The organism is Nonomuraea dietziae (genome assembly GCF_014195505.1).
In the GTDB taxonomy this organism is placed as follows: domain Bacteria; phylum Actinomycetota; class Actinomycetes; order Streptosporangiales; family Streptosporangiaceae; genus Nonomuraea; species Nonomuraea roseola.
Genome location: NZ_JACIBV010000001.1, coordinates 2178082 through 2235017 on the forward strand (window position 1 = coordinate 2178082; position 56936 = coordinate 2235017).

General features: G+C 72.3%; 52 protein-coding genes (2 of these 52 only partly in view). 31 read left to right on the forward strand and 21 right to left on the reverse strand.

All coding sequences use genetic code 11. The features are described from left to right. Window positions 1-86 carry the 3' end of an SMP-30/gluconolactonase/LRE family protein gene (locus tag FHR33_RS10555; RefSeq protein ID WP_183645776.1) on the forward strand. 766 nt of this gene lie to the left of the window's left edge, so 86 of the gene's 852 nt are visible here — the last part of the coding sequence; its start codon lies beyond the left edge, outside the window; the stop codon is at window positions 84-86. 84 nt (window positions 87-170) lie between these two features. Then, window positions 171-1016, forward strand: coding sequence for a fumarylacetoacetate hydrolase family protein (locus FHR33_RS10560; RefSeq protein ID WP_183645777.1), 846 nt, complete (start codon window positions 171-173; stop codon window positions 1014-1016). A 40-nt stretch (window positions 1017-1056) separates the two neighbouring features. On the opposite strand, the gene FHR33_RS10565 is transcribed toward FHR33_RS10560, so the two are convergent. Further along, on the reverse strand, window positions 1057-1851 hold the full coding sequence (locus FHR33_RS10565) for a hypothetical protein (protein ID WP_183645778.1): 795 nt from the start codon (window positions 1849-1851) through the stop codon (window positions 1057-1059). Window positions 1852-2164: 313 nt separating this feature from the next. Between FHR33_RS10565 and FHR33_RS10570 the strand changes: the two genes are divergently transcribed. The 3 genes from FHR33_RS10570 to FHR33_RS10580 all read left to right on the forward strand — a co-directional run bounded on the left by FHR33_RS10570 (window position 2165) and on the right by FHR33_RS10580 (window position 4479). Next, window positions 2165-2320 (forward strand): hypothetical protein, encoded by a 156-nt coding sequence (locus FHR33_RS10570; RefSeq protein ID WP_183645779.1) that lies wholly within the window; start codon window positions 2165-2167, stop codon window positions 2318-2320. 157 nt (window positions 2321-2477) lie between these two features. After that, complete coding sequence (locus FHR33_RS10575; protein ID WP_183645780.1) at window positions 2478-3056, forward strand: TetR/AcrR family transcriptional regulator; 579 nt, start codon at window positions 2478-2480, stop codon at window positions 3054-3056. Between the two features lie 73 nt (window positions 3057-3129). Further along, window positions 3130-4479 (forward strand): MFS transporter, encoded by a 1350-nt coding sequence (locus tag FHR33_RS10580; protein ID WP_183645781.1) that lies wholly within the window; start codon window positions 3130-3132, stop codon window positions 4477-4479. Here the strand turns inward: FHR33_RS10580 and FHR33_RS10585 are convergent. Further along, the gene (locus FHR33_RS10585; protein ID WP_183645782.1) at window positions 4423-4908 is read right to left on the reverse strand and encodes a DUF3293 domain-containing protein; all 486 of its coding nucleotides are present in this window, start codon (window positions 4906-4908) and stop codon (window positions 4423-4425) included. The two genes, FHR33_RS10580 and FHR33_RS10585, sit on opposite strands and share 57 nt — an antisense overlap. Before the next feature lie 220 nt (window positions 4909-5128). On the opposite strand from FHR33_RS10585, the gene FHR33_RS10590 reads away from it, so the two are divergent. Next, window positions 5129-6214, forward strand: a complete 1086-nt coding sequence (locus tag FHR33_RS10590) for a methyltransferase (protein WP_183645783.1) — start codon at window positions 5129-5131, stop codon at window positions 6212-6214. A gap of 91 nt (window positions 6215-6305) precedes the next feature. Further along, window positions 6306-7559: an aspartate aminotransferase type Ic gene (locus FHR33_RS10595; RefSeq protein WP_183645784.1), complete on the forward strand. Its 1254-nt coding sequence runs from the start codon at window positions 6306-6308 to the stop codon at window positions 7557-7559. A gap of 120 nt (window positions 7560-7679) precedes the next feature. On the opposite strand, the gene FHR33_RS10600 is transcribed toward FHR33_RS10595, so the two are convergent. Then, window positions 7680-8261, reverse strand: a complete 582-nt coding sequence (locus tag FHR33_RS10600; RefSeq protein WP_183645785.1) for a hypothetical protein — start codon at window positions 8259-8261, stop codon at window positions 7680-7682. Between the two features lie 57 nt (window positions 8262-8318). Here FHR33_RS10600 and FHR33_RS10605 point away from each other — a divergent pair, with 57 nt between their 5' ends. The 8 genes from FHR33_RS10605 to FHR33_RS10640 all read left to right on the forward strand — a co-directional run bounded on the left by FHR33_RS10605 (window position 8319) and on the right by FHR33_RS10640 (window position 19104). After that, the gene (locus FHR33_RS10605) at window positions 8319-9674 is read left to right on the forward strand and encodes an FAD-binding oxidoreductase (protein ID WP_312895458.1); all 1356 of its coding nucleotides are present in this window, start codon (window positions 8319-8321) and stop codon (window positions 9672-9674) included. After that, window positions 9671-10225 (forward strand): chloramphenicol phosphotransferase CPT family protein, encoded by a 555-nt coding sequence (locus FHR33_RS10610; protein WP_183645786.1) that lies wholly within the window; start codon window positions 9671-9673, stop codon window positions 10223-10225. The genes FHR33_RS10605 and FHR33_RS10610 overlap by 4 nt, the downstream gene beginning before the upstream one ends. A gap of 41 nt (window positions 10226-10266) precedes the next feature. Then, window positions 10267-12258 (forward strand): serine/threonine protein kinase, encoded by a 1992-nt coding sequence (locus FHR33_RS10615; RefSeq protein WP_183645787.1) that lies wholly within the window; start codon window positions 10267-10269, stop codon window positions 12256-12258. Between the two features lie 241 nt (window positions 12259-12499). Beyond that, on the forward strand, window positions 12500-13159 hold the full coding sequence (locus tag FHR33_RS10620) for a TetR/AcrR family transcriptional regulator (RefSeq protein WP_183645788.1): 660 nt from the start codon (window positions 12500-12502) through the stop codon (window positions 13157-13159). A gap of 53 nt (window positions 13160-13212) precedes the next feature. Further along, window positions 13213-14745, forward strand: a complete 1533-nt coding sequence (locus FHR33_RS10625) for an acyl-CoA carboxylase subunit beta (RefSeq protein ID WP_183659986.1) — start codon at window positions 13213-13215, stop codon at window positions 14743-14745. Beyond that, window positions 14742-16676 carry an ATP-binding protein gene (locus tag FHR33_RS10630; RefSeq protein ID WP_183645789.1) on the forward strand — a complete coding sequence of 645 codons (1935 nt, stop codon included), beginning with the start codon at window positions 14742-14744 and terminating at the stop codon, window positions 16674-16676. Before FHR33_RS10625 ends, FHR33_RS10630 begins: the two co-directional genes overlap by 4 nt. Next, window positions 16673-17446 (forward strand): enoyl-CoA hydratase-related protein, encoded by a 774-nt coding sequence (locus FHR33_RS10635; RefSeq protein WP_183645790.1) that lies wholly within the window; start codon window positions 16673-16675, stop codon window positions 17444-17446. Before FHR33_RS10630 ends, FHR33_RS10635 begins: the two co-directional genes overlap by 4 nt. Next, window positions 17437-19104 (forward strand): acyclic terpene utilization AtuA family protein, encoded by a 1668-nt coding sequence (locus FHR33_RS10640; RefSeq protein ID WP_183645791.1) that lies wholly within the window; start codon window positions 17437-17439, stop codon window positions 19102-19104. Before FHR33_RS10635 ends, FHR33_RS10640 begins: the two co-directional genes overlap by 10 nt. A gap of 40 nt (window positions 19105-19144) precedes the next feature. Here the strand turns inward: FHR33_RS10640 and FHR33_RS10645 are convergent, their stop codons facing one another. Beyond that, window positions 19145-19579, reverse strand: a complete 435-nt coding sequence (locus FHR33_RS10645; protein WP_183659987.1) for an ROK family protein — start codon at window positions 19577-19579, stop codon at window positions 19145-19147. 23 nt (window positions 19580-19602) lie between these two features. On the opposite strand from FHR33_RS10645, the gene FHR33_RS10650 reads away from it, so the two are divergent. From FHR33_RS10650 to FHR33_RS10695, 10 genes are all read left to right on the forward strand, one after another. After that, window positions 19603-20418: a GNAT family N-acetyltransferase gene (locus FHR33_RS10650; protein WP_183645792.1), complete on the forward strand. Its 816-nt coding sequence runs from the start codon at window positions 19603-19605 to the stop codon at window positions 20416-20418. 78 nt (window positions 20419-20496) lie between these two features. After that, the gene (locus FHR33_RS10655) at window positions 20497-21507 is read left to right on the forward strand and encodes a phosphotransferase family protein (RefSeq protein WP_312895459.1); all 1011 of its coding nucleotides are present in this window, start codon (window positions 20497-20499) and stop codon (window positions 21505-21507) included. Further along, complete coding sequence (locus FHR33_RS10660; RefSeq protein WP_183645793.1) at window positions 21492-22760, forward strand: acyl-CoA dehydrogenase family protein; 1269 nt, start codon at window positions 21492-21494, stop codon at window positions 22758-22760. Before FHR33_RS10655 ends, FHR33_RS10660 begins: the two co-directional genes overlap by 16 nt. A 61-nt stretch (window positions 22761-22821) precedes the next feature. Then, window positions 22822-23025 (forward strand): hypothetical protein, encoded by a 204-nt coding sequence (locus tag FHR33_RS10665; protein WP_183645794.1) that lies wholly within the window; start codon window positions 22822-22824, stop codon window positions 23023-23025. Between the two features lie 61 nt (window positions 23026-23086). After that, on the forward strand, window positions 23087-23938 hold the full coding sequence (locus tag FHR33_RS10670) for a Scr1 family TA system antitoxin-like transcriptional regulator (RefSeq protein ID WP_183645795.1): 852 nt from the start codon (window positions 23087-23089) through the stop codon (window positions 23936-23938). A gap of 73 nt (window positions 23939-24011) precedes the next feature. Beyond that, on the forward strand, window positions 24012-24275 hold the full coding sequence (locus tag FHR33_RS10675; RefSeq protein WP_183645796.1) for a hypothetical protein: 264 nt from the start codon (window positions 24012-24014) through the stop codon (window positions 24273-24275). 79 nt (window positions 24276-24354) lie between these two features. Beyond that, window positions 24355-25869 carry an ABC transporter substrate-binding protein gene (locus tag FHR33_RS10680; RefSeq protein WP_183645797.1) on the forward strand — a complete coding sequence of 505 codons (1515 nt, stop codon included), beginning with the start codon at window positions 24355-24357 and terminating at the stop codon, window positions 25867-25869. Next, on the forward strand, window positions 25845-26765 hold the full coding sequence (locus FHR33_RS52540; protein ID WP_183645798.1) for an ABC transporter permease: 921 nt from the start codon (window positions 25845-25847) through the stop codon (window positions 26763-26765). Before FHR33_RS10680 ends, FHR33_RS52540 begins: the two co-directional genes overlap by 25 nt. Beyond that, on the forward strand, window positions 26762-27544 hold the full coding sequence (locus FHR33_RS10690; protein WP_183645799.1) for an ABC transporter permease: 783 nt from the start codon (window positions 26762-26764) through the stop codon (window positions 27542-27544). The genes FHR33_RS52540 and FHR33_RS10690 overlap by 4 nt, the downstream gene beginning before the upstream one ends. Continuing rightward, window positions 27541-28884: an ABC transporter ATP-binding protein gene (locus FHR33_RS10695; RefSeq protein ID WP_183645800.1), complete on the forward strand. Its 1344-nt coding sequence runs from the start codon at window positions 27541-27543 to the stop codon at window positions 28882-28884. The genes FHR33_RS10690 and FHR33_RS10695 overlap by 4 nt, the downstream gene beginning before the upstream one ends. Before the next feature lie 25 nt (window positions 28885-28909). Here the strand turns inward: FHR33_RS10695 and FHR33_RS10700 are convergent, their stop codons facing one another. The 7 genes from FHR33_RS10700 to FHR33_RS10730 are packed head-to-tail and all read right to left on the reverse strand — an operon-like array spanning window position 28910 to window position 37371. Beyond that, window positions 28910-29545 carry a TetR/AcrR family transcriptional regulator gene (locus FHR33_RS10700; protein ID WP_183645801.1) on the reverse strand — a complete coding sequence of 212 codons (636 nt, stop codon included), beginning with the start codon at window positions 29543-29545 and terminating at the stop codon, window positions 28910-28912. Between the two features lie 52 nt (window positions 29546-29597). Then, window positions 29598-31646 (reverse strand): mannosyltransferase YkcB-related protein, encoded by a 2049-nt coding sequence (locus tag FHR33_RS10705; protein ID WP_183645802.1) that lies wholly within the window; start codon window positions 31644-31646, stop codon window positions 29598-29600. Further along, window positions 31643-32815 (reverse strand): bifunctional glycosyltransferase family 2/GtrA family protein, encoded by a 1173-nt coding sequence (locus tag FHR33_RS10710; RefSeq protein WP_183645803.1) that lies wholly within the window; start codon window positions 32813-32815, stop codon window positions 31643-31645. The genes FHR33_RS10705 and FHR33_RS10710 overlap by 4 nt, the downstream gene beginning before the upstream one ends. A gap of 45 nt (window positions 32816-32860) precedes the next feature. Then, window positions 32861-34225: a sensor histidine kinase gene (locus tag FHR33_RS10715; RefSeq protein ID WP_183645804.1), complete on the reverse strand. Its 1365-nt coding sequence runs from the start codon at window positions 34223-34225 to the stop codon at window positions 32861-32863. Further along, complete coding sequence (locus tag FHR33_RS10720; protein ID WP_183645805.1) at window positions 34222-34920, reverse strand: response regulator transcription factor; 699 nt, start codon at window positions 34918-34920, stop codon at window positions 34222-34224. Before FHR33_RS10720 ends, FHR33_RS10715 begins: the two co-directional genes overlap by 4 nt. Window positions 34921-34953: 33 nt before the next feature. Beyond that, a complete protein-coding gene (locus tag FHR33_RS10725) occupies window positions 34954-36447 on the reverse strand; it encodes a phytoene desaturase family protein (RefSeq protein ID WP_183645806.1) in 1494 nt (497 codons plus the stop codon). Between the two features lie 33 nt (window positions 36448-36480). Then, window positions 36481-37371: a LysR family transcriptional regulator gene (locus FHR33_RS10730; RefSeq protein WP_183645807.1), complete on the reverse strand. Its 891-nt coding sequence runs from the start codon at window positions 37369-37371 to the stop codon at window positions 36481-36483. A gap of 70 nt (window positions 37372-37441) precedes the next feature. Between FHR33_RS10730 and FHR33_RS10735 the strand changes: the two genes are divergently transcribed. From FHR33_RS10735 to FHR33_RS10750, 4 genes are all read left to right on the forward strand, one after another. Then, window positions 37442-38443 (forward strand): YeiH family protein, encoded by a 1002-nt coding sequence (locus FHR33_RS10735; protein ID WP_183645808.1) that lies wholly within the window; start codon window positions 37442-37444, stop codon window positions 38441-38443. Window positions 38444-38538: 95 nt separating this feature from the next. Then, on the forward strand, window positions 38539-39465 hold the full coding sequence (locus FHR33_RS10740) for a pseudouridine-5'-phosphate glycosidase (protein WP_183645809.1): 927 nt from the start codon (window positions 38539-38541) through the stop codon (window positions 39463-39465). Continuing rightward, window positions 39462-40388 (forward strand): carbohydrate kinase family protein, encoded by a 927-nt coding sequence (locus tag FHR33_RS10745; RefSeq protein WP_183645810.1) that lies wholly within the window; start codon window positions 39462-39464, stop codon window positions 40386-40388. The genes FHR33_RS10740 and FHR33_RS10745 overlap by 4 nt, the downstream gene beginning before the upstream one ends. 68 nt (window positions 40389-40456) lie before the next feature. Continuing rightward, complete coding sequence (locus tag FHR33_RS10750; RefSeq protein ID WP_183645811.1) at window positions 40457-42928, forward strand: hypothetical protein; 2472 nt, start codon at window positions 40457-40459, stop codon at window positions 42926-42928. A 17-nt stretch (window positions 42929-42945) separates the two neighbouring features. On the opposite strand, the gene FHR33_RS10755 is transcribed toward FHR33_RS10750, so the two are convergent. The 3 genes from FHR33_RS10755 to FHR33_RS10765 all read right to left on the reverse strand — a co-directional run bounded on the left by FHR33_RS10755 (window position 42946) and on the right by FHR33_RS10765 (window position 46201). Beyond that, on the reverse strand, window positions 42946-45063 hold the full coding sequence (locus tag FHR33_RS10755) for an SUKH-4 family immunity protein (RefSeq protein ID WP_183645812.1): 2118 nt from the start codon (window positions 45061-45063) through the stop codon (window positions 42946-42948). Between the two features lie 126 nt (window positions 45064-45189). Continuing rightward, window positions 45190-45588 (reverse strand): tautomerase family protein, encoded by a 399-nt coding sequence (locus FHR33_RS10760; RefSeq protein WP_183645813.1) that lies wholly within the window; start codon window positions 45586-45588, stop codon window positions 45190-45192. 223 nt (window positions 45589-45811) lie between these two features. Beyond that, complete coding sequence (locus FHR33_RS10765) at window positions 45812-46201, reverse strand: RidA family protein (RefSeq protein ID WP_183645814.1); 390 nt, start codon at window positions 46199-46201, stop codon at window positions 45812-45814. 114 nt (window positions 46202-46315) lie between these two features. Here FHR33_RS10765 and FHR33_RS10770 point away from each other — a divergent pair, with 114 nt between their 5' ends. After that, window positions 46316-46978: an HxlR-like winged helix-turn-helix transcriptional regulator gene (locus FHR33_RS10770; RefSeq protein ID WP_221241048.1), complete on the forward strand. Its 663-nt coding sequence runs from the start codon at window positions 46316-46318 to the stop codon at window positions 46976-46978. Between the two features lie 225 nt (window positions 46979-47203). Here FHR33_RS10770 and FHR33_RS51700 read toward each other — a convergent pair whose 3' ends face one another. The 7 genes from FHR33_RS51700 to FHR33_RS10805 are packed head-to-tail and all read right to left on the reverse strand — an operon-like array spanning window position 47204 to window position 56365. Then, a complete protein-coding gene (locus FHR33_RS51700) occupies window positions 47204-48721 on the reverse strand; it encodes a LuxR C-terminal-related transcriptional regulator (RefSeq protein WP_183645815.1) in 1518 nt (505 codons plus the stop codon). Next, entirely contained in the window at window positions 48672-50294 is a 1623-nt protein-coding gene (locus tag FHR33_RS10780) for an ATP-binding protein (protein ID WP_183645816.1), read from the reverse strand. The genes FHR33_RS51700 and FHR33_RS10780 overlap by 50 nt, the downstream gene beginning before the upstream one ends. Before the next feature lie 33 nt (window positions 50295-50327). Next, window positions 50328-50762: a GNAT family N-acetyltransferase gene (locus FHR33_RS10785; RefSeq protein ID WP_183645817.1), complete on the reverse strand. Its 435-nt coding sequence runs from the start codon at window positions 50760-50762 to the stop codon at window positions 50328-50330. A 56-nt stretch (window positions 50763-50818) separates the two neighbouring features. Next, a complete protein-coding gene (locus FHR33_RS10790) occupies window positions 50819-51955 on the reverse strand; it encodes an acyl-CoA dehydrogenase family protein (protein ID WP_183645818.1) in 1137 nt (378 codons plus the stop codon). A 5-nt stretch (window positions 51956-51960) separates the two neighbouring features. Further along, the gene (locus FHR33_RS10795; RefSeq protein ID WP_183645819.1) at window positions 51961-52866 is read right to left on the reverse strand and encodes a hydroxymethylglutaryl-CoA lyase; all 906 of its coding nucleotides are present in this window, start codon (window positions 52864-52866) and stop codon (window positions 51961-51963) included. 5 nt (window positions 52867-52871) lie between these two features. After that, window positions 52872-54842: an ATP-binding protein gene (locus tag FHR33_RS10800; protein WP_183645820.1), complete on the reverse strand. Its 1971-nt coding sequence runs from the start codon at window positions 54840-54842 to the stop codon at window positions 52872-52874. 2 nt (window positions 54843-54844) lie between these two features. After that, window positions 54845-56365 (reverse strand): carboxyl transferase domain-containing protein, encoded by a 1521-nt coding sequence (locus FHR33_RS10805; protein ID WP_246451740.1) that lies wholly within the window; start codon window positions 56363-56365, stop codon window positions 54845-54847. Window positions 56366-56412: 47 nt separating this feature from the next. Here FHR33_RS10805 and FHR33_RS10810 point away from each other — a divergent pair, with 47 nt between their 5' ends. Beyond that, window positions 56413-56936 carry the 5' portion of an SACE_7040 family transcriptional regulator gene (locus FHR33_RS10810; protein ID WP_183645822.1) on the forward strand. The gene runs 46 nt beyond the window's last position, so only the first 524 of its 570 coding nucleotides appear in the window; the start codon lies at window positions 56413-56415; its stop codon lies off the right edge, out of view.

Consider the following 56936-nt stretch of genomic DNA (forward strand, 5'->3'; position numbering starts at 1 on the left):
CCGGGACCGACGTCACCGGCCTGCCCTCCAACCCCTGGCGGGGCCCGGTCCCTCTCCCCTCACCCCAGGAGAGCCCACTGTCCTAGCGTCGGCGCTTCGAGACCCCGCCCACGAACCGCGATACCCGAGACAACGTGATCCGTCCCGGATCCGAGCACTGGAGTTCAGCGATGTACCTCATGCGCGTCGGCCCCGCAGGAGCCGAGAAGCCCGCCGTCCGATCGGGCGACGGCTACGTCGACGTGTCGGACCTGACCCCCGACTTCGACGCCGCCTTCTTCGAGAGGGGCGGCCTCGAGGCGCTGCGCGAGGCGTCGGCCACCGGGACCGTCATCCCGCTCGCCGACCAGCGCGTGGGGGCGCCGATCGCCCGCCCCCACCAGATCATCTGCATCGGCCTCAACTACAGCGACCACGCCGCCGAGACGGGGCAGGCCGTCCCCTCCGAGCCGATCGTCTTCAACAAGGCGCCGAACACGCTGGTCGGCCCGTACGACGAGGTTCACATCCCGCGCCGCTCGGCCAAGACCGACTGGGAGGTCGAGCTCGGCGTCGTCGTCGGCCGCAGGTGCAGGTACCTGAAGGACGAGCGGGCCGCCCAGGACGCCATCGCCGGATACGTGGTCGTCAACGACGTCAGCGAGCGCGAGTTCCAGATCGAGCGCGGCGGCCAGTGGGTGAAGGGCAAGTCGGCCGAGACGTTCAACCCGTGCGGGCCGTACCTGGTCACCCCTGACGAGATCCCCGACGTGGGCGCGCTGGACATGTGGCTCGACGTGAACGGCACCCGCAGGCAGAAGGGCTCGACGGCGACGATGCTGTTCGGCCCCGCCTTCCTGGTGCACTACCTGAGCCAGTTCATGGTTCTGGAGCCCGGCGACCTGATCAACACCGGCACCCCTCCCGGCGTCGGCATGGGCCACAACCCGCCGATCTACCTGCGTCCTGGTGACGTGATGGAGCTGGGCATCGAGCGCCTCGGCGGCCAGCGGCAACGGGTCGTCGCCGCGCCATGAGGGGCCTGCTCGCGGCGGGCGTCCCCTTCCCGCACCTGCATCAGGGCGGGTCCGCGAGGCGCTCCCTGGCCAGACCGTTCTCGGAGGCCACCTGCGAGCGTTCCCTCACAGGGACGCACACGTGGTCGCTGGGGCGCGCCTCCCGCCAGACGTAGGGGACCTTGCAGGTGTCGGGCCCGGTGAAGGTGCAGTTGGGAGGGGTGCAGGTGTACGCACGCCGCGCCTGGGCCTGGGCGTTGTCGGCGGCGACCTGGGTGCGTCGGGACACCTCGACACAGACGGTGTCTCCGTCGAACGCCTCCCGCCAGACGAACGGTGGCGCGCAGGTGTGCGGCCCGGAGTGCAGCGGATATGCCTGGGTGGGGAAACTGACCTTCGTGCTCCAGTCAAAGCACTGGTCGTCGCCGATCCCCAGGAAGGTCGGTCTGCATCCCTGCACCGCGAAGTCGTAGGCGCGGCCGGGAAGCAGGCCGTCCACCCGCTGGTAGCCCCAGGTCCCGTCGTCGTCGTGCTTGATGGTCCGCAGCTCGCGCGGTCCTCTGGCCGTGCCGAAGGGGCCTGCGACGTTGATGAAGTACGAATCGTAGTTGTGACCGGCTTCCCACTTGATCCCGATCCAGGTCTCGCCGGCGTGCTCTTCGACGATCCGGGGCCGGGGCGGCCGATTCGGCTGCCTGGGCTGCTCGGGTGGGCCGGTCCTGCCGGCCGTCCACTCCGAGCACTCCACATCGCCGTCCTCGGTGATGAAGAAGGCGCAGACGCGGTAGCGATGCTCGGTGTTCGGCTGGAGGCCGCTGTCGAAGAGGAGGCGCTCGCTCCCTTTCACGTTGTCCACGCGCTTCTCCGCAGTCTCCGGCCTTTGCGGATTCTCCCGCTCGACGCTGTAGTCCCAGACGCAGCCGATCCCGGGACAGGGATTGGCGTTGTGTTCCCACCGGACGAAGATGCTTCCGGGCAGACTGCCCGTTTCGGGAACGCTGGGGACGACGTTAGGCGCTTCGAAGTCCTGGGCCGCGGCGGGGCCGGCCACCAGCGCCGGCAGCGCCAGCACAAGCGCCGCGAACGCACGCCTCCCCCACGGCGTCCTTCCTGCTCGCCTCGCCCTCGCCCGGCCGGCGGCTCTTCTCTCCTGCCTGCTCATGGTCGCCATGAGCGCAACCCTCCTTGTTCTGTCCCCCGCCCTGGCGCCCAAGGCGGGCGAGACCTCGGTCCTCCGGCCTCGGGCGCCCGGCACGTCGACCGACCTCGGCCTGTCGTCCCCCACGGGCGTCTACCGCGACCTCACTCACTCCAGCCTGAGGTGAGGGCTGTCACCTGGCTGCGACGGCGACGTGACGGGGGCGTGATGGCGCGTCGGCGACGCCGCCGGCGCGTTCGGGCGTTCGAGCCGCCGGGCGGCGATGTCCACGCCGAGCCCCCGCTCGGTCGAGGGGAGGGGCGCGCGGGACCTACAGTGCGGCCATGGGGAAGACCACGCAGCCGCGCAGGGCGGACGCCGAGCGCAACATCGCCACGATCCTCGCCACGGCCACGCGGCTGCTGTGCGCCGACCCGGGCGCCAGCGTCGCGGAGATCGCCAAGGCGGCGGGCGTCGGCAGGGTCACCCTCTACGGCCACTTCCCCTCCAGGGAGTCGCTGGTCGACGCCGTGCTCGAGCACGCGGTCGACCACGCCGAGCTCGCGCTGTCGGGCCTCGACCTCGAAGGACTGCCCGCGCCGGAGGCGCTGGAGCGGCTGGTCGTCTCCTCGTGGGAGATCCTCGACAGGCACAGCCGCCTGTTCGTGGCCGCCGACAGGGCGCTGCCCGCCGAGCGCATCCGCGAACGGCACAGCGGGCCGCTCGCGAGGGTCGAACGGCTCATCGTGCGAGGCCGCGACGAGGGCTCCTTCAGGACCGACCTGCCGCTGTCGTGGCTGGTCAGCACGTTCCTCGTGGTGCTGCACAACGCGGCGGGCGAGATCGAGGCGGGCCGCCTGCCGCGCGAGGAGGCGGCCGAGGTGCTGACCAGGACCCTGCGCTCGGTGCTCGTTTCCGGATAACAGTAGACATACCCCTCCTGCGTATGCTTGCCTCATAACTCGAACACTACTGTACGAGTTATTGGGAGGGAACATGGTGCTGGTCCTGCTCTGCCTGGCCCAGTTCATGCTGATCATCGACATCACCGTCGTGCAGGTGGCGCTGCCGTCCATCGGTACCGGGCTCGGGCTCGACCGCGAGGCGCTGACCTGGGTCGTCACCGCCTACACGCTGTGCTTCGGCGGGTTGATGGTGCTCGGAGGGCGGCTCACCGACGCCTTCGGCGCCCGCCGCGTGCTGCTCGGCGGGCTCGCCCTGTTCACGCTGGCCTCGCTGCTGTGCGGCCTCGCTCCCGACGGCGCGACGCTCATCGCGGGGCGCGCGCTGCAGGGCGTCGGCGCGGCGCTGCTGTCTCCCGCCGCGCTCGCCACCATCACCACGGCCTTCCACGGCGAGCGCCGTACCAGGGCGCTGGCGGTCTGGGCGGCGATCGGCGGGACGGGGGCGGCCGTCGGCGTGCTGGTCGGCGGGCTGCTCACCGCGGGTCCCGGCTGGGAGTGGGCGTTCTTCGTCAACGTGCCCGTCGGGCTGGTCGTCATGGTGGCGCTGCCCTCGCTCGTGCCCGCCTCCATGGCCACGGAACGGCGGCCGCTCGACGTGCCGGGCGCGCTGCTGGTCACGGCGGCGACCGGGCTGCTCATCTACGGCCTGGTCTCGGCGGGCGAGGCGGGCTGGGGCTCCGCGAGCGCCTGGCTGGCCGGCTCCGCGGCGCTGTACGCGGCCTTCGTGTGGGCCGAGCGGGTGGCGAAGGCGCCGCTCATGCGCGCCGAGACGATGGCCAGGCGGCCCGTGCTGTCCGGCGTGTTCGTCATGCTCATGGCGACGGGGCTCATGCTCGGGCTGTTCTTCGTCAGCTCGCTCTACCTGCAGCAGGTGCTGCGCTTCAGCGCCCTGGAGACGGGGCTGCTGTTCCTGCCCGTCGCGATCTCCATCACGCTCGGCGCGCACCTCGGCGGACGCCTGATCGGCAGGGTGGGCGGACGGCCCGTGGCGGTCGCCGCCTTCCTGTTGACCGCGGCGGGCGCCCTGCTCATGACGCGGGTCTCGCCCGAGGCGGGCGTCCACACCACCCTGCTGCCCGGCTTCGTGCTGGCCGCCTTCGGCATCGGGCCCGCCTTCGTCGCCGCGACGGCGACGACGATGGCCAACGTGCCGCAGGGCGAGGCGGGGGTGGCCTCCGGGGTCGTCAACACCTTCCACGAGCTGGGCGGCTCGATCGGGGTGGCGCTGGTCTCCAGCCTGGCGGTCGGCGGTTTCACCACGACGCTGGCCTGGTGCGCGGGGGCGGCGGCGGTGGCGGGGCTGATCGCGCTCGGCCTGGTGCCGTCAGGCAGGCCCGCCGCGCTCGTCGGGCACGGTCATGGGCACGGGCACGGTCACTGACCAGCCGGACGTCACCTGGTGGTCGCCCTCGCACTCCAGCAGGCGCCACCGCCTCGGGTCCCACGCGAAGACGGCGTCCTGCTCGTAGCGGGCGCCGATGCGGCGGGCGGTGTCGTCGTCGAGGCCGACGACGGCCACGGACTCCTCGACGTGGGTCCAGGTGACGTCGCCGCCCGCCGCCGGCCACCAGGACAGCGCGAGGGTGTCGAGCTCGGCGGTCAGGCGGCGGTGGGCGCGCGCGTTGTCGGCGGCGGGAACCGTACGGCCCCGGGGGTTGTGGGCGGTGATCACGTGGATGGTCCGGCCCTCGGGGTCGGGGAAGCCGCCGGCGTGGACACCGGGCTCGGCGGGAGCGACCTGGAGCCACGCGCCGTCCACCGCCAGGCGCACCACCGCCGCCTGGTAGAGCTGCCAGTTGGCGACAGGCACCTGACCCCCTTTGCCGAGCACGAAGGAAAGGAGGCGATTGTATCGGGGCTAGCATGGGGTGATTCCAAGGAGGTTGATCATGTCGTTCGCCGTTCTGGGCAGCGTCCTCGGCGACGCCGCGGCTCGCGCTTCCTCGTGGAGGTCCGAGATCCGCTAGCCCACCCCTCCACGTCGAAGTGCTCTTCATCGACAGCCCCCGTTCGATCAAGAGGAGCACGCGATGCCCGACGTCCATTGGAACGAAGAAGGTCACACCCTGTCGGCGGGGTGGCGCTCGGCCGAGCCGCCGCCGTCCAGGCTGGTCCGCGTCGACGACACGACGAAAGCCGACACCGCGTACCGCCTGGCCCGTGAGGGCGCGGGGCTGGTGTGGCGGGGCGACTTCCACAACGCCAGGCAACTCCTGCGCGCGCTGGCTCGCCGCGCCGACAGGCAGCCGCCTCCCGCAGGCTTCCACGCCTACCGGCAGGCGCGCGCCACGAGGGCCGTCCTGCTGGGCAGGCTGCTGGTGCCGCTGTCGCAGGAGCTGACCGTGCCGCTGCGCAGGGCCCCCGACGTACGGCAGGCGTGCACGGAGGCCTACGGCCCAGCGGAAGGCCCCACGCTCGTCCCTCTCACGGAGCTGCTCGGGGTGATCGGCGCGCACGAGTGGCGCAGGAAGGGCGTGGAGGTGCCCGCGCTCGGCGAGCGCATCCACCCGCACTACGGCGTGTTCTCTCCCGTCCGCGGCGAGTACGTCGACCTGGTCGCCCGCGCCCCGCTGCCCTCCCGCACGGCCGCCTTCGACATCGGCACGGGCACGGGCGTGCTGGCCGCCCTGCTGGCCAGGAGGGGCGTCGAGCAGGTCGTGGCCACCGATCTCGACGAGCGCGCCGTCGCGTGCGCCCGCGACAACCTCTCGCGGCTCGGGCTGTCGGGCCGCGTCGAGGTGACGCGGCGCGACCTGTTCCCCGACGGCCGCGCCCCTCTGGTGGTGTGCAACCCGCCCTGGCTGCCCGTACGACCGGGCACCAGACGCGACCACGCCGTCTACGACCCCGGGGGCCGGATGCTCCACGGCTTCCTCGGCGAGCTGCCCCGCCACCTCGAACCGGGAGGGGAGGGCTGGCTCATCCTGTCGGATCTCGCCGAGCACCTCGGCCTGCGCAGCAGGCAGGAGCTGCTCGCCTCGTTCGCCGACGCGGGGCTGCGGGTCGCGGGCCGCCTGGACGTCGCGCCCAGGCACCCGCGCGCCCGCGACGGCGCCGACCCCCTGCACAGGGCGCGAGCCGCCGAGGTGACCAGCCTGTGGAGGCTGACGTGCTGACTCGCCGACGCCGAAAGCGCTGTCCGCCGACGGTTCCCCCTGTCGGGGCCACTATCCTCGACATGTCCCAGTCTCAGGAAGGAACATCCCCGTGACCGAGCTGACAGCCCAGCGCGAACAGGCCGCCCGCGACTACGACGCTCTCGTCAGGCGAGGCCTGAAGCTCGATCTGACGCGAGGCAAGCCGTCCCCGCGCCAGCTCGACCTGTCCGACGGGATGAACGCCCTGCCCTCCACGCACCTGGCCGCCGACGGCACCGACTGCCGCAACTACGGCAACCTGCAGGGCCTGACCGAGATCCGCGAGCTGTTCGCGGGCCTGCTGCAGGTCCCCGCGGCGCAGCTGCTGGCCGGGGGCAACTCCAGCCTCGCGATGATGCACGACACGATCGTCTTCTCGCTGCTCAGCGTGGTGCCCGGCGCGGCGCGCCGCTGGGCGGACGAGGGCGAGATCGTCTTCCTGTGCCCCGTCCCCGGCTACGACAGGCACTTCGCGCTGTGCGAGCGGTTCGGCATCACGATGGTGCAGGTGCCGATGACCGCCGAGGGCCCCGACATGGACGTCGTCGAGCGGCTGGTCGCCGAGGACCCGCGGGTCAAGGGCATCTGGTGCGTGCCGAAGTACAGCAACCCCTCGGGCGTCAGCTACAGCGACGAGACCGTGCGCCGCCTGGCCGCCATGACCACCGCCGCGCCCGACTTCCGGATCTTCTGGGACAACGCCTACGCCATCCACCACCTCACCGACGAGCACGCCGAGTTGGCCGACCTGCTCGCCCTGTGCGAGGAGCACGGCAACGCCGACCGCGCCTTCGTCTTCGGCTCCACCTCCAAGGTGACCCTCGCGGGAAGCGGCGTGGCCTTCTTCGGCTCCTCCCCCGCCAACGTCGCCTGGTACCTGGCCAACCTGTCCAAGCAGAGCATCGGCCCCGACAAGATCAACCAGCTGCGTCACGTGGAGTTCCTGCGCGACGCCGAGGGCGTGGCCGCGCACATGCGCAGGCACGCCGAGCTGATCTGGCCGAAGTTCGAGGCCGTCGACAGGATCCTCACCAAGGAGCTCGGCGGCACCGGCCTGGCCTCCTGGACGGCCCCCGCGGGCGGCTACTTCGTCAGCCTCGACGTGCCCGAGGGCTGCGCCAAGGAGGTCGTGGCCAAGGCGAAGGCCGCAGGCATCGCCCTCACGCCCGCCGGCGCGACCCACCCCTACGGCGACGACCCCGCCGACCGCACGATCCGCATCGCCCCCACCTACCCCGACCTGGAGGAGCTGGAGGAGGCGATCACGGGCCTGACCGTCTGCGTGCGCCTCGTGGCGACGGAGAAGCTGCTCTCGCAGGCCTGAGCACCCCACCGCCGCCCGCCCCCGCCACAGTGGGGCGGGCGGCGGTGGCCGGGTCGAGCGCGCGAAGAGGCAGTGCCCCCGTCCGGAGCCCGTCCACGGCCTGCAAGGGCGGAGTGGATGTCACTGGGGGCGGCGTCTGCCGTACCTGAAGCCGAAGATGTACTCCCGCGTCTCGCTGGGGTGGAAGGCGAGACCCACCCCCGGCTCGAAGGCGACGTTGTCGCGCGGGCAGTAGTAGAGCTCCTGCCACACCAGCAGCGCCTGCTCCCTGGCCGGCGCCTCGGCCTGGTCGCGGCGGCGGGCGCCCTGCGCGCCCATGACGAACAGCAGCCCGAACCACCAGAAGAAGCCCGTCACGCAGAACGGCCCCAGCAGGTCCACGAGCAGGTTGGTGTGCTCGCTCATCGCCAGGGTCAGCGCCAGCACGACGTGCGCGAGCGCGGCGAAGCCGAGCATGACGTAGCCCTGGTGCCGCGCGCGCGGCACCTCGTGCCTGGCGGGGAAGGAGAGCCACACCGCGAGCTGGGTTCTGGTCATCGCGTGCTTCCTGGTGCCGACCAGCGAGGCAGCGGGCAGGTCGACGATGGCACGCTCCTTCGGCATGCTCGCTCGCCCGAGGCGGAAGCTCGTTCCGTCGGCCACGACCCCCGGCACCGACGCCACCCTGTCAGCAAGGCCGCACTCCGGACAGGACAGATCCATCCGGGCAGTCTGGCCCTGGCGTGCGGATCCCGCAAATCGGGTCGTAGAGTCCACAGCGTGATTGAGGCACTTGTGAAGGCTCTTCCCGAGGGAAGGGTGCTGACCGACCCCGACGTGGTCGACTCCTACGCGCGCGACCGCACGTTCCTCGAGCCGGGAAAGGCTCTGGGCGTGGTCCTGGCCACCACCCGCGACGAGGTGGTGACGACGCTGCGCTGGGCCACCGAGCACAGGGTGCCGGTCGTGCCGCGCGGCGCCGGCACCGGCCTCGCGGGCGCGGCGACCGCCAGCGAGGGGTCGATCGTCCTGTCGCTGGCGAAGATGACCGCGATCCGCGAGCTGAATCCCGCCGACGAGTTCGCCGTGGTCGAGCCCGGGGTGATCACCGCCGACCTCGACAGGGCTGCCAGGGAGCACGGGCTGATGTACGCGCCCGACCCGTCCTCCTACGAGATCTCCACCATCGGCGGCAACCTGGCCACCAACGCCGGAGGGCTGCGCTGCGTGAAGTACGGCGTGACCCGCGACTCCGCGCTCGGCCTCGAGGTGGTGCTGGCCGACGGACGGATCCTCAACACCGGCCGCCGCACGGTCAAGGGCGTGACGGGCTACGACCTGACCGGCCTGTTCGTGGGCTCGGAGGGCACGCTCGGGGTCATCACCTCGGCCACGGTACGGCTGCGCCGCGCGCCGCTGGCGCCCCCTGCGACGATCGCCGCGGAGTTCGGCTCGCTGCGCGACGCCGCCGCGGCCGTCTCGGCGATCATCGCGGCGGGCTGCCAGCCGTCCCTCATGGAGCTGCTGGACAGGGCGACGCTGAAGGCGATCGACGACTGGCGCAACATCGGCCTGGAGGAGTCCACCCAGGCCATGCTGATCGGCCAGTCCGACGCCTCGGACGGCCAGGCGATGGCGGCCATGATGCAGGAGCTGTGCGAGGCCAACGGCGCCTCCTTCGTGGCGCTGTCCTCGACGCCCGAGGAGACCGAGGACCTGATCGGCATCAGGCGGATGGCCTACCAGGCCAAGGAGCGGCTGGGCGCCTGCCTGGTCGAGGACGTGTGCGTGCCGCGCTCGGCGCTGCCCGACATGATCTCCGCGATCGAGGCGGCGGCCGCCAGGCACGACGTGATGATCTGCACGGTCGCCCACGCGGGCGACGGCAACCTGCACCCGGTGTTCATCTTCGACCACGGCACCGTGGAGCCGCCCGCCAACGTGTGGGCGGCGGCGGACGAGGTGTTCAAGGCCGCGCTCGAGATGGGCGGCACGCTGACCGGCGAGCACGGGGTGGGGCTGCTCAAGCGGCGCTGGCTCGCGCTGGAGTCAGGACCGGTCGCGACCGAGGTGCAGCAGGGCATCAAGAGGGTCTTCGACCCGCTCGGCATTCTCAACCCGGGAAAGGCGATATGAGAGGCGATCCTGTGGTCATCGTGCTGAACGGCGGGTCCAGCTCGGGCAAGTCCTCGCTGGCCCGCTCGCTCCAGGCGCTGCTGCCCGATCCGTGGCTGGCGTTCAGCGTGGACACGCTCGTCGACGCGATGCCGTCCTCGTGCATCACCTTCACGCCCGACGGCGAGGTCCACCTCGGCCCCCGCTTCGGGGAGCTGGAGGAGGCCTGGATGGCGGGTGTCGCCACGATGGTCAGGTCGGGCGCGCGGGTGATCCTCGACGACGTCTTCCTCAGCGGCCCGGCCTCGCAGGAGCGCTGGCGCGTCCCGCTCACCGGGCTCGAGGTGCTCTGGGTGGGTGTGCGCTGCGACCCTGAGGTGGCCGCGCGCAGGGAGGGCGAGCGCGGCGACCGGCCGATCGGCATGGCGCGGTCCCAGGCCACCGTGGTACACGAGGGAGTCGTCTACGACATGGAGGTCGACACGTCGTTCATGTCGGCGGATGACTGCGCGCAGTTGATAGCAAAGTGGATGAATCGTCAAACCGGTGAGACGACACACGAACCACACTGATAACGTTTTGCCCCACCTATGAGGAATTCCGGGGGTTCTACGTGAATCAGTTCCAGCCGTTGGCGGCGGACGACCCGCGACGGCTGGGTGCGTTCGAGATCGTCGCCAGGCTCGGCGAGGGCGGGCAGGGCGTGGTCTACCTGGCCAAGGGGCAGTCGGGCGAGCAGGTGGCTGTCAAGCTCCTGCACAACGCGCTGGTGGCCGACGCCGACGCCAGGACCCGGTTCCTGCGCGAGGTGGCGGTGGCGCAACGCGTGGCCAGGTTCTGCACCGCGCCTGTCCTGCACGCCGATCTCGAGGGCAGCCGGCCGTACATCGTCACGGACTACGTGCCGGGGCCCTCGCTCCGGCAGCTGGTCGACAGGGAGGGTCCGCGCAGGGGAGCGGCCCTCGAACGCCTGGCGATCAGCACGGCCACCGCGCTGGCGGCCATCCACCGCGCGGGCATCCTGCACCGCGACTTCAAGCCGGCGAACGTGCTGATGGGGCCCGAGGGCCCCGTCGTGATCGACTTCGGCATCGCGCGGGCGCTCGACTCGCCGGGCGCGACGGCCACCGGCATGGCGATGGGGACGCCTGCCTACCTCGCTCCTGAGCAGCTGAGCGGCGCCCCCGTCTCGGAGGCGGCCGACGTGTTCGCCTGGGGCGTCACGATGGTGTTCGCCGCCACGGGCAAGCCCGCGTTCGGCTCCGACTCCATCCCCGTGGTGATGAACAGGATCCTCCACGAGGAGCCGGAGATCGGCGGGCTCGAAGGGGTGCTGGGCGGGCTGGTGGAGGCCTGCCTGTCCAAGGATCCCGCGCACCGCCCGACCGCCGAGCAGCTCATCGCCCGCCTGACGGGCCAGCAGACCGGGGAGAGCCCTGTCGCCGTCCACCAGACGGGCAGCCAGCTCCCTCCGCCGTTCCCGCACCCCGGTGCGGCGTCCGGGCCGCAGGGCGCTGCCGGCGTTCCCGGTGGTCCCGGGCCGCACGGCGCTCCCGCCGGTCCAGGGCCGCAGGGCGGTCCTGTTCCCGGCCCGCCCGGTGCTCCCGGTGGTCCTGGTGGCCCTGGGCCGCACGTTCCCGGCCAGCCCGGCGGGCCCGTGCCGGGACAGCACGGCTATCCCGGGGCTCAGGTCCCCGGCCAGCGTCCTCCCTCGGGTGGTACGGCGCCAGGCTCGGCCACGCGCCGCCGTACGCTGACCATCGCGGTCTCGGCCGCGGCGGCGGGCGCGCTCGTGCTGGCGGGCACCGTGGTCTGGGCCCAGGCGGGCAAGAACACCACCGCCTCGCTGGTCGCGGCCAACGGCCCTGCCACCTCGGCGGCGGCCGATCCGGCCACCGATCCGGCCGCCGGCTCCACCGAGGCGCCCGTCGACCCGCCGAGCGACCTCGAGCTGACGCCCGAGCTCATCGACGAGTCGCCGACGCCCAAGGCGAGCAGGTCCAAGAAGAGCGAGGACGAGCCCGCGGTCTCCGTGCCGCACACCACGATCGCTCCCCCCGAGGTGCGGCCGACGGCCAAGCCGTCCACGCCCAAGGTCAAGCCGACCAAGAACACCGACATGGTGGACCCGGAGCCCGAACCCACCGGGCTGACCGAGCCGACGACGGGCGACTACTACGGCCACTCGTCCAAGCCGAGCCCGAAGCCGACCGTGAAGCCGACTGTCGCGCCGAAGCCGACGCCCAAGCCAACTCCCAAGCCCACTCCCCCGCCCAAGCCGAACCCGTACCAGGCGACGACGGTCTGCGGCTCGGGGTACAAGGTGATCAACTCCCACGCGCTCGGCGCCAAGGCCACGATCTACCTGCTGTACAACACCGCCGCGGGGAAGAACTGCGTGATCACCATGTCGAAGTACGTGGTGCCCGCCAAGATCTCGATGAACGCCATCCTCCAGGTGAAGGGCGGCGCCAGCGGCTCCAACCCCGGCAAGTTCTCCACCTACTCGGGGCCTGTCAGGCTCCCGGCGGTCAAGAAGTGCGTCATCTGGGGTGGCAGCTGGGGCACGCTCACGTGGAAGAGCGGCTGGAGCCACTGCGGCTGACCCTCCGTCCGCACCCCCTGCTGTGACTCCCGGAGGCCCGCGTCCCGAGACGCGGGCCTCCGCCATGTCATGCCCACCCCGTATGGCCGGCGCCTGTCATCTTCGTGATACCGCGTCGCCACCGAGCGGGGCGTCGAGGCCCGTCCGCCCGGGTGGGCGTGATCGGAACCTGCAGCCTCTCCTCATCTCCGCGACGGGGGCGGGTCTTGCGAAGACGGGCTGACCCGCCTACGTTGTTGACGTGATCGTCAAGTCTGAGACGCTGACCGCGAGAGGCCGGCGCACCAGGGCCGCGCTGCTCGAGGCGGGGCGGGAGGCCTTCGAGGAGCAGGGGTACGACGCCGTGCGCGTCGACGACGTCTGCGCCAGGGCGGGGGTCTCGCACGGCACCTTCTACACCTACTTCGACTCGAAGGAGTCGCTCTTCGGCGAGGTGGCGGGGGCCGTGGTGGGCGAGATGTTCGCCGCCAGCATGGTCGGCCCCGCCGTGCCCGACGATCCCTACGCCCGCGTCGAGGCCGCCAACCGGCTCTACCTGCGCGCATGGGCGGCCAACTCCAGGCTGGTGCGGATGCTGGAGCACGCGGCGACCACCGACGACCGCTTCGGACGGCTGCTGCTCGAACTGCGCGAGGTGTTCGTCAGGAGGGGCGCCGAGGGCCTGCGCAGGCTGCAGGAGCAGGGCCTGGCCGACAGGGACCTCGACCCGCGGCTGACCGCGATCATGCTCGGCGGCATGGTGGAGCACTTCGCCCACGTCTGGCTGGACCTCGGCGAGCGGGCCGACGAGGCCACCGCCGTCGACCATCTCACCCGTCTGTGGGCCCGCGCCATCGGCCTGACGCAGGCGTCAACTCCGCGTCCTGGCGGGCAGAACCGAGAGGAAAGGGGTGAGGCGTGATCATCAGCCGACTCGATCCGGCGAGCGCCGACCACCGTGACCGCAGCAACGCCATGCTCGCCAAGCTGGCCGACCTCGACGCCGAGCACGCCAAGGCGGTCGCCGGTGGCGGGGAGAAGTACGTGCGGCGCCACCGCGAGCGCGGCAAGCTCCTGGCCAGGGAGCGCGTCGAGCTGCTCGTCGACCCTGGCTCGGCCTTCCTCGAACTCTCGCCGCTGGCCGCATGGGGCAGCAACTTCCCCGTGGGGGCGAGCGTCGTGACCGGCATCGGGGTGGTCGAGGGCGTCGAATGCGTGATCACCGCCAGCGATCCGACCGTGCGCGGAGGCGCGTCCAACCCGTGGACGCTCAGGAAGACGCTGCGCTCGGCCGACATCGCGCTGCGCAACCGCCTGCCGTACATCAACCTGGTGGAGTCGGGCGGCGCGGATCTGCCGACGCAGAAGGAGATCTTCATCCCGGGGGGCCGGATCTTCAGGGACCTGACGCGGCTGTCGGCCGCGGGGATCCCGACGATCGCGCTGGTCTTCGGCAACTCCACGGCCGGCGGGGCGTACGTGCCCGGCATGAGCGACCACGTCGTCATGGTCAAGGAGCGCGCCAAGGTGTTCCTCGGCGGCCCCCCGCTGGTCAAGATGGCCACCGGCGAGGAGTCCGACGACGAGTCGCTCGGCGGGGCGGAGATGCACGCGCGTACCAGCGGGCTGGCCGACCACCTGGCCGCCGACGAGCACGACGCCCTGCGCATCGGCCGCGCCATCGTGAGGTCGCTGGGGTGGCGCAAGCTCGGCGTGCGGCCCGGCCCTGTCGTCGAGCCGCGCTACCCGCAGGAGGAGCTGCTCGGGATCGTCCCCGAGGATCTCAAGATCCCCTTCGATCCGCGCGAGGTGATCGCCAGGATCGTCGACGGCAGCGAGTTCGAGGAGTTCAAGCCCCTCTACGGCGCGTCGCTGGTGACAGGCTGGGCGCGCCTGCACGGCTATCGGATCGGGATCCTGGCCAACGCGCGCGGCGTGCTGTTCAGCCAGGAGTCGCAGAAGGCCACGCAGTTCATCCAGCTGGCCGACCGGTCGCACACGCCGCTGCTGTTCCTGCAGAACACGACCGGCTACATGGTCGGCAGGCAGTACGAGCAGGGCGGCATCATCAAGCACGGCGCGATGATGATCAACGCGGTGTCGAACTCGACGGTGCCGCACCTGACCGTGGTCATGGGCGCCTCCTACGGCGCCGGCAACTACGGGATGTGCGGGCGCGCCTACGACCCGCGCTTCCTGTTCGCCTGGCCGAGCGCGAAGTCGGCGGTGATGGGTCCCGCGCAGCTGGCGGGGGTGCTGTCGATCGTCGGACGGCAGGCCGCCCAGGCGCGCGGCCAGGTCTACGACGAGGAGGCCGACACGGCGATGCGGGCGATGGTGGAGGCGCAGATCGAACAGGAGTCGCTGCCGTTCTTCCTGTCGGGACGGCTCTACGACGACGGGGTGATCGACCCGCGCGACACCCGCACGGTGCTCGGGCTCTGCCTGTCGGCGATCAACAGCGCGCCCGTCCCCGAGACGGCCGGATACGGGGTGTTCAGGCCATGATCACGAGACTGTTGGTGGCCAATCGGGGCGAGATCGCGCGCAGGATCTTCCGCACCTGCCGCGAGCTGGGCGTCGAGACGGTCGCCGTCTACTCCGACGCCGACGCGGACGCCCCGCACGTGTCGGAGGCGGGCCTCGCCGTACGGCTGGGCGAGCCCATGGCGTACCTGGACATCGAGGCGATCGTCAGGGCGGCCGAGCGGTCGGGCGCCGACGCGGTCCATCCCGGCTACGGCTTCCTGTCGGAGAACGCCGCCTTCGCCGTCGCGGTGGTCGAGGCGGGGCTGACCTGGGTGGGCCCGCCGCCCGGCGCCATCGCGGCGATGGGCTCCAAGATCGAGGCGAAGCGGCTGATGGCCGAGGCGGGCGTCCCCGTGCTGCCCTCGCTGGCCGTCCCCGCCTCCATGGGCGAGACCCCCACCCGTGACGGCCTCCTCCAGGATGGCGAGGCTCCAGGGGAAGGGCCGCCGGTGGGCGGAGAGACGGAAGGCGCCGCCGGAGCGGGATGGAGCTATCCGCTGCTCGTCAAGGCGTCGGCGGGCGGCGGCGGACGCGGCATGCGCGTCGTCGACGGCCCCGCCGACCTCGACAGGGCGCTCGCCTCGGCGAGGCGAGAGGCCGAAGCGGCCTTCGGCGACGGGACCGTGTTCGTCGAACCGCTCCTCGATCGGGCGCGCCACATCGAGGTCCAGATCCTGGCCGACGCCCACGGCACGGTGTGGGCGCTGGGCGAGCGGGAGTGCTCCATCCAGCGCCGCCACCAGAAGGTGGTGGAGGAGTGCCCCTCCCCCGCCGTCACCCCCGCGCTGCGCGACAGGCTGGAGGCGGCGGCCGTCAGAGCCGCGCAGGCGATCGGGTACGTCGGCGCGGGCACGGTGGAGTTCCTGGTCAAGGACGACACGATCGCCTTCCTCGAGATGAACACTCGCCTTCAGGTCGAGCACCCCGTCACCGAGCTGGTCTACGGCGTTGACCTGGTCGAGCTGCAGCTGCGCGTCGCCGAGGGCGAACCGCTGCCAGGCGCCCGGCCCTCGCCCTCGGGGCACGCCGTCGAGGTCAGGCTCTACGCCGAGGACGCCGCCTACCTGCCCCAGTCCGGCACGGTCGACCTGTTCGAGGTGAAGGGTCCGGTGCGGGTGGATTCAGGGGTGGAGTCGGGTTCGACCGTCTCCACCCACTACGACCCGATGCTGGCGAAGATCATCTCGTTCGGCCGCAGCAGGGGCGAGGCGATCAGGAAGCTGACCACCGCCCTCGACGGCGCCCGTGTCCACGGGCTGACCACCAACCGCGTCCTGCTGCGCAACATCCTGCGAAGCAGGGCCTTCCGCGAAGGCGACACCCACACCGGATTCCTCGACGAGCACCGGCTCGCGGCGCACGAGCCGCCCACCGAGGCGCAGACGCTGGCGGCGGCACTCGCCATCGCCGCCCGTCACAGGAGCGAGGCCACCGTGCAGAGGAGCCTGCCGTGCGGCTGGCGCAACGTGAGATCGCAACCCCAGATCGCCAGGTTCGAGGAGGCGGAGGTGGTCTACGACCCCGCGCCGCGGGGGGTGGTGAGCGCCCGGCCGTACCGGGTGGTCACGGAGACGGACGGCCTGCGCCAGACCTTCGAGATCGCGCACTACGAGGGCCGCGTCTACGTCGGGGACACCCGGCTGACCCCGCTGCCGCGCCTGCCCGAACCCGCCGAGGAGCACGCGCCTGGCTCCCTGCTGGCGCCGATGCCGGGTAGCGTGCTGCGCGTCGAGGTCGAGCAGGGAGCCGCCGTCAGCAAGGGGCAGGTGGTCCTGGTGCTCGAGGCGATGAAGATGGAGCATCAGATCGCCGCGCCCGCCGCGGGAGTCGTCTCGGCCGTCATGGTCGAGAAGGGCTACCAGGTCGAGGCGGGAGCCGTGCTGGCGATCATCGAGGAAGGGGAAGCATGACGCGCCTGGTCCACAAGGAGCTGGAGGGTGGCATCGCCACCATCACCCTCGACTCGCCGCCCAACCGCAACGCGCTGTCGGTGCGGCTGCTGGGCGACCTGGAGGACCGGCTGAACTGGGCGCTGGCCGAGCCCGAGGTACGGGTGATCGTGCTGACCGCCACGGGAACGGTCTTCTGCTCGGGCGCCGACCTGAAGGAGCAGCGCATCGAGCCCGCCCGCGGGGTCAGCGACGCCCCTGTGACCGCCTCGTTCCCCGAGATCATGACGCTGATCTGGGAGAGCCCGAAGCCGGTCATCTGCCGCATGAACGGCACCGCCCGCGCGGGCGGCCTCGGTCTGGTCGCCTCCTGCGACTTCGCGATCGCGCCGCTGACGGCCTCGTTCGCCTTCTCCGAGGTACGGCTCGGCGTGGTGCCCGCGATGATCTCCGTGCCGGTCCTGCGGCGGCTGCAGGCCAGGGCCGCCTCGGAGTACCTCATGACCGGCGAGGTGTTCGACGCGGCCAGGGCCGAGGAGATCGGCCTGATCAACAGGGCGGTGCCGATGGAGGAGCTCGACGCCACGGTCGCCCGCTACGCCGACATGCTCGTCAAGGGCGGCCCCGAGGCGCTGGCCATCACCAAGCGCCTGGTCCGCGACCTGCCGTCGGTCTCCTTCGAGGAGGGTCTCAGGCAGATGGCCGCGCTGTCGGCGCAGCGCTTCACCTCCGAGGAGGGCCAGGAGGGCATCGCCGCCTTCATGGAGAAGAGGCCGCCCAAGTGGTGCTGAGGATCGCCAACTGCAGCGGCTTCTACGGCGACAGGCTCTCGGCCGCGCGCGAGATGGTCGAGGGCGGCCCGATCGACGTGCTGACCGGCGACTGGCTGGCCGAGCTGACCATGCTGATCCTGGCGGGCAACAGGCTGAAGGGCCGTCCCGGCTACGCCGTCACCTTCGTCAGGCAGATGGAGCAGGTGCTCGGCGCCTGCCTGGAGCGGGGCATCAAGATCGTCTCGAACGCCGGAGGGCTCGACCCTGAAGGGTGCGCGGCGGCGATCGAGAAGCTGGGCCTGTCGGCCAGGGTCGCCCACGTCACCGGGGACGACGTCACGGGGCACGACCTCGACCTGGTCAACCTCGACACAGGCGAGCGGCTCACCGAGCCCGTCCTGACGGCCAACGCCTACCTCGGCGCCCGTCCCATCGCCGCCGCCCTGGCCGCGGGGGCCGACGTCGTGGTCACCGGCAGGGTCACCGACGCCGCCCTCGTCACGGGCCCCGGCATCTGGCGGTACGGCTGGGGCCCCGGCGACCTCGACGCGCTCGCGGGCTCGGTCGTCGCCGGGCACGTCATCGAGTGCGGCTGCCAGGCCACGGGAGGCAACTACTCCTTCTTCGGCGAGGTGCCCGACCTGGCGCACTGCGGATTCCCCCTCGTCGAACTGCACGAGGACGGCTCGTCGGTGGTCACCAAGCATCCCGGCACCGGCGGCCTGGTCTCGGTCGGCACGGTCACCGCGCAACTGCTGTACGAGATCGGCTCGCCTCGCTATCTCGGGCCCGACGTGGTGGCCCGCTTCGACACCATCGCCTTGTCGCAGGAGGGCCCCGACAGGGTGAGGGTCTGGGGGGTGAGGGGCGAACCCCCACCCGGCACGCTGAAGGTCGCCGTCAACTACCTCGCCGGGTACCGCAACACCATGACGCTCATGCTGACCGGCCTCGACCTGGAGGAGAAGGCCCGGATCGCGCAGGAGGCGATCTGGGCCCGCGTGCCCCGCGAGTCGTTCGAGTCGGTGGACGTCTCCTTCGACCCGCCGCTGCTGCGGATCACCGTCATGGACCGCGACGCCCGCAGGGCGGGACGCGCCTTCTCCTCGGCGGTGGTGGAGACGGGCCTGGCCAGCTATCCGGGCTTCTACGGTCTGACGCCGCCGGGGGACGCCTCGCCGTACGGGGTCTACTGGCCGACGCTGATCCCCGCCGCCGACGTCCGCCCCCGCGTCATCGTGGGCGGCGAGGAGGTCGCGCTCCCCTCTTCCGAACGGCCGGACCCTGCGGTGGAGGTGCTCGTCGATCCCGTGGCGCCGCGATGGGACGCGACGGGCGTGCCGACGGTGCCCGCGCCGCTGGGGCGGGTCGCCGGGGCCAGATCGGGCGACAAGGGAGGGAACGCGAACCTGGGCGTGTGGGTGCGGACCCCCGAGGAGTACGGCTGGCTGGCGCGGACGCTGACAGTCGAGCGGCTGGTGAAGCTGCTGCCCTCGCTGGAGGGGCTGATGGTGGAGCGGTTCGAGCTGCCCAACCTCAACGCGCTGAACTTCGTCGTCCACGGGCTGCTCGGCAGGGGGGTCGCGGCCAGCCCCCGGCTCGACCCGCAGGCGAAGGCCCTGGGCGAGGAGCTCCGGGCCCGGATGCTGGAGGTGCCCGAGACCTTCCTGCGATGAGATCGGCACGCCCGTCCGCCACGAGGCGCGGCGTCCGGCTTCAGGCAGTGGTGTCGAGCGCGGTGGCGGCGAGCAGGGCGGCGCCGAGGAGGCCCGCCTGCGGGCCGAGCGCCGACACCTCCACCCTGGGCGGTCGGCGGAACGCCAGGCGGGCGGCGAGGCGCGTCCTCAGCGGACCCACCAGGGCCTCGCCCGCCTGCGCGAGCCCGCCGCCGATCACCACGAGCGTGGGGTCCAGCAGCAGCGTGGCGGTGGCCAGGGCGAGGGCGAGGGCCTCCACCGCCTCGTCCCACACCCTGCGGGCCACCTCGTCGGTCCGTGAGAGGACCGCCTCGGCCGAGCTCTCCCCGCAGCGCGCCGCGATCGACGACGCCGAGGCGTAGGCGGCCAGGCAGCCGCGCTGGCCGGAAACGCACCGGAGGAGGACGAGGCCCGGACAGACGAGATCCGCAGGAATCGGTTTGAAGCCGGTCAGGGGTGTGGGACAGGATGGCCCGCATGCAGATCCGCCGCCTCACCGAAGACGACCTGCCCGCCTGCGGCCGCCTGGCCCTCAGCCGCGACTGGGGCGCCGAGAGCCGCAAGTGGCGTTTCCTGCTGGAGGTCGGCGAGGCGTACGGCATCGACGCGCCCGACGGCGACGGCCTGGCCGCCACCAACATCGTCACCCTCTACGGCGACGACCACGCGGTGATCAGCATGGTCCTGACCGCCGAGAGGTACGGCAGGCAGGGCATGGGCCGCGCGCTCATGGAGCACGTGCTGGCACGGGCCGGCGAAAGGACGGTGTCGCTGCACGCCACCGCGTACGGCCGTCCCCTCTACGAGCGCACCGGCTTCCGCGCCGTCGCCACCGTCGTGACCCACAAGGGCATGTTCACCGGCCAGGCCTCGGGCCGCACCCACAAGGCCGACGACATCGAGGCCGTCGTGGCGTTCGACGCCGCGCGGTTCGGCGCCGACAGGTCGGCCGTGCTGCGCCGGATGCCGGGCTTCCACGAGCAGGTGCGGGTGGCCGAGCGCGACGGGCGGATGACGGGCTTCGGCGGCGCGTGGCGCAACGACGGCACGCTGATGATCGGGCCGGTCGTCGCCGACGACCAGGCCACCGCGCGCGATCTCATCGCCGACCTGGCGGCGGGCTCCACGCTGCCGGTGCGTCTCGACCTCGACGACAGCCGTCCCGACCTCGTGGACTGGGCGGTCGAGCGCGGGGTGCCCCACTTCTTCACCACCAGCGCCATGGTGCGAGGCGGCGCGCTGCCCGGCGACCAGTCGAAGCTGTTCGCCCCCACGATGCAGGCGCTGGGCTGACGACGACCGGCCGGGCGGTCGCCCCGATGATCACGACCATGGGTTGACCCGGCAACCAGAACATGGTTCGGTTCTGTCGTGACCACGACCCCCGCGCACATCGACGTCAGCGCGATCGACTTCGACGTGCTCGGCGTCTGGATGGACGCCGAGGGCCTGCCCGAGGGGCCGTTCGAGAACGCGCGGCCGGTCCTCGGCGGCACGCAGAACGTGATGGTCGCCTTCGAGCGGGGCGGCGTGCCGTACGTGCTGAGAAGGCCGCCCCTGCACGTGCGCGCGAAGAGCAACGAGGTGCTGCGCCGCGAGGCGCGCGTGCTGGCGGCGCTGGAGGGCACCGGCGTGCCCGCGCCCAGGCTGGTGGCCGCGCAGACCGCCGACGAACCGGTCTTCTACCTGATGGAGCCGGTCGACGGCTTCAACGCGACGACGGGGCTGCCTGAGCCGCACGCCTCCGACCCCGCCATGAGGCAGCGCATGGGCCTCGAGGCCGCCGTCGCTCTGGCCGCGCTCGGCAGGGTCTCGCCCGACGTGCTGCCCGGTTTCGGCAGGCCTGAGGGATTCCTCGAGCGGCAGGTGCCGCGCTGGACGAGCGAACTGGAGTCGTACGGCAGGCTCGAAGGCTATCCGGGCCCGGAGATCCCCCTGCTGCGCGAGACGGCCGAGTGGCTGGAGCGCAACAGGCCGCGGGCGTTCACGCCCGGCGTCATGCACGGCGACTACCACGTGGCCAACCTGATGTTCTCCCACGCGGGCCCGTGGGTGGCGGCGATCGTCGACTGGGAGATGTGCACGATCGGCGACCCGCTGCTCGACCTGGGCTGGCTGGTGGCCACCTGGCCTTCGTCGCAGCTGCAGGTGCCCGGCCTGCCGGCGGCCGAGGAGCTCCTCGACTGCTACGCCGAGCTGTCCGAGCGCGACCTGTCCTCGGTCGACTGGTACGTCGTGATGGCCTGTTTCAAGCTCGGCATCGTGCTGGAGGGCACCCACGCGCGCGCGTGCGCGGGCAAGGCGCCCAAGGACATCGGTGACCTTCTTCACCAGACAACACTCGACCTGTTCGCGAGGGCGCAGACATGGATTTCTCGGTAGAGCCGGAGTTCCAGGCCAAGCTGGACTGGATGGATGCCTTCATTACGGAGGAGGTCGAACCGCTCGACCTGGTCTTCCCCGGTCAGGCGTACCAGAAGCTGGACGAGCGCCTGCGCAAGATCGTCGATCCGCTGAAGGAGCAGGTGCGCGAGCGCGGTCTGTGGGCCTGCCACCTCGGGCCCGACCTCGGCGGCCAGGGCTACGGCCAGCTGAAGCTCGCCCTCATGAACGAGCTCATCGGCCGCTCCACCTGGGCTCCGGTGATCTTCGGCTGCCAGGCGCCCGACACGGGCAACGCCGAGATCATCGCGATGTACGGCACGGCCGAGCAGAAGGAGCGCTACCTGCGTCCCCTGCTCGACGGCGAGGCCTTCTCCGCCTACTCCATGACAGAGCCGCAGGGCGGGTCCGACCCCCGGCTGTTCACGATGCGGGCCGTCCGCTCCGAGGACGGCTGGGTCCTGGACGGGGAGAAGTACTTCACCTCCAACGCGGCCAATGCCGACTTCCTCATCGTCATGGCCGTCACCGATCCCGACGCGCACCCGTACAAGCGGATGTCGATGTTTTTGGTCCCGTCCGGCACCGAGGGGGTGGAGATCCTGCGCAACATCGGCACGATGGGCGAGCGAGGGGGTCACCACGCCCACATCCGCTACGACCAGGTCAGGGTGGGGGCCGACGCGCTGCTGGGCGAGGAGGGCGGAGCGTTCGCCGTGGCCCAGGCCAGGCTGGGCGGCGGAAGGGTCCACCACGCGATGCGCACGGTCGCCGCGGTCAAGCGGGCCTTCGACATGATGTGCGAGCGGGCGCTGTCCAGGCAGACCGTGGACGGCGTGCTGGCCGACAAGCAGCTCGTGCAGGCCGCCATCGCCGACTCCTACCTGCAGATCCAGCAGTTCAGGCTGCTCGTGCTGCACACCGCGTGGCTCATCGACCAGTCCTCGACCAAGGAGGCGCGCACTCAGATCGCCGCGTGCAAGGTAGCGGCGGCGCGGGTCTTCCACGACGTCGTCTACCGGGCGATGCACCTGCACGGGGCGCTCGGCGTCTCCACCGACACCCCGCTGGCCAGGCTGTGGCAGTCGGCGCCGCTCATGGGGATCATGGACGGGCCGACCGAGGTGCACCAGGCCTCCATCGCGCGGCGCGTGCTGCGCGGATACTCTCCGTCCCCCGGATTGTGGCCGAGCGAGTTCCTGCCCGACAAGCGCGCCGCCGCCCATACCAAATACGGCGATTTTTCGTCTTAAGCGTGATCTTCCCCGTACAATTGCGCGCAATTGCCATCGCGGTTTCGGGGAAGGATGCATCATGCGCATGAGGTTTCTCGGCTCCACGTCCGAGGCGGGCGCCTGCCCGACGCTCTACGAGACCGACCGCGGAACCATCGTCGTCCAGGGTCTGACCGTGACCGACAGGGAGGCCCTGGCCGACCTGCGGGACGTGCTCGACGGAGAGAGCGCCGTGGAGGTGCCTCGGGAACTGCTCGTGGAGATCGCACGCAGGGTGCTCTGACGTCACAATTGCGGCACTACCCCTGGCATGATCGTCCCCGCTGGGTCTAGCCTCTGGCGGCGTGACGTCATTCCAGCAGGCCCGTGTCGAGATGGGCATCAGGTTGCGGCAGTTGCGCGAGACGGCCGGGCTGTCCGGCAAGGAGCTCGCCGAGCTGCTGGACTGGCAGCCCTCCAAGGTCTCCCGCCTCGAGAACGCCAGGCAGAGCGCGACCGACGACGACGTGAGCGCCTGGGCCGCCGCCGTGCGGGCCGAGCCCGAGGAGCTGGCCGAGCTGAAGGAGCGGGCCGCCGCCATCGAGCTGCGGCGCTCCGACTGGCGGCACTGGGCGCACAGCGGCCTGGCCGCCTCACAGGAGGACGTACGAGGTCAGGAGGCCAGGGCGACCCTGTTCAGGGTGTTCGAGCCCGGCGTGATCATCGGGTTGCTGCAGACCGCGGAGTACTCGCGGCACGTCTTCCTCACCCTCAAGCGGGAGTACGGCGCGACAGGCGAGCTCGACGCGGCGGTGCGGGTGCGGATGCAGCGACAGGAGATCCTCTACGACGCCTCCCGCACGTTCAGGTTCATCATGCCCGAGGCCGCGCTGCGGACGAAGCTCGCGCCGAGCCAGGTGATGCAGGGCCAGATGGACAGGCTGCTGGCGGTCACCACGCTTCCCACCATCGAGCTGGGGATCATCCCGTTCGAGCAGCAGCACCCCTCGGTGCCGCTGACCGGCTTCTGGCTCTTCGACAACGACCAGGTTCTGGTGCCGACGAGGTCGAAGGAGGTGCGCACCAGCGAGCGCCAGGACGTGGAGTTCTACGCCCGGGTGTTCGACGAGTACCACAAGGTGGCGGTCTATGGGGAAGAGGCCAGATCTGTCATCATGCGCGTGAATCACGACTACGCGAAACAATCGCAACTTTAATACCGACAATTGCTTGCCTATCCCAGCAAGATCGTGCAACCCTAGCGATCAGTTGATGCGGAGGTGATGCACGATGCTCGACACCATGCTGTGCCTCGAGGAATTCGCCAGGGCTGCAGGAACACACGCGGACCTGCGTGTGCAGAATCTCGCCCTTGCCAGCGAGCCGGCGTTCGTCTCGGTGGTCAATCGCTTCTCCCTTACCTTGACCGAGACCGTGACCTGCTCCCCCGAGGGCGCCTACGTCACCTCCTGGGGCTACCGGCTCGGCACCGTGGACGACGTGAACGGCGCGGCCGCCCGCCTGGCCTACCTGCTGGCAGCCCTTCCCGCCTGACCTCGCCCCGACCAGCGCGCCCGCCGATCCGGCCGGAGCGCATTGACAATGGTTTTCATTGGCTGCATTGTCATGGTCCATGTCGATTGATGTGAAGCGGCCGTTCCTTGCCGTCGCCCTGCTGGCCTCGCTGGCCGCGTGCGGCGCTCAGGAGCCCGTGGCGCAGGCACGGCTGCGGGTGGTCACGCCGTACAGCGTGAAGAGCCTCGACCCGATCAAGCAGGGGTTCTGGGCCTCGGAGTGGGGCTACGGCGAGCTGCTCATGCGCCCGACGGAGCGCGGCACGGTGGAACCGTGGCTGCTGGCCTCGCTGAGCAGGCAGGGCGAGTCGGCGTGGACGCTCACATTGCGGCAGGGGGTGCGCTTCCAGAGCGGCAGGACGCTGGACGCGGTCGCGCTCAAGGAGCTGATGGAGGCGCATCTGGCGCGGAACCCGGCCGTCAGGTCGGCGCTGGAGGGCGCGAAGGTCGCCGTGACCGGGCCGCTGGCCGTACGGCTGGAGACCGCGGAGCCCGTGGCCAACCTGCCGAGCCTGCTGGCCGACGAGAGCATGTTCTCCGTCTTCGACGTGGCCAGCGGAACCTTCACCGGACCCTTCGAGGTGAAGAGCCTCGACTCGCGGAAGCTGGTGCTGGCGAGGGACCCCGGCTACTGGGGAGGGAAGGTGCGCCTCGACGGGGTGGAGGTGCGGTTCGTGCCCGACGGGCAGGCGCGCACGCTCGCCGTCCGCAGCGGCGAGGCCGATCTGGCCTTCTACCCCCCGACCGACGCGCTGCGGACGCTGAAGGGCGACGCGCGGGTCTCGATCAGGGAGGCGGCGCTGGCGACGGGGCAGTTACGCGGCTTCCTCAACGTGCGCAAGGCCCCCCTCGACGACTCCAGGGTCCGGCGGGCGCTGTCGCTCGCCGTGGACAGGAAGGAGCTGGCCGAGACGGTGATGGACGGCTTCTACCGCACACCCTCCGGCGTCTACCCCGAGGCGCTGCCGTACTCCGTCAAGAACCTGCGCACCGAGCTGCCCGCGGCCGAGCGCCTGCTGGAGGAGGCGGGATGGCGCAGGGGCGCCGACGGCACCAGGGCCAGGGACGGCAGGCCCCTGGCGATCACGATCAACGCCTACTCGCCGCAGCCCGACACCAAGCCGCTGGCCGTGGCCATGCAGGCGCAGCTGGCGAAGGCGGGCTTCCTGGTGAAGGTCGCCGAGGTGCCCGAGAACTACGCCGCGATGCGCTCGGCCGACGGCTGGGACGTCGGGCTGAGCTTCGACGGCTCGCTGTCCTACGGCTTCGACCCCGTCGCGCCACTGGCGCAGATGATGCGCACGAAGGGCCCTCGCAACCTCGGCGGGATCGCCGACCCCGGCCTCGACCAGGTCATCGACGGGCTCGCGGGCGCCTTCGAACCGGCCGAGCGCGACAGGCTGCTGCGCGAGGCGCAGCGCGTCGCGGTGGAGGAGCAGGCCTACCACCTGATCGTCGTGGACAGGGTGCCCAGGGTCGTGGCCGGTCCCCGCTACCGCGACTACCGGCCCTCGTCGGTCCTGCTGCACCTCGACGCCTCCACGGCTCCGTGCGGCGACTCCTGCGGCTCCTAGCGTCGGCGGCGGGCACGCTGCTGGCCGCCAGCCTGCTGGTCTGGGGACTGGCCGAGCTGTCGCCCGGCGATCCCGCGCGACAGGTGCTGCTGTCCAGGGGCGTGGCCGTCCCCGTCGAGACGCAGATCGAGGCGGTACGCGCCGAGCTGGGCCTCGGCGACGCCGCGCCCGTCAGGTACGCCCGCTGGCTCGGCGGCGCGCTCACCGGCGACCTGGGCTCCTCCTGGCGCACGGGCAGGCCCGTCACCGCCGAGCTCGGCGAGCGGCTGCCCGCCACGCTGCGCCTGTGCCTGACGGCGGTGGCGCTGGCGATCCTGCCCGCCTTCGCCCTGGCCTTCGCCGGCGCCCTCGGCCGCCACCGCTGGCCCGACGCGCTGTCGAGGGGCGTGATGTTCGCCGGCGCCGCCGTGCCGTCCTTCCTGCTGGGGGTGGCGCTGCTGGAAATCGTGGTGGTGCGCTGGGGCGTCGGGAGGGTCGTGGCCGACGGCGGATGGGCCGACACCCCGCTGCCTGCCGCCACCCTCGCCGCGGGAATCGTCGCGCAGTGGGCGCGGGTGACCAGAGGGGCGCTGATCGACGCGGCGAGCGCGCCCTTCGCCGACGTCTCTCGCGCCCGGGGCTCGGGCGAGCTGCGCGTGCTGCTGGTCCACGGCCTCCCGCACGCCGCTCCCCCGCTGCTGGCCGTCGCGGGCATGACCGTCGGCGGGCTGCTGGCAGGGGCGGCCGTGGTCGAGAGCGTCTTCACCTGGCCGGGCGTGGGGCGCCTGCTGGTGGAGGCCATCACCGCCAGGGACCTGCCGGTGGTCCAGGGCTGCGTGCTCGCCGGCGTGCTGGCCTTCCTGGCGGGCGCGGTCGCCGCCGACCTGGCCACCCGTGCGGGAGACCCACGCCTGTGAGAGCCTCCCTGCTCGCCGGTACTGCCGCCGCCGCGCTGCTCGCCGTCCTGGCGCTGGCGGGCCCCCTGGCGCTTCCCGACCCTGACCTGCCCGACTACGCGGCCAAGCTGCTGCCGCCCAGCGCCGCCCACCCCCTCGGCACCGACCAGCTCGGCAGGGACGTGCTCGCGCGCCTGGCGAGCGGGGCCAGGGTGACGCTGGGCGCGGCGCTGGCCGTCACCACGCTCGGCGCGGCGATCGGCGTCGTCGCGGGAGGCGTGGCCGGATACGCGCGCGGGCCCGTCGACGCGGCGATCTCCAGGGTGGTGGACGTCCTGCTGGCCGTGCCGAGCACGCTGGTCGCGCTCGCCGTGGTGGGCGCGCTCGGTCCTGGGCTGGTCCATCTGGTGCTGGCCATGTCGGTCGCCGCGTGGGCCCCCGTGGCCAGGCTCACCCGCTCGCACGTGCTCACCGCCGCCACCAGGCCGGACGTCGTCGCCGCCAGGATGGCGGGCGTCGGGCGCGGTCGCGTCGTGCTCGGCCACGTGCTCCCCGGCGCCTTCCTGCGGGTGCTCGCCGTGGCGGCGCTGGGGCTCGGCGAGACGATCATCGGGCTGTCCGGCCTGTCCTTCCTGGGTCTCGGCGCGCAGCCGCCCACCGCCGAGTGGGGGCAGATGCTCGCCGAGAGCCGCTACGACCTGGCCTCCTCACCCTGGCTCCTGGCGGGGCCCGGCGTGGCGATCCTTGTCGCGGTCAGCGCCGCGGGACTGCTCAGCGACTGGCTGGGTGAGCGGCTGTGAGCCCGGCGCTGGAGGTGTCAGGGCTCTCCGTGACCTATCGGGACGGCACGCGGGCGCTGCGCGGCGTCTCTCTCACCGTGGAGGCCGGCGAGCGGCTGGCCGTCGTCGGAGCATCGGGGAGCGGGAAGTCCACGCTGGCGCGCGCCGTCCTCGGGTTGCTGCCGCGCGGCGCCCTCGCCGAGGGGTCGATCCGCACCGACGGCAGGCCCGGATACGTCGCGCAGGACCCCTTCACCGCGTGCGACCCGCTGCGGACGGTCGGGCACCACGTGCGGGAGGCGTGGCGGGCGGCGGGGCTGCGGGCGCCGCAGGGAGCCGCCGAGGCGGCGGTGGCGGCGCTCTCGCTGGAGGTGGCCGCGCTGGCCGAGCATCCGCACCAGTGGTCGGGCGGCATGCTGCAGCGCGCCTCGATCGCGGCGGCGGGCGCGCTGTCACCCGCTCTCACCGTCGCCGACGAGCCGACCAGCGCGCTCGACGCCGACCTGGCCGACGAGGTGATGGCGGCGCTGGGAAGGTCGGCGGGAGCGCTGCTGGTGATCACTCACGATCTGCGGCTGGCCGCGCGCTGGGCCTCACGGGTGGCGGTGCTGTGCGAGGGCGGCGTCGTGGAGACGGGGCCCGCCGATCGGCTGCTGGCCGATCCGCGGCATCCGCACACGCGGGCGCTGGTGGCGGCGCTTCCCTCCGCGTCGGGCGGGCGCGCCGCCCCCCAGGGGCCCGCGCTGGTGGAGGCGCGCAACCTCGCCCGGAGCTACGGCGCCCGCGCCGCCGTCAGGGACGCCTCCCTGGCGATCGGCGCCGGTCAGGTGGTGGGCGTGCACGGCAGGTCGGGGTCGGGCAAGTCCACGCTGCTGCGGCTGCTGGCAGGGCTGGAGCCGCCCGACGCGGGGACGCTCCGCCTGCCGGAGCGGCGGCCCGGCTGGGTGATGCCCGTCTTCCAGGACGCCAGAGCCAGCCTGGATCCGCTGTGGCCAATCTGGCGCACGATCACCGAGCCGCTCACCGGCCTGCGAGCGGCGCGGCGGCGCGCCAGGGCCGTCGAGGCGCTCGCCTCGGTCGGGCTCGGCCACCTCGATCCGCGCACCAGACCTGGACGGCTGTCGGCGGGACAGTGCCAGCGGGTGGCGATCCTGCGAGCGGTGATGGCGGCTCCGGCGCTGGTGGTGGCCGACGAGCCGACCTCCGGGCTGGACACGGTGGCGGCGGGCAGGGTCGCGGGCCTGCTGCGCGAGGTGGCGGAGGGGGGAACGGCCGTCGTGGTCGTCAGCCACGACCTCGACCTGCTCGGCGGGCTCTGCGACGACGTCCACGAGATCCGCGACGGCGTCATGACGCCCTGACCCGCGGGGCAGAGGGCCGGGGCGGCTAACCGGAGAAGGCGTCGGGTGAGATGCCGACCTCGCGGGCGGCGGCCATGTGGGCGTGCTCGAGCAGCCGGCCCCTCGACAGCACCGAGGGGTGCAGGGTGTACCTGATGATCAGCCCGTCGAGCATCGCGTCGATGCGCTCGGCGGCGCCCGCCGGGTCCTCGCAGGTGAAGTCGCCTTCCGCGACCCCCGCCGAGATCACCTGCTCGAGCGCGCGCAGCCAGGTCGTCTCCAGCTCCAGGACGATCTGGCGGACCGCGCTCTCGCGCAGCGCGGCGTTCCATGCGTCGATCCAGAGCAGCCAGCTCTGGTCGGAGCGCGACTGCGGGATGTAGAAGCGCAGCACCCTGTCGAGACGTTCGGCGGCGCTGCCCTCGCCGGTGACGAGCTGGTCGAGCCTGGCGCTCTCGATGTCGAGCGTGGCCCGCAGCATGGCGGTGATCAGCTCGTCCTTGGTGGCGAAGTGGTAGTGGATGAGCCCGCCGCTGACGTTGACCGCCTTGGCGATGTCGGCGACCCGGGTGTTGGCCAGGCCGCGTTCGAGCACGACCCTGCGCGTGGCCTCCAGCAGCTCGGCCCTGCGCTGGTCAGCCTGGTCCGCCCTGCTGCCTCGGGCACTGTCCGCACGTCGCACCGGCCAAGAGTAGCCGATACGGACATACGTCCAGCGCCCGAGGCGGCGGAGGTCAGGGGGCGCAGAGGTACAGGCCGTCCTGGCCGTCCACCGCCGCGCAGGTGGCCCGCACCCAGTCGGTGACCTCGCTGTCACCCCTGCCGGGACCGCCGCGCGCGTCGTCCGCCATGACGTACTTGAGGCGGCCGGAGGCGACGAGCTCCTTGAGCCCCTGGACGGTCAGCGCGGGGTCCCTGCCGGTGAAGCCGCCCATCGCGATGACCGGCTCGCCGGTCTCCAGGATGATCGGTGCGGCCTGCCTGGCGCTGCCGACGGCGACCAGCCAGGTGGCCGTCCCCTGGTTCTGCTCCAGGTAGGCGATCAGCGCGCTGCTGACGCCGCCACCTGGACCGCTCCTCGCCTGTCCCGCCTGACCGGGTGGCGCCTCCATCGCGCGCGTCCCGCCGTCCGCGCCGGGGCCGCCACGCATCGCGCCGAAGCCCGCACCGAAGCCCGAGCCCGACGAGGGGCCCGCCGTCGGGTTGGTGCCGTTGATCGGCGATCGCAAGGGGGTCACCGCGTACGCGGCCGGCCCCGCCAGCCCCGCGAGCAGCGCCGCCACCACCGCGACCGCGGCCACTCTCGCGGCGGCCGCTCCCCCTGCCCCGGCCTCCGCTTTCGCGGCCCTCCCGCGTGCGAGACGCGCCCCCACCAGCCCGGCCACCGCGGCCACGCCGGCGGCCGCCACCGCCCACGCCAGCCACGGGACGAACTCGGGCGTACGGCGCAGCACCACGAACGACCACGCCCCCGTCGCCGCGACCGCGAGGGGCAGGACCCACCACCACGCGGAGCGCCGGTAGGCCCGCCACATCAGCACCGCGCCCATCCCTGTCACGGCCGCCACTGCCGGAGCCATGGCGGTGGAGTAGTACGGGTGGAAGGTGCCGCTGGAGAAGCTGAACACCACGTGGTGCACGGCCAGCCATCCGCCCCACACCAGCCAGGCCGCCCTGTTCACCCTCAGCCCTCCGCGCTCTCCGAGGGCGCTGACGGAGGAGCGGTCCTCGCCGGCGACCGCCCGCGTGCCGAGGGTGCGCCAGGTCGCCGCCGCCAGCAGCAGCGCCAGGGCGCAGAACGGCAGCAGCCACGAGATCTGTCCTGCCATCGTGTCGTTGAACAGCCTGCCCGCGCCCGACTCCCCGCCGAAGGAGGCGCCGCCGCCCCTGCCGCTGCCCCCGAAGCCCCGGCCGAAGATCCGGCCCAGCCCGTTGTAGCCGATGACCAGGTCCCACACCGAGTTGTCGGTGGAGCCGCCGACGTAGGGGCGCGACGAGGTGGGCCACAGGTCGACGATCACCATCCACCAGGCGCTGGAGGCCACCAGCACGGCCCCCGCGGCCAGGAGGTGCCCCAGCCTGCGCGGGAACGGCGCCGCCGCGCACGTGACGTAGGCCAGGGCGAGGGCGGGCACCACGAGGTAGGCCTGCAGCATCTTGGTGTTGAAGCCCAGCCCGACCAGCAGCGCGCACAGCAGCAGCGCCCGCGGTCCGCCCCGCCTGATCGCCTCCAGCGCCAACCAGGCCGCCGCCACCAGGAGCAGGACGAGGATCGTGTCGGGGTTGTTGTCGCGGTTGATCGCCACCGTGATCGGCGTCAGCGTCATCACCACCGCCGAGAGCAACGCCGCCGCGTGCGCGGCGCCCGGCCTTTCGGGGGGAAGGCTCCGCCGTACGGCCGAGTGGGCCAGGGCCACCGTGACCACGCCCGCCACCGCCTGTGGCAGCAGCATGCTCCAGGTGCCGAAGCCGAAGATCCGCGCGGACAGCCCCATGACCCACAGCGCGAAAGGCGGTTTATCCACGGTGATGAACGAGCCGGAGTCCAGGGCGCCGAAGAAGAAGGCCTTCCAGCTCTTCGTGCCCGACAGGATCGCCGCCGAGTAGTACTCGTTGGCCATGCCGCTCAGCGCCCACGCGTAGAGCGCGAAGGCGAGGCCGAGCACGCCCCACAGCGCGGGTCTCGCCCAGCGGGGCTCCCGCTCGGGCCCGAGGACGACGCGGGCCAGGCGGCCCCTTCCCGGTGCGGCCCCGTGCGAGGCAGGCAGCGTGGTGACGGTCATCGGGAGCTCCTCCTGTCGGGGTTGAAGACCCACACCCGCAGCAGCAGGAAGCGGACCAGGGTGGCCAGCCCGTTGGCGACGATCACCGCCACCAGCTCGACCCGGTGCGGCGCGCCCGAGGGGAGCAGGGCCAGGCCGCCGGTGGTCAGCGCGAGGCCCACCAGGAAGGCGATCAGGCCCTCGACCTGGTGGCGGATCGCGCCCGCGCTCCCCTTCACGCCGAAGGTGAAGCGCCTGTTGGCGGCGGTGTTGGCCACGGCCGTCACGAACAGCGCCACCGCGTTGGCGACGTAGGCGGGGGCCACGAGCCTGAGCAGCGAGTAGAGCAGCAGGTAGGACAGCGTGCTGACGATGCCGATGACCACGAAGCTGGGCAGCTGCCGCGCCATGCCCTTGGGCAGCCGCGCCTGCTGGACGCGCGCGGGCACGGGCAGGTTGGCCGCGCCCGACAGCGCCTTGCGGGCCACCCTGGCCATGCCCCTGAGGTCGTCGGCGGCCGTCCTGACGATGTCGACCCTGCTGTCCGGGTCGTCCACCCAGTCGACGGGCACCTCGTGGATGCGCAGGCCGTGCCGCTCGGCCAGGAGCAGCAGCTCGGTGTCGAAGAACCACTCCTGGTCCTCGACAGCGGGCAGCAGCGCCTGGGCGATCTCGGTGCGGGCAGCCTTGAATCCGCACTGCGCGTCGGAGAAGCCCGCCCCCATCACGCCGCGCAGCAGCAGGTTGTAGGTGCGCGAGAGGAACTCCCTCTTCGGCCCCCGCACCACGTTGGCCGTCCTGACCAGGCGGGTGCCGATGGCCAGGTCGCTGTGGCCCGACAGCAGCGGCGCCACCAGCGGGAGGAAGGCGTCGAGGTCGGTGGACAGGTCGACGTCCATGTAGCTGACCACGTCGGCCTCGCTGGCCGCCCACACCTGCCGCAGCGCCCGTCCCCGCCCCTTCTCCTCCAGGTGGACGGCGTTCACCTCCGGGTGGCACGCGGCCAGCTCCTGGGCGATCTGCCAGGTGGTGTCGGAGCTGGCGTTGTCGGCGATCGTGATGCGGAAACCGTAGGGAAAGGACCCTGCGAGGTAGCCGTGCAGCCGCTCGATGCTCGCCCGCAGCGCCCGCTGTTCGTTGTGGACGGGAACGACCACCTCGACCAGCCGCGTCTTGACTGCTGTCTTCATGGTTCCAAGGTCTCGGGTGCGACTTGGACCTGACTGAGCCGGCGATTAAGACTGACTGAGAACCGGTGAACCGGGCAGCCGAATCCAGGCCACGGCGCCGCCACCTGCGGCGTTGTCCAGCCGCACCTGTCCCCCCGCCTCCTTGACGGCCTGCGCCACGATCGCCAGCCCGAGCCCCGAACCCGGCAGGCTGCGGGCGGACGGCGAGCGCCAGAACCGCTCGAAGACGTGCGGCAGCTCCTCGGCGGGGATGCCCGGCCCGTGGTCACGGACCGTCAGCTCGCCCTCGTGCAGCGCGACCTCGACCTTGCCGCCCGGGCTGAACTTGGCGGCGTTGTCGAGCAGGTTGACGACGGCGCGTTCGAGCGAGGAGGGGTTGCCCTCGACGTACCAGGGTGCGAGGTCGGTGGTGACGTCCGCGCCGCGCAGCCTGGCGCGCGCGACCGCGGCGCTGACGACGTCGTGGAAGGCCAGCTCGACGTGCGGCTCGTGGTCGCCCTCGCCGCGCGAGAGCTGAAGCAGGTCGCCGACGAGCGTGGACAGCTCCTCGAACTGGGCCTTGACGTTGACGAGCAGGCGCTCCTTGGCCTTGGGCTCGATGGCCCTGCCGGTGTGCTCGCTGCGCAGCAGCAGGTCGATGTTGGTGCGCAGGCTGGTGAGAGGGGTGCGCAGCTCGTGTCCCGCGTCGGCGACGAGCTGCTGCTGGCGGTCGCGGGAGCCGGCCAGGGCGGCGGTCATCGCGTTGAAGGAGCGGCTGAGGCGGGCGATCTCGTCGGTGCCCTCGACGGGGATCGTCGTGTTGAGATCCTCGGTCTGGGCGATGTGCTCGACGGCCTTGGTGAGCCTGCCGACGGGCCGCAGAGCGGTACGCGAGACGAGCAGCCCGGCCGAGGCCGCCCCGAGCACCCCGATCGCCGCCACCACGGCCAGGATCAGGGCGAGGTTGCGCAGCGTGCTCTGCATCTGGTAGGTGTAGCGGCCCTCCAGGATCACTATGCCGCTCGGCGCGCCCGGCGCGCGGTCAGGGGGCCGCTCGAAGGTCGCCATCACGCGCACCGGCTTGCCGTCGGTCGTGGTGCCGAAGCGGAAACCCGGCCTGCCGTGGTTGCCGAACACGAGCCTGTCCTGGGGTTCGACCTTGATCGGTGGGCCGAGCGAGCACGTCGTGCCGTCCTCGAACAGGACCGTGGCGATCCCCGAGAAGGGGTCGGAGGTCCCCGCCTCCTCGCAGTTGTCGACGAGCCAGCGCTTGTTCGAAGGGCTCTCGGGCTCGGCCAGCGCGTGGTCGAGCTGGGCGTAGAGCTCCCTGTTGACGATGAACCAGCACAGTCCCGCCGAGGCCGCGATCGCCACCGCCACCGCCACCGTGACCAGCAGCGTCAGCCGCGACCTCAGGCTGCGCCGTCTCACGCGGCGGCTCTCAGCACGTACCCCACCCCGCGCACGGTGTGGATCAGCCGGGGCTCACCCTCGGCCTCCAGCTTGCGCCGCAGATACATCACGTAGACGTCCAGCGAGTTGGAGGAGGGCTCGAAGTCGAACCCCCACACCTCCTCGAGGATCTGCTCCCTCGTCAGCACCTGGCGCGGATGGGTGAGCAGCAGCTCCAGCAGCAGGTACTCGGTCCTGGTCAGGTCGAGCCGCCGCGCGCCCCTGGTCACCTCGCGGGTGGCGGGCTCCATCCGCAGGTCGCCGAAGGCCAGCGCGCCGCTGTCGGAGCCGCCGCCGCCGAGCGAGCTGCGCCGCAGCAGGGCCCGGACCCTGGCCAGCAGCTCGTCCAGCTCGAAGGGCTTGACGAGATAGTCGTCGGCGCCCGCGTCGAGCCCCGAGACCCGGTCGCCGACGGCGTCGCGGGCGGTGAGCATGAGGACGGGCACGTGGTTGCCTCCCGCGCGCAGCCTGCGGCAGGCGGTCAGGCCGTCCAGCCTGGGCATCATGACGTCGAGGAGCACGGCGTCGTAGCCCTCGCGCGCCAGCTCCTCCAGCGCGGCCTGGCCGTCGGAGACGGTGGCGACCCGGTAGCCCTCGAACTCGAGGCTCGACTGCAGCGCCTCCCTCAGCGCGGGCTCGTCGTCGACCACCAGCAACCGTGCGCCATCACTCATGGTCACCAACGGTAGACCGGCTTCATGAGAACGTCATGAAGGTCCGGTCAGAAGTGCCATCGCGGCGTTGTGTCCCGGGATGCCGCTGACGCCTCCTCCGCGCCGCGCTCCCGCGCCGCACAGCAGGATCCGCGGGTGCTCGGTCTCGACGCCCCACCGGCCCGCCTCGCCGTAGGGCCAGCTGAGGTCCTGGTGGAAGATGTGCCCGCCGGGCAGGCCCGCCTCCCGTTCCAGGTCGAAGGGGGTCTTGGCCTCGATGCACGGGGTGCCGTCGGGCGCGAGGAGCAGGCAGTCCTCGAGGGGCTCGGCCAGGACGGAGTTGATCGACCGCAGCGTCGCCGCCACCGCTTCATCGCGATATTTCGGGAAAAGTCGGGCGGGCATGTGGAGGCCGAAGAGGGTCATCGTCTCGGCCTTCAGCCCGGGGCCCAGGATCGACGGATCGGTCAGCGAATGGCAGTAGACCTCGGCGGGCGGCACATCGGGAACCTCGCCGGCGGCCGCCTGCTCGTAGGCGCGGGCCAGCTGGTCGCGTCCCTCGTTGATGTGGAAGGTGCCGCTGAAGGCCTCGCGCGGGTCCACGCTCGCGTCCTTCAGCCTGGGCAGCCTGCTCAGCACCATGTTGACCTTGAGCTGCGCCCCCTCGGGGACGGCCGGCTCCCGTCCCATCAGGCGGTCCAGTACGGCGGGCGGCAGGTTGACCAGGACGTGCGAGCCGTTCACCGCGTGCTCGCCCCCGGCGTCGCGGAAGGTCACCTCGCCCGAGGGGTCGATGCCCACGATCTCGGCGCCGGTCCTGATCTCGGCCCCCGCCTCCCTGGCCGCCGACTCCAGCGCCTGCGTGACCGCGCCCATCCCGCCGACGGGCACGTTCCAGTCGCCGGTGCCGTCGCCGATCACGTGGTAGAGGAAGCACCTGTTGGCCAGCAGATCCTCTGAGGGGTCGGCGAAGGTGCCGATCAGCGCGTCGGTCAGCACCACCCCTCGCACGGTGTCGTCGGCGAACCTCTCGTCGACCGTCTGCCCGATCGGCCTCTCGAACAGGTCGCGCCACGCCACCTCGTCCTCGACCAGCTCGCGCAGCTCCCATGCGGGGCGCAGCGGTTCGAGCAGCGTCGGCGCGACGCGCTCGGCCAGGCGCGCGGTCATGCCGTAGAACTCCCGCCAGGCCCGGTAGTCGGACTCGCCGCCGGTGACCTGGGCGAAGGACGCCCTGGTGCGCTCCTCGTCGGCGTTGTCGACCAGCAGGCCGCCGTTCCCCACGGGGGTGTAGGAGGCGTAGCGGCGGCCGCGCAGCTGGAGGCGCAGCCTCAGGTCCTTGACGACCTTCGTGGGCAGCAGGCTGACGAGGTAGGAGTAGCGCGAGAGGCGGGCGTCCACGCCGGGGAAGGCCCTGGTGGAGATGGCCAGGCCACCGACGTGGTCCTGCCGCTCGAGCACGAGCACCCTGCGGCCCGCCCTCGCCAGGTAGGCGGCTGCGACCAGGCCGTTGTGCCCTGCGCCTGCGATCACGACATCGTACGACATACGTCCTATTTGTCCTGGATGGCCGGCGAATCGTCAAGGCCGGGAGGCGATCGCCAGCAGCGTCGCGGCCGGCCCCGTCAGCGTCCTGCCGCGCCGCCAGACCGCGCGCAGGCTGCGCACCAGGTTGAGGCCGGCCAGCGGCACCTCGACCAGCCGTCCTGTGGCCAGCTCCGCCTCCACCGCGTGCCCGCTCAGCACCGCGGGCGCCGAGCCCGCCTGCGCCGCGCCCTTGACCGCGGAGTTCGACCCCAGCTCCAGCCGGGGGCAGGCCACGTGCTGCCCCGCGAAGGCCAGGTCGAGCGTCTCCCTGGTGCCCGACCCCGGCTCGCGCACCACCAGCGGGGTGGCCGCCAGCTCCGCCACTCTCAGCACCGTACGGCGGCGCGCCCACGGATGCGCGGGAGCGACCACGACCACCAGCCTGTCGGTGGCCACCACCCTGCTGGCCAGGCCGTCGGGCACCGTCGGCCCCTCCACGAACCCCAGCTCGACCTTCTCGCCCAGCACCCTGGCCGCCACGTCGGTGGAGTTCATGACGTCGAGACCGACCTGGATGTCGGGCTCGCGTGCCTGCAGCTCGCCCAGCCAGCGCGGCACCAGGTACTCCGCCACCGTCATGCTGGCCGCGACGTGCAGCTGCGCGGCCTCGCCCTGCCGTACGGCCTCGACGCCGCGCATCAGCTCGCGGGCGGCGGCCAGCACGTGGGCCGCCCAGCCCGCGACCATCCTGCCCTCCGCGGTGAGCGCCGAGCCGCGCGGCGTGCGCTCGAGCAGCGGCACGCCGAGGCGGCGTTCGAGGCGGGCGATGCGCTTGCTGGCCGAGGGCTGCGCGATGCCCGCGGCCCTGGCCGCCTGGCCGAGGCTGCCCAGCTCGCCCACGTCGACCAGGAGCTGCAGGGACTCCAGGTCGGGGAGTTCACTCATAGCCTCAGGCTATGACCTCCCAGGCAAGATCGGTCTACTGGCCGTCTCCACGGGGCCGAACACTGGGACCATGACCCTCACCGCCGGCGCTCCCCCCGCCGCAGGACGGCTCCTGCCTGGTCTCGCCCTCACCGCCGCCGCGGTGGCCGTCGCCCTGGTGGTCAACAGGCTGGTGCCCATGCTCAGCCCCGCGGTCGTCGCCGTGGCGCTGGGTGCCGCCCTCGCCAACACCGCGGGGATCGGCGCTTCGGTCGCGCCCGGCGTCAGGTTCGTCTCCCGCACGGTGCTGCGGACCGCGATCGTCCTGCTGGGCCTGCAGATCGCGCTGCCCGACGTGCTGGCGCTCGGCTGGCAGCCCATCGCCGTCATCGCGCTGGCCACGGGGCTGACCTTCACGATCACCCCGCTGATCGGCCGGCGCCTCGGCCTGTCCCCCGGCACCTCGCTGCTGGTCGCCACGGGCGTGTCCATCTGCGGCGCGGCGGCCGTGGCGGGGATGCACGAGGCCACGGGCGGCGAGGGCGGCGTCAGCGACGACGACGACGCGGCCGGCGCGCTGAGCGTGGTGGTGCTGTACGGCACGGCGCTGATCGTGCTGTTGCCCCTCACCGCGTCGTGGCTGGGCCTGTCGGCGCGGCAGCTCGGTGTGTGGACGGGCGCCTCGGTGCACGAGGTCGCCCAGGTGGCGGCGATCGGGGCGGCCACGGGCGGCGCCGTCCTCGCGGTCGCGGTCACGGTGAAGCTGGCCAGGGTGGTGCTGCTGGCCCCGCTCGTCGCGCTGACCACGCTGCGCACGGGCCTGTCCCGCCGGCGCTCGGCCCCGCTGGTCCCGCTCTTCGTGCTCGGGTTCCTGCTCATGGTGGCCGTACGGAGCACCGGCCTGGTGCCGCACGCCGTCACCGACGTGGCGCCCAGGATCAGCGGCCTGCTGCTCGCCGCCGCGCTGTTCGGCCTGGGCACCGGCATCGACGCCCGCAAACTCCTCAGGGGCGGCAGGGCGCTGCTGCTCGGCGCGATCTCCACGGCGCTGATCGGCGCGATCTCCCTCGCCCTCGTGGCACTGTTCGTCTGACCTTGGGTAACCTGCTCCTTTTGGAACAATCCCCGGCCATTGCCCCGTTCCAGAAGAGACCAGCGCCGGCACGTCCAAGGAGCTCGAACCACCTCATGCCCAGCACCACTGACCCCGCCCTCCGCCCGTCCGCCGAGGTCGCCGAGGCGCTCGCCTCGGGCGCTCCCGTCGTGGCCCTCGAGTCCACGATCATCTCTCACGGGCTGCCGCAGCCGCGGAACCTGGAGGTCGCCAGGGAGCTGGAGGAGATCGTCCGCAAGGCGGGCGCGGTTCCCGCCACCATCGCCGTGCTGGACGGTGTGGCCAGGATCGGCCTGGACGAGGTCGAGCTGGTGCGCATCGCGACCGAGCCTGGCCTTCGTAAGCTGGGCCAGCGCGACCTGCCCGTCGCCGCCGCCCTCGAGGCCAGCGGCGCCACCACCGTCTCGGCGACCTCGTTCCTCGCCGCCCGCGCGGGCATCCGCGTCTTCGCCACCGGCGGCCTCGGCGGCGTGCACCGGGGCTGGACCGAGGAGCAGGACGAGTCCGCCGACCTCGACACGCTGGCCCGCACCCGCATCACCGTCGTCTGCGCGGGCGTGAAGTCGATCCTCGACGTGCCCGCCACGCTGCAGCGCCTGGAGACCCGCGGCGTCACCATCGCGGGGCTGCGCACCGACACCTTCCCCGGCTTCTACCTGCACAGCTCCGGAGAGCCGATCGACTGGCGGATCGAGTCGCCCGAGCAGGCCGCCGCCATCATGCGCGGCCAGGACGCCCTGGGCGGCCCTGAGACCGCGCTGATCATCGCCAATCCGGTGCCCGTCGCCGAGCAGCTCGACCCCGCCCTGCACGACCGCGTGCTGGCCGAGGCGCTGGCCGCCGCCGAGCGCGAGGGCGTCACGGGGCAGGCCATCACCCCGTTCCTGCTGTCGTACCTCGTGCGCGGCACCGACGGCGCCTCCCTCGAGGCCAACCTGGCCGCCGTCCGCGGCAACGTCCGCGTCGCCAGCGACATCGCGGTCGCGTGGTCCGGGAGATGAGCGCAGGGCTCCTGGTGATCGGCGACGTCGTCACGGACGTCGTCGCCCTCCACGGCGCGCCCGTGAGCACCGGCACCGACACCGCGGCCGACATCGTGCTGCGTCCGGGCGGCTCGGGGGCGAACACCGCCTCGTGGGCCGCCCACCTGGGCGCCGACGTCCGTCTGCTCACCAGGGTCGGCTTCGACACCGGCGAATGGCACACCGCCGAGCTGACCAAGGCGGGCGTGCGCCCGCACGCCCGCGTCGACCCCGACCACCCGACCGCCGTGGTCATCGCGATGGTCGACGTCACCGGCGAGCGCTCCATGCTCACCAACAGGGGCGCGGGCGGCCGCATCTCCGCCGACGACTGGTCGCCCGACCTGCTGGACGGCGTGCGCCACCTCCACCTGTCCGGCTACACGCTGTTCGCCGAGCCCGGTCTCCAGCTGGCCAGGCTGGCGATGGCCGCCGCCTCGTCGCTCGGCCTGACGATCAGCGTGGACCCGGCCTCGACCGGCTTCCTGCGCGACTTCGGCGTCGAACGCTTCCTGACCGAGACCGCGCCCGCCGGCCTGATCATTCCCAACAGGGACGAGGCGCTCCTGCTGACCGGCGCCGCCACCCCGCAGGCCGCCGCCTCGGCCCTCAGCCTCAGGTACGGCACGGCGGTGGTGAAGCTCGGCGCGGAGGGCGCGATCCTCGCCACGGAGGGACGCGTAACCGCCGCCACCGCGGGCAGAGAGCGCGACGTGATCGACTCCACCGGCGCAGGCGACGCCTTCGCGGCGGGTTTTCTCACCGCGAGACTCAGGGGCGGCTCTGACCTGGCATCTCTCGAGGCGGGGTGCTCGGCGGGAGCCGACGCGGTGGCCATCGTGGGGGGACGCCCACGGTACGGTTTGGGTTCCAATCGTCTTTACCCTATTCACACCGATTGATAGCTTGCGGCGTAGGCTGCACCATTAGCCACACGCGTCACAACTTTTGGGGAGGATGCGGTCCGCCGATGGACGTCGAGTCATCGATCTGCCTGAGCGACCTGGTCCCTGCGCTGCGCTGGAGCCGTCCTCAGCAGGTCGCCGAAGCCCTGGCCGACCCTCGACTCCCCGCCGGCTGGTGGGGTTCGCTCTCGCTGTCGCGAGCCCTCGGCACCACCGGTGTCGAGTGGATGTGCGAACGGCTCGCGCGGCTCGCGGCCTCCCGCTGGGACCACCTGCCGCTGGCCGACGTGCTGCCCGCGCTGCACGTGCACCAGGTGGACCCGTCCCTGCCCGGCTGGCCCGAACCCGCCCGCACGGTGATCACCGGGCTGGGCGGATGGCGGGTGCTCCGCCGGCTCAGCACGGGCGACCTCGGCGCGCCGTCCTCCTCCGCCTCGACCGAGGTCGTGGTGGGCTCGGTGTTCAGGGAGGTCCTCGGGCGCATCCCCGCGACGTCGGAGGCCCCAGCCGTACGTCCGGCGGGAGCGCTCCCCCAGCGTCCCGCCAACGTCCCCGCCCAGGGGGCGCCTTCGGGCGGGTTCTTCTCGCCCCAGCAGGCCGGCGGTCAGGGGACTCCGTCCCATCCCGGCGCGGCCCATCCCGGCGCGTCCGGTCTCGGCTCTCCCGTGCAGGGGCCCGCCGCGGCGGGCCCGTCCGGCCCTTCGGCTCCCGGCTCGGCCACGCCGGACGCTCCCGGAGTCTCCCGTCCCGGCTCACAGGCTCCCGGGGCCGGCGCTCCTGGCCAGCCCGCGTCTCAGGGCCAGGACCAGGGCGCGCCCCTGCCGCAGCGGCCCGGCGGCCCCGCCTCCACCGGCTCGTTCCCGGGCCAGCCCGGCGGCGGCCCATCGACAGGACCCTTCCCGAACCAGCCTGGCGCCCCCGGCGCGGGCCCCTCGACCGGCTCGTTCCCGAGTCAGCCCGCGGTAGGTCCTTCGACCGGCTCGTTCCCGAGTCAACCCGCCGTCGGTCCCTCCACCGGCTCCTTCCCGAGTCAACCCGCCGTCGGTCCCTCCACCGGCTCCTTCCCGAGTCAACCCGCCGTCGGTCCCTCCACCGGCTCCTTCCCGAGCCGGCCCGCGGTGGGTCCTTCGACCGGCTCCTTCCCGAGCCAGCCCGGTGGCGGGCCTTCCACCGGGTCCTTTCCCGCCGTGGGCCCCTCAAGCGGAGCCTTCCCCGGTCAGGCCGGGCAGCCAGGGCCAGGGTCCAACGGCTCGCACCCGGGCCAGCCGGGCTCGCAGGGCCAGGCCGGCTCGCAGGCCGGTCCCGGCGCGAAGCAGGCGCCGGGCCAGCCCGGACAACCCGGTCAGCCGCATCCTGGTCAGACGGGTCAGCCGGGCCAGGTCTCGCCTTTCGCGCCGCCGTCCCCCAGCTCCTACGCGCCACCCACTTTCGCCGCGCCACCCATCGCGGAGACGCCTGACGACGACTACCCCATGGTGCGCGTCGTCGACGGGCTGTTCCGCTCCTTCGACCGGCTCGAGCTGGCCGTCGCGGTCAATCGCCTGTTCGCCGCCGAGCCCGACACCCTGCGCACCCTCGCCCACAAACTCCTGGTCGACAGGGACGTGCTGTCCCAGGCCCAGCGCACCGCCGAGGAGCGCGTGCTGCACTGGCTGCGCTCCTCCGAGTCCGCGCCGGTGACCGGCCACATGTTCCGTCTCACCGAGTGGCTCGGCACCGCCGCCACCGAGGACCAGCTCATCGGCGCCGACCCTGCCCACCCCGTCATCGTGCCCACCCTGCGCAGCCCGCTGTGGCGGGTGCTCGTCACGCTCATGCCCGACCGTCGTCTGCAGGACGGCTGGCTCGTCGTGGGCGACCTGACAGGACTGCAGGCGCGCACCAGGCAACTGCTCGCGGCCCATCCCGCCGACGCCGACGTCGAGGAGCTGCTGGCCGAGCTCGGCATCAGGCGGCACTCGGCCAAGGCCTGGCTCGACGCGCTGCCCGCCGAGGCGCCCTCCGACGGGCCCAGCGCGCAGCCGGCCGTCCAGCAGCCGCTGCCACGCCGTACGCCCGGGGCCAACGGCCACCACCACAGAGGCGGACAGCCCGTGCCGCCCGCGCCGCCGCAGCAGATCGACCCCAGCGCGGCGCTGGCCACGCTGTCGGCGCTGTCAGGCGGACGCTCTCCCCTGCTCGCCGGCTCCTCCGCGCCGCCGCCTCTGCTGGCGGGCGCGCCCTCCACGCCGCCGCCCCCGCCGCCGAGCCCGACCTCCGATCCGCGCCGGTGGCAGCGCATCGACGTCACGCCCGAGCACCTGCGCGGCGCGCCCGTGGCGGTTCCCGAGGGGTATGCCGCCCAGCTCGGGATGCGCCCCGGCACCCTGCTGTCGGTGACGGGGCCGGGTGACAACGCGGTGGTGCTCGTCTGGCGCGACCAGCAGCCGGTCTTCGACTCGTTGCAGCCCGTGCTGATGCGCCTGAACGCCAGGCCCGGCGACCAGGTGTACGTCACGGTCGACGGCTACCGCCTCGACGCCCAGCTCACCAGCTGACCCTCCCCCCGCCGACGTCACAGGAGGGTGTAGTCGAGCAGGGTCGGCGGCCAGAGCGGCTCGTCGCCCGCCATGGCCTGCGGCTCGTAGGTGTGCAGCTCCAGTACGAGGTCCTCGGCGCACCAGTAGGCCGCGTCGGGGTGGGCGTCCTTGCCGCACCACAGCGCGCGCTCCCGGTGGATCACGTACGCGAAATAGACGTACGACTCGACGTCCCGGTGGGCGACGCGGGCGGTCTCCAGCCCCTCGGGCACCTCGTGGACCAGGCCGGTCCCGCCGTCCATGAAGAGGTACCAGGAGTGCGGCGAGTCGAGCATGAACACCGCGCCCAGGTCGTCTGGAAGGCTGGCGCAGGCGCGCAGCTCCCGCGCGTCCTCCTCGGGCCACGTCTCCGTCATGGGCTTGACGCAGCGCAGGCTGTCGCCCGTCCAGTCCTCCTCGTGCACGCCGTTCGTGGGCAGGCCGACCTCGGCCAGGAACCGGCGGGTGGGCCCGTGGGTGATGGCGGGATGGATCTCCTCCGGCGTCAACCGGATGACGCCGCCCGTGCCGTACAGGCTCTCCAGCAGCTCGCGCGTGACCCTGACCGGGGGCCGGCAGAGCGGGAGCGGCGCGATGCCCTCCGGTCCGCCGGCCAGGCGTTCGTGCCCGGCCAGGTGCAGGCGCGCGTACTCGGGAGGGGACAGCTCCACCGAGACCGGCCAGCCGCGCATGACGGCCGCCAGCTCACGGTGCGCCTCGGGAGGCGGGGCCACGGCCTCGGCCAGGGCGGGCAGGTCCACGGCATACGCGGGCAGGCCCGGCTCGGCGAGGGGCAGATGTTCGGCGGCCTCCGCCACGCCGCGGGCGGCCGCCTCCGGGTCGTCGCGGTGGCGTCCGCAGTGCAGCAGCCGCCAGGTGTACGGGCCGATCGGGGCGAAGGCGAGGGCGAGCGTGCCGACGGCGGCGCGGGCCGCCGCTGACAGGCCGCCCAGCCAGGCGCCCGCCACGCGCTCCGCGATGGGCAGGCCCGGCCCCGGGTCGGCGCCCCGGGCGCGGGCGGCGATGGCGGCGAGCGCCGGGGAGGGGTAGACCTGGTTCGCGGTGAAAGGGGAGCGCCCGGCGCGCTCGGCCGCGTACCACGCGGTGAAGGCGTCCAGGTCGGTGCAGCGCGGGTCGTCCAGGTCCAGCACGAAGACCGGCACGCCGGAAAGCTCGGCCGAGCCGGTCAGACAGGACCGCAGGGCGGCGGGGTCGGGGAACTCCACGAGCAGGCGGACGCGCGGGTCGGCGGCCAGGGGGCGGACCAGCTCGGCGAGGGTGCGTCCGGGGTCGGCGCTGCGATGCGGGTCGGCGAGCGTGACGAGCACGGGCCGGTCGAGGGCGGCCAGCGGACCGGTGAGGGCGCGGCCTGGGCCGGCGTTTTCGTGCGCCGGCGGTCCGTTCGGTTCGTCGCCGTCGAGCCGCAGCTGCCGAGCCAGCTCGCGTACGGCCTCCTCGACCTCCATGCCGCGCAACCAGACGGCGGCCTCGGCCGCGCTCGCGTAGCCCGACCAGTGCCAGACGGTGGAGTGGCTGAACCAGGCCAGCAGCCGGGTCTTGCCCGAGGCGGGCGAGCCGGTGACGACGCAGATCCGCGGCCCGTACGGGTCCTCGCGCCAGCGCAGCAGCGCCCCGGCGGCGGGCGCGCGGCCGGCGGTGGGCTCGTCGCGGATGCCGCGCTCGGGCCGTCGCTCCAGCCAGGCGGGCCGGGAGCCGTCGAGGTAGTCGGGGACCACAGACAGCTCGCAGGAGGCGTGCAGCCCTCCGACGGCCTGCCGGGTCCGGGCGCTGACGGCCTCGTGGTAGTCCGCCATCTGCGCCGCGGTCCTGGCCCACTTCTCCCGCACCGCGCTCACGCACGGTCGGTCCTTGTGCCGGATCAGGCGCATGCCGTCGCCGTCGTGCTCGTCGGCGAGGTCTCGCAGGTGCTCGAAGAAGACCCGCTGGGCCTTCCGCAGCGCGCGGACGTGGTCGCGCAGTGGCCGCACCTCGGGGCGGTCGCCGAGCTCGGCGAGCACTCCGTCGAAGTGGTCCAGCCGGGCGTCCGGCCAGGGCAGGCCGACGACGCGAAAAGCGCCGGAGAGGTCTCGGGGGAGGTCGCGCGGTAGATCCATGGCTGCGACGAGCGTAACGCATCGTGACCTTTCGCCTCCTGCGTCACTTCGGCATGCCGTAGCGTGACCGGCCCGCCGCGCCCCTCACCGCCTCAGGACTCCTGGGGAGCCCGCGCCCTGGACTGCTCAGCTGTAGGCCTCTCGCTGGTCTTCGACGCGCTGCTGGTCGTCCGCGAGGACGACTCCGTCGACCGCCACGAGGTCGAGCGGGTGCTCGTGGAGGAAGGTGATGAACCACGGCAGCCGGTAGGCCTTGGCGACCGCCGTGTTGAGCTTCTTCAGCATCGTGCGCTTGACGTCGAGGTCGACGCCCTCGGGTACATGGGCGACGAATGCGGGCCTGGCCGGTTCGGAGCCGAGGAGCCCGTTCTGGCTCACGCTGTCCAGCGCCCACTCGCGCAGGAAGATCCGTGTGTCGTCAGGGAACGGGTAGGCCTCGCGCATGGCTTCGTACATCGCCTTCACGAGTTCCCGCTTGGTCTCGAGGTCGGCACCGGTGGGCACGTCGAGGTATCCGATGGGCATGTCCTTCTCCTGTTCTTGTGGGTGGCCAGTCCGCCGACGCCGGTTCCCGTTCGGGAAGTTCTGTCGTCGGGGATCGACCGGGCCGCAGACGCGGTCGCGGCTCGGCCGGCGCAGTCCATCGCGTTCGCGACTCAGTGCCGTGCATCGCGGTCGCGGCTCGGGCCGGTTCAGTCCATCGCGTTCGCGGCTCAGTGCCGTCCATCGCGGTCGCGGCTCGGCCGGTTCAGTCCATCGCGGTGGCCTCGATCGCGACGAGCAGGTCAGGCCCTGCGAGGCTCGCGACGCCGAGCACGGTGGTGGCGAAGCGCTTGCCCCCGAAGCGCTTCGTCGCAAGAGGGAAGTGCTGCAGCAGGCTGTTGACGTCGGTGGTGTAGAAGTTGAGCCGGACCACGTTGGCGAGGGTCATGTCGGCGCCGGCCAGGACCGCTTCGAGGTTGTCGAGCGCGAGCCCGAGCTGGGCGGCCAGGTCACCCGGGTGCTGCGAGTCGCCGTTGGCGTCGACTGCGTCCTGTGCGCTGCAGATGAGCTCTCGTCGGCGCCCCTCGACGAGCTGCGCCTGGTCGAAGCCGAGCGGGACCGAGAACGGCCAGGGGTTGACGGCTGTGCGCTCCATCGATATCAGCCCTTCCTATCGACTAGTGACTACTTTCTATCGGGAAGTACTGACAGGTCTAACAGGTAGCTGATGCATGGTCAAGAGCGAGTCGCCATGGGTATGGTGGAAACCATGACGACGAACCGTCCGTACGGTGATGGGTGCGCGATCGCGACCGCACTCGACCATGTGGGCGAGCGGTGGGCCCTGCTGATCGTTCGCGAACTCCTGCTCGGCCCGAAACGGTTCACCGACCTGCAGGCCGGACTGCCGAACGCGGGTCCCAAGGTCCTGGCCCAGCGACTGCGGGAACTGGAGGCCGCCGGCGTCGTACGGCGCCGCACCCTTCCCCCACCGGCCGCCTCGCAGGTCTACGAGCTGACCGAATGGGGCACCGCGTTGGATCCCGTCGTCGTCGCGCTGGGACACTGGGGCGCGCTCGCGCCTGAACGATCCTCTGACCCTGTGAGTGCGGACTCCGCGATGATCAGGCTGCGCAGCCTGTTCAGCCCGCAGCCAGAACGACCTTGGAGCGCCACCTACGAGATACGCCTCGGCCGATACCGCTTCACCCTCCGGGTCGCCGACGGCCACCTCGTCGACGTGAGGCGTGGAGAGCCGCACGACCCACCCGACACGATCATCGACTCCGACCCCGACACCTTGTCCCGTGTCCTCGGCGACCAGGAGGCCTTCGCCGAAGCCGTCACCGACGGATGGCTCACCATCACCGGCGACGACCAGTCCGGCCAACGCCTCTTCGATGCCGCACAGAACAAGGCCATCAACGTCTGACAGACATCCCGAGCACGGTGCCGCCACGCGAGGCCGTGCTCGCCTTGTCGCTCCAGCCTGCTGAGCCCGGCCGTCAAGACCTCCTGCGCCAACCCCTTCACCCTCGACGAGACCGGCGCCGGACACGCGCGCGTTCCGGATCCGAGGGACATCGGCACCGGGTCGGCGCTGAGCCCTGTCCGGACAGCTCAGCGCCCTGCGGCCCGCAGGGGCAGGTCGTGCCGGTTATGCGGTGGTGAAGAGGTGGAGGCGGTGGGCGGTGGCGGCGGCCTCGCCTCGTGAGGCGGCGCCGAGCTTGGCGAGGATGTTCGACACGTGGACGCTGACCGTCTTGACCGAGATGAACAGCTCCCCCGCGATCTCCCTGTTGCTCAACCCCCTCGTGACCAGCTTCAGCACCTCGAACTCGCGGGCGGTCAGCCCGAGCCTGGTCTCCTCGGCCGGAGCCTCCCCCGTGAGGGAGATGCGGGCGCGGCGGGCCAGCGAGTCGATCTCGGCCAGGAGGGGCACGGCCCCGAGCCGTTCGGCCAGCGCGCGGGCCGTGGACAACCGCTCGGCCACCGACTCGCGAACGCCGCCCGCCTGACCCACCGGCTCTTTTCCGCCCGGCGGCGCGATCGCCGCCTCCGCTGCGGCCAGCAGCGTCTGGGCCCGCGCGTACGGCTGGCTCAGCGCCTCCCACGCCTGCGTCGCGGTGTCCCATGCGGCCAGGTCGCGGGAGATCATCGCGGCGAAGGTGAGGCTCTGCGCCCGCTGGAGTTCGCCCCTGATCTCGAGCTTCTCCGCCACCTCGCGCAGCCTCAGCGCCACCTGCTCGGCGGTGGCCTCCTCGCCGTCGGGAAGCGCCGCTCCCGGCAGCCCCATCACACCGCGCGCCACGACGGACGAGCCGGGCGGACCCGCCACGGTGGACGGGCCAGGCCCGCCCTGCGTACCGGACGGGCCGGGGCGGGCCGCCGTACCGGGAGAGCCCGGCGCGCCCGCGCGGCCGGGGATGATCACGGTGGCGGCGTGGAGGGCGGAGACGAGGAAGGGCCAGCCGTAGCGGGGGCTGGCATAACGGGGGTTGGCGTGCGCGTCCTCCGCGCGCAGGACCGCGGCGATCAGCTCGAGCGCCTGCGCGTCGTGCCCCTGGGCCAGGCGCAGCTTGAGCTCCCTGCGCAGGTTCGGCAGCAGGGTCTGGTCGCGGTAGGTGCCCTTGGCGAGAATGCTGTGACTTTCGTGGAAGAGCGCCTCGGCCCCTTCGACGTCGCCGCGGGCCAGCAGGATGTCGAGGGAGAACCCCATGAGGCTGGCCCGGTAGGGAGGGGGCGGCGCCAGGTCGAGCGCGTGCTCGATGACCTCGAGCGCTTCGTCCCACCGGCCCAGCGACACCAGCGGCTCGGCCAGGTTGATGGCGAGGAACGCGCCCGAGGTGCGGGCGACGCCGTACTCCTCGGCCTGGGCGATGCCCCTGCGGGCGACCTCGGTGGCGGCCTCGTGGCGCCCCCAGCCCTCCAGCGTGTCGGACTCGGAGATGGCCGCGCGCATCAGCGCGGTGTAGGCGCGCGCCTCGCCCGCGATCCTTCTGGCCTCGGCGTAGCCGGTGAGGTCCTGGTTGGTGTCCGCGCGGTGGCTGCGCGACCAGGTGAGGGTGATGAGCGCCTGGGCCTCGGTCGTAGCGTCGCCGATCTGGCGGGCGATGCGCAGCGCCTCAGCGGCGTGCGCCTCCTTCTCCGCCCAGACGTCGGGCGTGTTGAGCATGCGCGCCAGACCCTCCAGGATCCTGGCGCGCAGCGCGCTGGGCGGCGAGGCGGGCACCAGCCGGGCCGCCGTGCGCAGGTCGTCGACGTAGCCCGCGCGCCCGAGGTCGTAGGCGGCCAGGGCCGCGCCTGCGCAGCAGCCCCGCCGTGATCGTGGGGTCGCGCTCGGGGTCGACCAGCCGCAGCGCCGCCCGCGACAGGGAGATGGCCCGCTCGAACTCGCCCGCGAGGTGCGCCACGAGGATGACGGTGCTCAGCACCTCGAGATGGTCGGTCTCGAGCAGCTCGGCGGCGTCGGGCACCTGATCCCACAGCTCCAGCACCCTGGTGAGCATTCTGAGTTGCTCGTCGTAGGCGGTGGCCTTCCTGGCGGCCGCCGCCGCCCGCCACGCGCTGATCAGCGCGGGCCGTACGTCGTGGGCGGCGTGCCAGTGGTGGGCCAGCTCGATCGCCGCCCTGGTGGCGGGCAGCAGCAGCGGGTTGTCCTCGAGCGTCTTGGCGAAGCGGGTGTGCAGGCGGGTGCGCTCGCCCGGCAGCAGGTCGTCGTGGACGGCCTCGCGGATCAGCGCGTGGCGGAAGGAGTAGCCCTCGCCGTCGACGACCAGCACGTTTCCGGCCACGGCGGGCCGCAGCGCCCTGGACAGCGACCCCTCGTCGAGCCCGGCGACGGCCGTCAGCAGCGCGTGCTCGATCCTGGCGCCGCCCGCGCTGGCCACCCGCAGCAGCTCCTGGGTCTCCTCCGGCAGCCGCTCGACGCTGGCCAGCAGCAGGTCGCGCAGCGACTCGGGGACCGTGTCGTGCCCGTCGCCCGCCAGCAGCGCCTCGACGAAGAGCGGGTTGCCCTCGCTGCGCGAGTAGACGTCGTCCACGTCGAGCCTGCCCGGCAGGCCGCCGAGGATGCTCGACGCCTGCTCGACCACCTCGCGGCGGCTCAGCCTGCGCAGCTCGAGCCTGGTGACCCAGTCGATCCTGCCCAGCTCGGCCAGGAGGGGGCGCAGCGGGTGGGTGCGGTGCAGCTCGTCGGCCCTGTAGGTGACGACGATGAGCAGCGGCAGGTCGGAGCGCTGGTAACGCACCAGGAAGGAGAGCAGGTCGCGGGTGGAGCGGTCGGCCCAGTGGGCGTCCTCGACGATGAGGACGGTCTCTCGCTGCTCGGCCAGGCGCTCCATCAGCCCGAGCACCTGCTCGAACAGGCGGGCGCGGGCCTCGGGCCCGTCGCCCTCCGGCTCGCCGAACTCGGGCAGCAGGCGGCCGAGCCCTCGGGTCGAGCCGCCGGGCAGCAGCTCGGCGATGGCGTCGCGGCCGAGGTCGCGCACGAGCCTGCGCAGCACCGCGGTGAAGGGCGCGAACGGCAGGCCGTCGGTGCCGAGTTCGAGGCAGCCGCCCACGAGCACCCTGGCCCCTTCGGCACGCTCGGCGAACTCGCGGATCAGCCTGGTCTTGCCGACGCCCGCCTCGCCGCCGACCAGCACGGTGGAGGAGGCGCCGTCACGCGCGCGGCCGAGCGCCCCCTCGAGGGTGGCGAGCTCGTCGGCCCTGCCGACGAACAGGGGGCTCACGGTATTGGTACTCACGCCCAACAGGATGCCATCAGGCTCTGACGAAACTCAGCGCAGCACCTTGCGATAGAAGTTCGCCGACTCCTCGTAGCCGAGGGCCTTGTAGAACTCGGGGGCGCGCCGCGTGGCCAGGGCGACGTAGCCCGCCTGCCGTTCGCGCGCCCAGACCTCGAACTCCTCCAGCAGCCGCCTGCCGATGCCCTGCCTGCGGAAACCGGGCTGCACCATGGCCTCTTCCACCCATGCCACGGGCCCGTTGGCGAACAGGGTGAGGTGGACGAAACCCAGCAGGTAACCGTGGACGCGGCCCTCGGCCACCGCGGTGAGGATCAGCGCGTCCTCGTCGTCAAGCAACTGCGGGAAGGCCAGGTCGAAGGCCGCGCGCTCGGGTCTGAAGGTCAGCCCGAACTCCCGCGCCAGCGCGAAGATCTCATCTGCGTCGCTCGGCTCCGCCCTCCGGATGTGCGGATCGTCTGAGGTCATGACGTGGACCCTAGATCGTTCCCGCACCGTCCGTCCAATCCGGAACTCCAGCATTTCTACAGATCACCCATGCCCAGCTGCCTGGCGATCAGCATGCGCTGGACCTCGCTGGTGCCCTCGCCGATCTCGAGGATCTTGGCGTCCCTGTAGAAGCGTCCGACCGGGAACTCGTTCATGAATCCATAGCCGCCGAAGATCTGGGTGGCGTCGCGGGCGTTGTCCATGGCGGCGTTGGAGGAGACCAGCTTGGCGATGGCCGCCTCCTTCTTGAACGGCCTGCCCGCCAGCATCAGCGACGCCGCGTGGTAGTAGGCCAGGCGGGCGGTGTGCGCGCGGACCTCCATGTCGGCGACCTTGAACTGGATGGCCTGGTAGTGGCCGATGGGGTGGCCGAAGGCGCGCCTGTCGCGGACGTAGCGCAGCGACTCGTCCACGCAGCCCTGCGCGAGCCCGACGCTGAGCGCGGCGATCGCGATGCGACCCTCGTCGAGGGTCTGCAGGAACTGCGCGTAGCCGCGGCCCCTCTCCCCCAGCAGGTTCGCGGCGGGCACCCTGCAGTCGGTGAAGGACAGCTCGCGGGTGTCGGAGGCGTTCCACCCGACCTTGGAGTACTTCTTCGACACGGCGAAGCCCGGCGTGCCACTGGGCACGAGGATCGTGGAGATCTCCCGCTCGCCCGTCAGCGCCGCCACGGCGACCACGCCGGTCAGCGAGGTGCCCGAGTTGGTGATGAAGGCCTTGGTGCCGTTCAGCACCCATTCGTCGCCTTCGAGGACGGCCGTGGTGCGCATCCCGCCGGGCACGTCGCTGCCGCCGCCCGGCTCGGTGAGGCCGAAGGCGCCGAGCATCCGTCCCGAGGTGAGCTCGGGCAGCCAGTGCGCCTTCTGCTCGGCCGTGCCGAAGCGGTAGATCGGCATCGCGCCCAGGGACACCGCCGCCTCCAGCGTGATGGACACGCTGGAGTCGACCCGCGCCAGCTCCTCGAGGGCGAGGCACAGGGCGAAGTAGTCACCGCCCATGCCGCCGTACTCCTCGGGGATCGGCAGCCCGAACAGCCCCATGTCGCCCATCTGGCGGACGATGTCGTAGGGGAACTCCTCACGCTCGTAGTAGTCGCCGATGACCGGCGCCACCACCTCGCGGGCGAAGGACTCGACGGTCTTGCGCAGCTCTTGGTACTCGTCGTTGAGCATGGTTGTCACCCTTTCGAGAGGGCCTGGACGACCCGGGAGGGGCTGGGACGGCCGAGCCGCTCGGCGAGCCAGACGCTGGTGGCGACGAGCTTGCCGAGGTCGAGTCCTGTGTCGATGCCGAGCCCTCGCAGCATCCAGACCAGGTCCTCGGTGGCGAGGTTGCCGGTGGCCGACTCGGCGTAGGGGCAGCCGCCGATGCCTCCGGTGGAGGCGTCGACGACGGTGACGCCCGCCCTGAGCGCGGCGAGCGTGTTGGCCAGTGCCTGGCCGTAGGTGTCGTGGAAGTGGACGGCGAGCCTGGAGGGGTCGCCGAAGGCCTCGACGAGCGCGGTGGCGTGACCGGGCGTGCCCACGCCGATGGTGTCGCCGAGGGACAGCTCGTGGCAGCCGAGGTCGAGCAGCCTGGTGCCGACGCGCACGACCTGCTCGATCGGGGTCGGGCCCTCCCACGGGTCGCCGAAGACCATCGAGACGTAGGCGCGCACCTTCACCCCCGCCTCCAGGGCGCGGGCGATGACCGGCTCGAACATGTCGAACTGGGTCTCGAGGCTCCTGTTGAGGTTCTTGGCGGCGAAGGTCTCGGTGGCGCTGGCGAAGACCGCCACCTCGTCGACGCCGCTCTCCAGGGCCCTGTCCAGGCCCCGCTCGTTGGGCACCAGCACCGGGTAGCGGATGCCCGGCCGCCGCTTGAGCGTCGCGAGCAGCTCGCCGGAGTCGGCCAGCTGCGGCACCCACTTCGGGTGCACGAAGCTGGTCGCCTCGATCACCCGGTGCCCCGCGTCGGCGAGCCTGTCGATGAACTCGGCCTTCACCTCGACCGGGATGACCGCCTTCTCGTTCTGCAGGCCGTCGCGCGGCCCCACCTCGTAGACCGTCACCCGCTCGGGGAGACCGTCGATTCTGAACGGCACGCCTCTCACTCCTCCGTGTCGACGACGGCCAGGACCGCGTCCATGTCGACGGACTGTCCCGCCTTGACAGGCAGCTCGGAGATCACGCCCGCCATGGGCGCGGTGACGGTGTGCTCCATCTTCATCGCCTCCACGATGACCAGCGGCTGGCCTTCGCTCACCTGGTCGCCCTGCGAGACCTTGACCAGCAGGACGGTGCCGGGCATGGGGCTGCGCACCACGCCGTCGCCCGCGCCCGCCGCGCCCGCCCTGTCGCCGGGGTCACCGATCCTGTGCCTGGTCAGCGCCCATGCCTGTCCTTCACGCCCGAGCCACAGCGTCTCCCCTTCGCGGGCCGCCGTGAACCGGAAGGCGCGCCCGCCGAGGGTGACGGCCAGCTCGCCCCCCTCGGCCACCGCCCTGGCGCCCACGATCCGAGCAGGCGCGGCCTGGGCGCCCACTGCGCCGGAGCCGTCGGAGGGGGAGGCGGCGGGCAGGCGGACCTCCGCGCCGGAGGCGGGCAGCCCGCGCACTCCGACCTCGTGGATCCCGTCGCGTGACTCCAGCCGCCAGGTGGTCCAGGCGGGCTCCCCCACCCGCCAGCCGTCGGCGATCTCCCATGGGTCCTTCGCCCGGGGCGTGGTGTGGAAGGCCAGCGCGGCGGCGGCCAGCACCTCGTCAGGGACGGGCGCGGCCAGCGGGAGCGACGGCAGCACCCTCTCGACCAAACCGGTGTCCAGCGCGCCCGCGACGACGTCCGGCTCGGCGAGCAGCGCCCGCAGGAACGGGATGTTCGTCGTCACACCCAGCACGGCGGCCGATCCCAGCGCCCTGTCCAGCGACCGCAGCGCGGAGGAGCGGTCCTCGGCCCACGCGATCACCTTCGACAGCATCGGGTCGAAGTCGCTACCGACGACCAGCCCCTCGGTCAGCGAGGAGTCGACCCTGACGTCCGAGGGCTCGCGCAGGGCCAGCACCCGCCCGCCTGTGGGCAGGAAGCCGCGCGCGGGGTCCTCGGCGTAGACGCGCGCCTCGACGGCGTGGCCGCGCAGCCGTACCGAGTCCTGGCCGAAGGGCAGCGGCTCGCCCGCGGCCACCCGGACCTGCAGCTCCACCAGGTCGAGGCCGGTGACCAGCTCGGTCACGGGGTGCTCGACCTGCAGCCTGGTGTTCATCTCCATGAAGTGGTAGTCGCCCGAGCGCCCGTCGACGATGAACTCGACGGTGCCCGCGCCGGTGTAGCCGACCGAGCGGGCCGCCTCGACGGCCGCCGCCCCCATCGCCTGGCGCCTCTCGGCGGTGACGAAGGGCGAGGGCGCCTCCTCGATGATCTTCTGGTGGCGGCGCTGGAGGCTGCACTCGCGCTCGCCCAGGTGCACGACGTTGCCGTGCGCGTCGGCGAGCACCTGGATCTCGATGTGCCTGGGGTTCTCGATGTAGCGCTCGATCAGCAGGGTGCCGTCGCCGAAGGCCGCCTCCGCCGTACGGCGGGCGGAGGCGAGCGCCTCGGGCAGCTCGGCCGCCGACCGCACCAGCACCATGCCCTTGCCGCCGCCGCCGGCCGACGGCTTGATCAGCGCGGGGAAGTCGTTCCACGAGGCCAGGTCGGAGATGCCGCCGGGCACGACGGGCACGCCCGCCGCCGCGACGGTCCGCTTGGCGCGGATCTTGTCGCCCATCGCCTCGATCGCCTCGGCGGGCGGGCCGATGAAGGCCAGGCCCTCGGCCGCGCACCTGCGGGCGAACTCGGCGTTCTCGGCCAGGAACCCGTAGCCGGGGTGGACGGCCTGCGCCCCCGACGACTGCGCCGCCGCGATCACCGCCTCCATGTCCAGGTATCTCGGGACCCGGAGCGCGTGGTCGGCCAGGCGCACGTGGAGCGCGCCCGCGTCCGCCTCGACGTAGACGGCGACCGAGGCGATGCCCATGGAGCGGAGCGTGCGGATGATCCGCACGGCGATCTCGCCCCTGTTCGCGATCAGTACGGTGCTGAACATCATCACATCCGGAAGACGCCGTAGCCGATGGGGTCGAGCGGCGCGTTGGCCGCCGCCGACAGCCCGAGTCCGAGGACGGTGCGGGTGTCGATGGGGTCGATCACCCCGTCGTCCCAGAGCCTGGCCGTCGAGTAGTAGGGGTTGCCCTGGTGCTCGTACTGCGCCCTGATGGCGTCGGCGTCCGCGTTGCCGACCGTGGTGAGCACGGTGGCCGCCTGCTCGCCGCCCATCACCGAGATGCGGGCGTTCGGCCACATCCACAGGAACCTGGGCGAGTATGCCCTGCCCGCCATCGCGTAGTTGCCCGCGCCGAACGACCCGCCGATCACGACGGTGAACTTCGGCACCCGCGCGCACGACACCGCGGTCACCATCTTCGCGCCGTGCTTGGCGATGCCGCCTGCCTCGTAGGCCTTGCCGACCATGAAGCCGCTGATGTTCTGCAGGAAGACCAGGGGAATCTTCCGCCGGTCGCACAGCTCGATGAAGTGCGCGCCCTTCAGCGCCGACTCGCTGAACAGGATGCCGTTGTTGGCCACGATCCCGACGGGGTGGCCGTGGATGTGGGCGAAGCCCGTGACCAGCGTGGTGCCGTACTCGGCCTTGAACTCCAGGAAGCGGGAGCCGTCGACGATCCGTCGCACCACCTCGCGCACGTCGTACGGCGTGCGGGGGTCGGGCGGCACGATGCCGTACAGCTCCTGCGGGTCTAGGTGCGGCTCCTCCGGGTCGGCGCGCTGCCACGGCGAGTCGGACCTGGGAGCGAGCGTGGCGACGATGTCGCGGACGATGGCCAGCGCGTGCGCGTCGTCCTCGGCGAGGTGGTCGGTGACGCCGCTGACGCGGGCGTGCAGGTCGCCCCCTCCGAGCTCCTCGGCGGTGACCTCCTCGCCGGTGGCGGCCTTCACCAGCGGGGGCCCGCCGAGGAAGATCGTGCCCTGCTCGCGCACGATGACGGCCTCGTCGCTCATCGCGGGGACGTAGGCGCCGCCTGCCGTGCAGGAGCCGAGGACGGCGGCGATCTGCGGGATGCCGCGCGCCGACATCGTCGCCTGGTTGTAGAAGATGCGGCCGAAGTGCTCGCGGTCGGGGAAGACCTCGTCCTGCTTGGGAAGGAACGCGCCGCCCGAGTCGACCAGGTAGAGGCAGGGCAGGTGGTTCTGCAGCGCCACCTCCTGCGCCCTGAGGTGCTTCTTGACGGTCATCGGGTAGTAGGTGCCGCCCTTGACCGTGGCGTCGTTGGCCACGACCACGCACTCGCGGCCCGAGACCCTGCCCACTCCCGTGATGATGCCCGCGGCGGGGGCCTGATCGTCGTAGAGGCCGTTGGCGGCCAGCGGCGACAGCTCCAGGAAGCGGGAGCCGGGATCGAGCAGCCCGTCGACCCTGTCGCGTGGCAGCAGCTTGCCTCGCTCGACGTGACGCTGCCTGGAGCGCTCGGGTCCACCCTTGGCGGCCTCAGCCAGGCGCTCGCGCAGCTCGGCCGCCAGCCGCTCGTTGACCTCGGCGTTGCGCTTGAACATGCCCTGAAGGTTAATCATCATTAACGTCTGTGTCTAGAATGTGAGATGTGAGAACTCCTACCCGGAATCGCCGCGTCGAGATCCTGGAGGCCGCGGCGACCCTGTTCGCCGCCCGCGGCTACCACGGCGTGTCCATCGAGGACATCGGCGGCGCGGTAGGCGTCTCAGGCCCCGCGCTCTACCGGCACTTCAGCGGCAAGGAGGCCCTGCTGGCCGAGATGCTCACCGACGTGAGCACCCGCCTGCGCGAGGCGGCGGTCGCCGTCGTCACCGCCGCGCAGGATCCCGCCCAGGCGCTGGAAGCCCTGCTCGACACCCAGATCACGTTCGCGCTCGAGCAGCCCGCGCTGATCACGGTGCACGACAGGGAGCTGGGCAACGTGCCCGAGCCGCAGCGGCGGCAGATCAGGCGCCTGCAGCGGCTCTACGTCGAGGAGTGGGTGACCGTCCTGGCCGAGCTGCACCCCGGCTGCCCGCCTCCGCGCCTGCGGGCCGCGACCCACGCGGCCTTCGGGCTGCTCAACTCGACGCCGCACAGCGCGGGCGAGCTGCCGCCCGAGGCGATGAGGGA

Coding starts and splice junctions, on each gene's coding strand:
- FHR33_RS10560 (WP_183645777.1), top strand. CDS start 171: ATGTACCTCATGCGCGTCGGCCCCGCAGGAGCCGAGAAGCCCGCCGTC.
- FHR33_RS10570 (WP_183645779.1), top strand. CDS start 2,165: ATGAGCGCAACCCTCCTTGTTCTGTCCCCCGCCCTGGCGCCCAAGGCG.
- FHR33_RS10575 (WP_183645780.1), top strand. CDS start 2,478: ATGGGGAAGACCACGCAGCCGCGCAGGGCGGACGCCGAGCGCAACATC.
- FHR33_RS10580 (WP_183645781.1), top strand. CDS start 3,130: ATGGTGCTGGTCCTGCTCTGCCTGGCCCAGTTCATGCTGATCATCGAC.
- FHR33_RS10590 (WP_183645783.1), top strand. CDS start 5,129: ATGCCCGACGTCCATTGGAACGAAGAAGGTCACACCCTGTCGGCGGGG.
- FHR33_RS10600 (WP_183645785.1), bottom strand. CDS start 8,261: ATGGATCTGTCCTGTCCGGAGTGCGGCCTTGCTGACAGGGTGGCGTCG.
- FHR33_RS10610 (WP_183645786.1), top strand. CDS start 9,671: ATGAGAGGCGATCCTGTGGTCATCGTGCTGAACGGCGGGTCCAGCTCG.
- FHR33_RS10625 (WP_183659986.1), top strand. CDS start 13,213: ATGCTCGCCAAGCTGGCCGACCTCGACGCCGAGCACGCCAAGGCGGTC.
- FHR33_RS10630 (WP_183645789.1), top strand. CDS start 14,742: ATGATCACGAGACTGTTGGTGGCCAATCGGGGCGAGATCGCGCGCAGG.
- FHR33_RS10635 (WP_183645790.1), top strand. CDS start 16,673: ATGACGCGCCTGGTCCACAAGGAGCTGGAGGGTGGCATCGCCACCATC.
- FHR33_RS10650 (WP_183645792.1), top strand. CDS start 19,603: ATGCAGATCCGCCGCCTCACCGAAGACGACCTGCCCGCCTGCGGCCGC.
- FHR33_RS10660 (WP_183645793.1), top strand. CDS start 21,492: ATGGATTTCTCGGTAGAGCCGGAGTTCCAGGCCAAGCTGGACTGGATG.
- FHR33_RS10665 (WP_183645794.1), top strand. CDS start 22,822: ATGCGCATGAGGTTTCTCGGCTCCACGTCCGAGGCGGGCGCCTGCCCG.
- FHR33_RS10675 (WP_183645796.1), top strand. CDS start 24,012: ATGCTCGACACCATGCTGTGCCTCGAGGAATTCGCCAGGGCTGCAGGA.
- FHR33_RS10680 (WP_183645797.1), top strand. CDS start 24,355: ATGTCGATTGATGTGAAGCGGCCGTTCCTTGCCGTCGCCCTGCTGGCC.
- FHR33_RS10705 (WP_183645802.1), bottom strand. CDS start 31,646: ATGACCGTCACCACGCTGCCTGCCTCGCACGGGGCCGCACCGGGAAGG.
- FHR33_RS10710 (WP_183645803.1), bottom strand. CDS start 32,815: ATGAAGACAGCAGTCAAGACGCGGCTGGTCGAGGTGGTCGTTCCCGTC.
- FHR33_RS10720 (WP_183645805.1), bottom strand. CDS start 34,920: ATGAGTGATGGCGCACGGTTGCTGGTGGTCGACGACGAGCCCGCGCTG.
- FHR33_RS10725 (WP_183645806.1), bottom strand. CDS start 36,447: ATGTCGTACGATGTCGTGATCGCAGGCGCAGGGCACAACGGCCTGGTC.
- FHR33_RS10730 (WP_183645807.1), bottom strand. CDS start 37,371: ATGAGTGAACTCCCCGACCTGGAGTCCCTGCAGCTCCTGGTCGACGTG.
- FHR33_RS10735 (WP_183645808.1), top strand. CDS start 37,442: ATGACCCTCACCGCCGGCGCTCCCCCCGCCGCAGGACGGCTCCTGCCT.
- FHR33_RS10740 (WP_183645809.1), top strand. CDS start 38,539: ATGCCCAGCACCACTGACCCCGCCCTCCGCCCGTCCGCCGAGGTCGCC.
- FHR33_RS10745 (WP_183645810.1), top strand. CDS start 39,462: ATGAGCGCAGGGCTCCTGGTGATCGGCGACGTCGTCACGGACGTCGTC.
- FHR33_RS10750 (WP_183645811.1), top strand. CDS start 40,457: ATGGACGTCGAGTCATCGATCTGCCTGAGCGACCTGGTCCCTGCGCTG.
- FHR33_RS10755 (WP_183645812.1), bottom strand. CDS start 45,063: ATGGATCTACCGCGCGACCTCCCCCGAGACCTCTCCGGCGCTTTTCGC.
- FHR33_RS10760 (WP_183645813.1), bottom strand. CDS start 45,588: ATGCCCATCGGATACCTCGACGTGCCCACCGGTGCCGACCTCGAGACC.
- FHR33_RS10765 (WP_183645814.1), bottom strand. CDS start 46,201: ATGGAGCGCACAGCCGTCAACCCCTGGCCGTTCTCGGTCCCGCTCGGC.
- FHR33_RS10770 (WP_221241048.1), top strand. CDS start 46,316: ATGACGACGAACCGTCCGTACGGTGATGGGTGCGCGATCGCGACCGCA.
- FHR33_RS51700 (WP_183645815.1), bottom strand. CDS start 48,721: ATGCTCAACACGCCCGACGTCTGGGCGGAGAAGGAGGCGCACGCCGCT.
- FHR33_RS10785 (WP_183645817.1), bottom strand. CDS start 50,762: ATGACCTCAGACGATCCGCACATCCGGAGGGCGGAGCCGAGCGACGCA.
- FHR33_RS10790 (WP_183645818.1), bottom strand. CDS start 51,955: ATGCTCAACGACGAGTACCAAGAGCTGCGCAAGACCGTCGAGTCCTTC.
- FHR33_RS10800 (WP_183645820.1), bottom strand. CDS start 54,842: ATGTTCAGCACCGTACTGATCGCGAACAGGGGCGAGATCGCCGTGCGG.
- FHR33_RS10805 (WP_246451740.1), bottom strand. CDS start 56,365: ATGTTCAAGCGCAACGCCGAGGTCAACGAGCGGCTGGCGGCCGAGCTG.